At 70.3% G+C, this 42,910-nt stretch carries 39 protein-coding genes, 1 tRNA gene and 1 pseudogene; 17 read left to right on the top strand and 24 right to left on the bottom strand.

The window, feature by feature from the left end; all coding sequences use genetic code 11:
- Positions 1-91: 91 nt before the first annotated feature.
- The gene (locus ACWFR1_RS33095; protein ID WP_453557796.1) at positions 92-313 is read right to left on the bottom strand and encodes a hypothetical protein; all 222 of its coding nucleotides are present in this window, start codon (positions 311-313) and stop codon (positions 92-94) included.
- Between the two features lie 81 nt (positions 314-394).
- Positions 395-676 carry a hypothetical protein gene (locus tag ACWFR1_RS33090; protein ID WP_453557794.1) on the bottom strand — a complete coding sequence of 94 codons (282 nt, stop codon included), beginning with the start codon at positions 674-676 and terminating at the stop codon, positions 395-397.
- A 68-nt stretch (positions 677-744) separates the two neighbouring features.
- On the opposite strand from ACWFR1_RS33090, the gene ACWFR1_RS33085 reads away from it, so the two are divergent.
- Positions 745-1,926 carry a pyridoxal phosphate-dependent aminotransferase gene (locus tag ACWFR1_RS33085; protein ID WP_453557792.1) on the top strand — a complete coding sequence of 394 codons (1,182 nt, stop codon included), beginning with the start codon at positions 745-747 and terminating at the stop codon, positions 1,924-1,926.
- A 73-nt stretch (positions 1,927-1,999) separates the two neighbouring features.
- Here ACWFR1_RS33085 and ACWFR1_RS33080 read toward each other — a convergent pair whose 3' ends face one another.
- The 3 genes from ACWFR1_RS33080 to ACWFR1_RS33070 all read right to left on the bottom strand — a co-directional run bounded on the left by ACWFR1_RS33080 (position 2,000) and on the right by ACWFR1_RS33070 (position 3,722).
- The gene (locus ACWFR1_RS33080) at positions 2,000-2,350 is read right to left on the bottom strand and encodes a hypothetical protein (RefSeq protein ID WP_453557790.1); all 351 of its coding nucleotides are present in this window, start codon (positions 2,348-2,350) and stop codon (positions 2,000-2,002) included.
- Entirely contained in the window at positions 2,347-2,832 is a 486-nt protein-coding gene (locus tag ACWFR1_RS33075; RefSeq protein ID WP_266935814.1) for a prevent-host-death family protein, read from the bottom strand. Before ACWFR1_RS33075 ends, ACWFR1_RS33080 begins: the two co-directional genes overlap by 4 nt.
- Positions 2,833-3,188: 356 nt before the next feature.
- Positions 3,189-3,722 carry a YbjN domain-containing protein gene (locus ACWFR1_RS33070; protein WP_453557788.1) on the bottom strand — a complete coding sequence of 178 codons (534 nt, stop codon included), beginning with the start codon at positions 3,720-3,722 and terminating at the stop codon, positions 3,189-3,191.
- Between the two features lie 152 nt (positions 3,723-3,874).
- On the opposite strand from ACWFR1_RS33070, the gene ACWFR1_RS33065 reads away from it, so the two are divergent.
- Positions 3,875-4,294: a hypothetical protein gene (locus ACWFR1_RS33065; protein WP_453557786.1), complete on the top strand. Its 420-nt coding sequence runs from the start codon at positions 3,875-3,877 to the stop codon at positions 4,292-4,294.
- 9 nt (positions 4,295-4,303) lie between these two features.
- Here ACWFR1_RS33065 and clpB read toward each other — a convergent pair whose 3' ends face one another.
- Positions 4,304-6,895 (bottom strand): ATP-dependent chaperone ClpB, encoded by a 2,592-nt coding sequence (gene clpB / locus ACWFR1_RS33060; RefSeq protein WP_453557784.1) that lies wholly within the window; start codon positions 6,893-6,895, stop codon positions 4,304-4,306.
- A gap of 143 nt (positions 6,896-7,038) precedes the next feature.
- Between clpB and ACWFR1_RS33055 the strand changes: the two genes are divergently transcribed.
- The gene (locus ACWFR1_RS33055; RefSeq protein WP_125747102.1) at positions 7,039-7,443 is read left to right on the top strand and encodes a pyridoxamine 5'-phosphate oxidase family protein; all 405 of its coding nucleotides are present in this window, start codon (positions 7,039-7,041) and stop codon (positions 7,441-7,443) included.
- A gap of 134 nt (positions 7,444-7,577) precedes the next feature.
- On the opposite strand, the gene ACWFR1_RS33050 is transcribed toward ACWFR1_RS33055, so the two are convergent.
- On the bottom strand, positions 7,578-7,898 hold the full coding sequence (locus ACWFR1_RS33050; RefSeq protein WP_024755935.1) for a Rieske (2Fe-2S) protein: 321 nt from the start codon (positions 7,896-7,898) through the stop codon (positions 7,578-7,580).
- A gap of 321 nt (positions 7,899-8,219) precedes the next feature.
- Between ACWFR1_RS33050 and ACWFR1_RS33045 the strand changes: the two genes are divergently transcribed.
- Positions 8,220-9,224, top strand: coding sequence for a helix-turn-helix transcriptional regulator (locus ACWFR1_RS33045; RefSeq protein ID WP_453557781.1), 1,005 nt, complete (start codon positions 8,220-8,222; stop codon positions 9,222-9,224).
- Positions 9,225-9,229: 5 nt separating this feature from the next.
- Positions 9,230-9,703, top strand: coding sequence for a hypothetical protein (locus tag ACWFR1_RS33040; RefSeq protein ID WP_453557779.1), 474 nt, complete (start codon positions 9,230-9,232; stop codon positions 9,701-9,703).
- A 104-nt stretch (positions 9,704-9,807) separates the two neighbouring features.
- On the opposite strand, the gene ACWFR1_RS33035 is transcribed toward ACWFR1_RS33040, so the two are convergent.
- From ACWFR1_RS33035 to dnaK, 4 genes are read right to left on the bottom strand one after another with little or no spacing between them, the layout of a single operon-like run.
- Entirely contained in the window at positions 9,808-10,251 is a 444-nt protein-coding gene (locus ACWFR1_RS33035; protein ID WP_015034631.1) for a heat shock protein transcriptional repressor HspR, read from the bottom strand.
- Positions 10,252-10,255: 4 nt separating this feature from the next.
- Positions 10,256-11,440 carry a molecular chaperone DnaJ gene (dnaJ, locus tag ACWFR1_RS33030; protein WP_453557776.1) on the bottom strand — a complete coding sequence of 395 codons (1,185 nt, stop codon included), beginning with the start codon at positions 11,438-11,440 and terminating at the stop codon, positions 10,256-10,258.
- 30 nt (positions 11,441-11,470) lie between these two features.
- Positions 11,471-12,124 carry a nucleotide exchange factor GrpE gene (gene grpE / locus ACWFR1_RS33025; protein WP_453557774.1) on the bottom strand — a complete coding sequence of 218 codons (654 nt, stop codon included), beginning with the start codon at positions 12,122-12,124 and terminating at the stop codon, positions 11,471-11,473.
- Complete coding sequence (dnaK, locus tag ACWFR1_RS33020; RefSeq protein ID WP_453557772.1) at positions 12,121-13,962, bottom strand: molecular chaperone DnaK; 1,842 nt, start codon at positions 13,960-13,962, stop codon at positions 12,121-12,123. The genes grpE and dnaK overlap by 4 nt, the downstream gene beginning before the upstream one ends.
- A 268-nt stretch (positions 13,963-14,230) precedes the next feature.
- Here dnaK and ACWFR1_RS33015 point away from each other — a divergent pair, with 268 nt between their 5' ends.
- The 3 genes from ACWFR1_RS33015 (at position 14,231) to ACWFR1_RS33005 (ending at position 18,231) form a co-directional block, all read left to right on the top strand.
- Positions 14,231-14,719, top strand: a complete 489-nt coding sequence (locus ACWFR1_RS33015) for a sugar transferase (RefSeq protein ID WP_453557770.1) — start codon at positions 14,231-14,233, stop codon at positions 14,717-14,719.
- Between the two features lie 132 nt (positions 14,720-14,851).
- Entirely contained in the window at positions 14,852-17,113 is a 2,262-nt protein-coding gene (locus ACWFR1_RS33010) for a heterodisulfide reductase-related iron-sulfur binding cluster (protein WP_453557768.1), read from the top strand.
- Positions 17,114-17,301: 188 nt separating this feature from the next.
- Positions 17,302-18,231 carry a Yip1 family protein gene (locus tag ACWFR1_RS33005; RefSeq protein WP_453557766.1) on the top strand — a complete coding sequence of 310 codons (930 nt, stop codon included), beginning with the start codon at positions 17,302-17,304 and terminating at the stop codon, positions 18,229-18,231.
- 132 nt (positions 18,232-18,363) lie between these two features.
- Here the strand turns inward: ACWFR1_RS33005 and ACWFR1_RS33000 are convergent, their stop codons facing one another.
- The 3 genes from ACWFR1_RS33000 to ACWFR1_RS32990 all read right to left on the bottom strand — a co-directional run bounded on the left by ACWFR1_RS33000 (position 18,364) and on the right by ACWFR1_RS32990 (position 21,609).
- Positions 18,364-19,095 carry a response regulator gene (locus ACWFR1_RS33000; RefSeq protein WP_453557764.1) on the bottom strand — a complete coding sequence of 244 codons (732 nt, stop codon included), beginning with the start codon at positions 19,093-19,095 and terminating at the stop codon, positions 18,364-18,366.
- Positions 19,092-20,327: a sensor histidine kinase gene (locus tag ACWFR1_RS32995; protein ID WP_453557762.1), complete on the bottom strand. Its 1,236-nt coding sequence runs from the start codon at positions 20,325-20,327 to the stop codon at positions 19,092-19,094. The genes ACWFR1_RS33000 and ACWFR1_RS32995 overlap by 4 nt, the downstream gene beginning before the upstream one ends.
- A 160-nt stretch (positions 20,328-20,487) precedes the next feature.
- Positions 20,488-21,609 (bottom strand): M23 family metallopeptidase, encoded by a 1,122-nt coding sequence (locus ACWFR1_RS32990; protein ID WP_453557760.1) that lies wholly within the window; start codon positions 21,607-21,609, stop codon positions 20,488-20,490.
- A 302-nt stretch (positions 21,610-21,911) separates the two neighbouring features.
- On the opposite strand from ACWFR1_RS32990, the gene ACWFR1_RS32985 reads away from it, so the two are divergent.
- Both ACWFR1_RS32985 and ACWFR1_RS32980 read left to right on the top strand, forming a co-directional pair.
- Positions 21,912-22,520 carry a hypothetical protein gene (locus ACWFR1_RS32985; protein ID WP_453557758.1) on the top strand — a complete coding sequence of 203 codons (609 nt, stop codon included), beginning with the start codon at positions 21,912-21,914 and terminating at the stop codon, positions 22,518-22,520.
- Positions 22,517-25,126 carry a GH25 family lysozyme gene (locus ACWFR1_RS32980; protein ID WP_453557756.1) on the top strand — a complete coding sequence of 870 codons (2,610 nt, stop codon included), beginning with the start codon at positions 22,517-22,519 and terminating at the stop codon, positions 25,124-25,126. The genes ACWFR1_RS32985 and ACWFR1_RS32980 overlap by 4 nt, the downstream gene beginning before the upstream one ends.
- A 40-nt stretch (positions 25,127-25,166) precedes the next feature.
- Here ACWFR1_RS32980 and ACWFR1_RS32975 read toward each other — a convergent pair whose 3' ends face one another.
- Both ACWFR1_RS32975 and dcd read right to left on the bottom strand, forming a co-directional pair.
- Positions 25,167-25,664 carry a phosphoribosyltransferase gene (locus ACWFR1_RS32975; protein ID WP_317596877.1) on the bottom strand — a complete coding sequence of 166 codons (498 nt, stop codon included), beginning with the start codon at positions 25,662-25,664 and terminating at the stop codon, positions 25,167-25,169.
- A 13-nt stretch (positions 25,665-25,677) separates the two neighbouring features.
- Complete coding sequence (gene dcd / locus ACWFR1_RS32970; protein ID WP_384503099.1) at positions 25,678-26,253, bottom strand: dCTP deaminase; 576 nt, start codon at positions 26,251-26,253, stop codon at positions 25,678-25,680.
- 415 nt (positions 26,254-26,668) lie between these two features.
- Here dcd and ACWFR1_RS32965 point away from each other — a divergent pair.
- Positions 26,669-26,742: transfer RNA gene (locus ACWFR1_RS32965), tRNA-Gly, on the top strand.
- Between the two features lie 136 nt (positions 26,743-26,878).
- Positions 26,879-26,995 (top strand): annotated as a pseudogene (locus ACWFR1_RS32960) (serine hydrolase domain-containing protein); the annotation flags it as partial.
- A 38-nt stretch (positions 26,996-27,033) separates the two neighbouring features.
- On the opposite strand, the gene ACWFR1_RS32955 reads toward ACWFR1_RS32960, so the two are convergent.
- Positions 27,034-28,368, bottom strand: a complete 1,335-nt coding sequence (locus ACWFR1_RS32955) for a hypothetical protein (RefSeq protein ID WP_453557754.1) — start codon at positions 28,366-28,368, stop codon at positions 27,034-27,036.
- Between the two features lie 235 nt (positions 28,369-28,603).
- Here ACWFR1_RS32955 and ACWFR1_RS32950 point away from each other — a divergent pair, with 235 nt between their 5' ends.
- Complete coding sequence (locus tag ACWFR1_RS32950) at positions 28,604-29,572, top strand: formylglycine-generating enzyme family protein (protein ID WP_453557752.1); 969 nt, start codon at positions 28,604-28,606, stop codon at positions 29,570-29,572.
- Positions 29,573-29,598: 26 nt separating this feature from the next.
- A complete protein-coding gene (locus tag ACWFR1_RS32945) occupies positions 29,599-30,864 on the top strand; it encodes a cation:proton antiporter (protein WP_453557750.1) in 1,266 nt (421 codons plus the stop codon).
- A gap of 51 nt (positions 30,865-30,915) precedes the next feature.
- Here ACWFR1_RS32945 and ACWFR1_RS32940 read toward each other — a convergent pair whose 3' ends face one another.
- From ACWFR1_RS32940 to ACWFR1_RS32910, 7 genes are all read right to left on the bottom strand, one after another.
- Positions 30,916-32,196 carry a PP2C family protein-serine/threonine phosphatase gene (locus tag ACWFR1_RS32940; RefSeq protein WP_453557798.1) on the bottom strand — a complete coding sequence of 427 codons (1,281 nt, stop codon included), beginning with the start codon at positions 32,194-32,196 and terminating at the stop codon, positions 30,916-30,918.
- Positions 32,197-32,401: 205 nt separating this feature from the next.
- The gene (locus ACWFR1_RS32935) at positions 32,402-34,756 is read right to left on the bottom strand and encodes an arylsulfatase (RefSeq protein WP_453557748.1); all 2,355 of its coding nucleotides are present in this window, start codon (positions 34,754-34,756) and stop codon (positions 32,402-32,404) included.
- Between the two features lie 248 nt (positions 34,757-35,004).
- Positions 35,005-35,430 carry a DUF7144 family membrane protein gene (locus ACWFR1_RS32930; protein ID WP_453557746.1) on the bottom strand — a complete coding sequence of 142 codons (426 nt, stop codon included), beginning with the start codon at positions 35,428-35,430 and terminating at the stop codon, positions 35,005-35,007.
- 538 nt (positions 35,431-35,968) lie between these two features.
- Entirely contained in the window at positions 35,969-36,211 is a 243-nt protein-coding gene (locus ACWFR1_RS32925) for an SHOCT domain-containing protein (RefSeq protein ID WP_453557744.1), read from the bottom strand.
- 105 nt (positions 36,212-36,316) lie between these two features.
- Positions 36,317-36,736: a DUF6325 family protein gene (locus ACWFR1_RS32920; protein WP_453557742.1), complete on the bottom strand. Its 420-nt coding sequence runs from the start codon at positions 36,734-36,736 to the stop codon at positions 36,317-36,319.
- A 25-nt stretch (positions 36,737-36,761) separates the two neighbouring features.
- The gene (locus ACWFR1_RS32915) at positions 36,762-37,166 is read right to left on the bottom strand and encodes an SHOCT domain-containing protein (RefSeq protein ID WP_453557740.1); all 405 of its coding nucleotides are present in this window, start codon (positions 37,164-37,166) and stop codon (positions 36,762-36,764) included.
- Positions 37,167-37,999: 833 nt separating this feature from the next.
- A complete protein-coding gene (locus tag ACWFR1_RS32910; protein ID WP_453557738.1) occupies positions 38,000-39,367 on the bottom strand; it encodes an MFS transporter in 1,368 nt (455 codons plus the stop codon).
- A 56-nt stretch (positions 39,368-39,423) separates the two neighbouring features.
- On the opposite strand from ACWFR1_RS32910, the gene ACWFR1_RS32905 reads away from it, so the two are divergent.
- The 3 genes from ACWFR1_RS32905 to ACWFR1_RS32895 all read left to right on the top strand — a co-directional run bounded on the left by ACWFR1_RS32905 (position 39,424) and on the right by ACWFR1_RS32895 (position 42,597).
- Positions 39,424-40,440 carry an ArsR/SmtB family transcription factor gene (locus tag ACWFR1_RS32905; RefSeq protein ID WP_453557736.1) on the top strand — a complete coding sequence of 339 codons (1,017 nt, stop codon included), beginning with the start codon at positions 39,424-39,426 and terminating at the stop codon, positions 40,438-40,440.
- Positions 40,441-40,933: 493 nt separating this feature from the next.
- Positions 40,934-42,361, top strand: coding sequence for a hypothetical protein (locus tag ACWFR1_RS32900; protein WP_453557734.1), 1,428 nt, complete (start codon positions 40,934-40,936; stop codon positions 42,359-42,361).
- Positions 42,358-42,597 carry a hypothetical protein gene (locus tag ACWFR1_RS32895; RefSeq protein ID WP_453557732.1) on the top strand — a complete coding sequence of 80 codons (240 nt, stop codon included), beginning with the start codon at positions 42,358-42,360 and terminating at the stop codon, positions 42,595-42,597. The genes ACWFR1_RS32900 and ACWFR1_RS32895 overlap by 4 nt, the downstream gene beginning before the upstream one ends.
- The last annotated feature ends 313 nt before the right edge of the window (positions 42,598-42,910 follow it).

The raw sequence follows: 42,910 nt of genomic DNA, 5'->3' as shown, positions 1-42,910 counted from the left end.
ACGTCCACACACCCCGCAAGACGGGCACTGCCACGTCCCGGAACAAGAAGTCGACCACTCCTCGCCCACGCCGCACAGGTTAAAGATCAAGCTAGCTGCCGCCGCAGCCGCCACCCCCGCAGCTGGAGCCGGAGCTGCAGGAGCTTCCGCTTCCTCCGCAGCCCCCGCCCCCGCTGCCGCTTCCCCCGCCGTCGGCCCAGCTGCGGCCGGTCCGCCGCCCCCGGCGCCGCCCGGCCGTACCGGTGGCGCGGCGGACCGTGGAGATCAGGCCGATGAGGACGACGGCCCCGACGAAGACGATGAAGAGTTCCATGTGTACTACCCCCGTTCTTCTGTGCGAGGGAGATGCCCCCTGCGGCCCTCCCCCAAAGGCGACTTGAGCGATTCCAGAGCTTCAGCTGCAGGAGGACGAGGAGCTGGAGCAGGAGGAGGACGACGAGCAGGACGAGCTCGAACAGGACGAGCTGGTGGTGGAGCAGGACGAGTCCGACGACGACGTCGAACACGAGGACGAGGACGAGGAGGACGACGAATCGGCCCACCAGCTGCCGGCGGCGGCGGTCGTGCCGCCCGCCCCGCCGCCGGAACGCACCGTGCCGCGCATCGACAGCGCGACGACCCACACCACGATCGCGATCACGAGCGCGATCCCGAGGATGAAGAATGCGATGTTCATGCCAGGGCGATCCCCGCGGGGCGTCCCCGTCAAAGCGCACTTGAGCAAGTCCAGAGCTTCCCCCCAGGATGGCGGTCATGACACGACCGCTGCTCAACCGAAGGCTCGCCGAGTTCGGGACGACGATCTTCGCCGAGATGTCCGCGCTCGCCGCCCGAACGGGGTCGATCAACCTCGGCCAGGGTTTCCCCGACACCGACGGCCCCGAGGAGATCCGCGAGGCCGCGGTCCGCGCGCTGCGGGACGGCCGCGGCAACCAGTACCCGCCCGGCCCCGGCGTCCCCGAGCTGCGGCAGGCCGTCGCCGACCACCAGCGGCAGTGGTACGGCCTGGAGTACGACCCCGACACGGAGGTGCTGGTCACCGCCGGCGCCACCGAGGCCATCGCGGCGGCCCTGCTCGCCCTCGTGGAACCGGGCGACGAGGTGATCGCCCTGGAGCCGTACTACGACTCGTACGCGGCCTGCGTCGCCATGGCCGGCGGCACCCGCGTCCCCGTCACGCTCCGCCCGCACGACGGCGCCTACGTCCTCGACCTGGACGAACTGCGGGCCGCCGTCACCGACCGCACGCGACTCATCCTCCTCAACACCCCGCACAACCCCACCGGCACCGTCCTCACCCGGGCCGAGCTGACCGCGATCGCCGAGCTGGCGATCGAGCGGGACCTGCTCGTCGTCACCGACGAGGTGTACGAGCACCTGGTCTTCGACGGGGCCGGACACATCCCGCTCGCGAGCCTCCCCGGCATGCGGGACCGCACGGTCACCATCGGCTCGTCCGGCAAGACGTTCTCGTTCACCGGCTGGAAGGTCGGCTGGATCACCGCGAGCCCCGAGCTGACCTCCGCCGTCCGCTCGGCCAAGCAGTTCCTCACGTACGTCTCCTCCGGCCCCTTCCAGTACGCGATCGCCGAGGCGCTCCGCCTCCCGGCCGCGTACTTCGACGGGCTCCGCGCCGACCTGCGGGCCAAGCGGGACCTGCTGAGCGAGGGCCTGGCACAGGCGGGCTTCGAGGTCTACCGCCCGGCCGGCACCTACTTCGTCACCACGGACATCCGGCCGCTCGGCACGGACGACGGCTTCGCCTTCTGCCGCGCCCTGCCCGAGCGCGCGGGCGTCGTCGCCATCCCGAACGCCGTCTTCTACGACCACCGCGAGGCGGGCGCACCCTTCGTCCGCTTCGCGTTCTGCAAGCGGACGGTTGTATTGCAGGAGGCGGTTGAGCGCCTCGGTCGACTGGCCCGCTGAGAGCGGGCCGGATGGACGTGCGGGCGTGGGGCAGGCCTTTCCAGCCGGCCCCGTGCCGCACGGGAGAGACGAGCTATTCAGTGTCCTTCGGGTGCCGAGTAGATGCGTAGACCAGAACGACGGTCGATGTCTCAGGGCTGACCAGGTAGCGCACGCGGCCGCCGCTTGTGACCTCGAACTCGCACTGGTCCAGAAGCGATCCCTTCCACTCCTTCGTGGCGAGTCTTCCACGGAGCTGATGCTGCCGGTTCCAGCTGTCACGCGACAACGGATCAGTGCGCAGCGCCTCAAGGCAGCGGTGGGCACTGGGCAGCGCCACGCGGCACAACTCCTCCCACCCCGTCACCGCATCGGTTGTCCCGAAGACGACGTTCCATCCGCTCAGCGGCGGAACGCTGACACGATCGCCCTTCTTCGGGCTCACCCGCCCACCTCGACCGGACCCAGGTCCTCCCCGTCGAGCGGGCGCAGCGCTTCCTTGAGCTGCTCCGGATCGGCGTTGATCCGAGCCGTCGCCCTCCAGGAGACGAGCGCCCGGTGCACAGCCTCCCTGGCACCCAGTTCTGCCGCATCGGAAAGTGCTTCCAGGAGTTCCACCGTGAAAGCGCGCATCTCCTCGCCGTCCAGGTGCCGCACCCACGGAAAGACTTCCGGCAATGCCAGCAGGAGTGAGCGGGCTCCGTCGTCGTGCTTCATGAGCGCGAGGAAGAGGCGGGATGCCGTCGTGAGGTTCTCCTCGGTGCGCTCCGCGTGCACGGCAGTCGTCAGCACCATGTCGGGCGCGTCCCGATGGGTGACGCGCAGAGCACCAAGGGCTGCAGCCCGGGCGGCCACAGCCTTCGGGTTTCTCGACAGGTCAGTGAACGACACCGACTCGGGCTCGGCTCCCAGGTAAGCAAGGCTCATACTCAGACTGTACTCAGATTGTGTTCTGAGTGCCAGAGTCTTCCTTGATGCCCCGTGCTCACGCCTTGCCCTTCTGCAAGAAGACCGAGGTCCTGGAGGAGGCCGTCTCCCGCCTCAAGCGCCTCGCCTGAGCCGAGCCCGGCGGCTTCCCACGGCCGTCACGGCAGTCGAGCAGGTGGGTGAGGAGCTTCGTCCACGAGACGAGCTGCGGGGTTCGACCGGAGCCCGGGTCGGCTCGGTCTCGGCCGGCGTGCCCCGGAAGTTCTCCGGCACACGAGAGCCCGGCCCCCTCGGAAGGGGAGGCCGGGCTCTCGTGAGAGTGCGCGTGGGCGCGAGGTGGGGCGGGGAGGGAGGGCTCAGGCCTCCTCTTCGCCCGTCTTCTCCTCGGGGGTCGCCAGACCGAACTGCTCCACGACCCACTTGTCGAACTCGATGGAGGCGCGGACCCAGCTGACCGTGGAGGACACGAAGTGCTCCAGGGCGACGCCGGTGCCGATCAGCATCTGGGCCTCACCGATGAGACGGAGGGTGGCGGAGCCGTCCTCCTCCTCGTGGAGGTGGGTGTAGACCTTCGGCCACAGGGTGCGGCGGTTCCAGTCGTCGATCGCGTCGAGGACCCTGGCGCGGTCGTCGGCGGAGTGCGGGCGGTCGTAGAACGTCCGCACCGAGAAGACCTGCTGCTCGTCCTCGCCGCGGAACATGAAGTACGTGCGGAACTCCTCCCACGGCGCCGCGAGGTCACCCTCGTCGTCGACGACGTACTTCAGCTCCATCTGCTCGAGGAGCTGCTTGACGAGGTCCTGGTCGGGGACGACGGGGCCCGCCGGTCCTGCGGCCTGAGGCTGGGGCTGGCCCCCGAAATTCGGAATCGAGGACGGGTCGATGCTCACCGTGTATTTCCCTTCGTACGGATGCTCGCCATCCTCCCCCATGCCGGGCGGTACGTGGCAAGTCCCACCTCCCGCGATCCGCTGCGGGCTGACAAGATCTGGTGCTCATGGGGGAGGAAACAGGGACGAAGACGGGGAGGAAAGCGCAACCGGTGCGGCCGCGACCGTGGACCTGGGTCTGGGTGTCCGCGGTGGTGACGCTGTTCTGCGGCGGGCCGCTGGCCCTGCTGGTCTGGGGCGCGATGGCCTGGGACGACATCGGAAGACCCGAGCCGGTCGACTGCGCCGAAGCGATGACCTTCGCCCGGGGGGCACTGCCGGCCGACGCCACGGAGGCCCGGTGCACCGCGGCCCACTGGCAGGACACGACGGTGGAGGCGGAGTTCCGGATGCCGCGCGACCGGGTGAAGGCCTGGGTGGCCGGAACCTATCCGACCGGCGAGCCCTCGTACGCCTGCGAGCAGGACCTGTGCGTGGACGTGTCGTACGGCGACGCGCTGTACGTGCACCTGCGGGTCGCGTACGAGGACGGGGTCACCGCCCTCGTACGCGTGGAGGCCTTCGACATCTGACGTGGGCGGCTACCGCGCCGCGCCCACGATCAGGCCGTCCTCGACACGGTCCACCCTCACCGTGTCGCCGTCCACGACCTCGCCCGCGAGGATCTCCTTCGCGAGCCGGTCGCCGATCGCCGTCTGGATCAGGCGGCGCAGCGGCCTCGCTCCGTACGCGGGGTCGTTGCCCTCCTCGGCGAGCCAGTCCAGGGCCTCCGGGGTGACCTCCAGGGTGAGCCGCCGGTCGGCGAGCCGCTTGGCGAGGCGGTCGATCTGGAGCCGGGCGATCCGGCCCAGCTCGGCCCGGTCGAGCGCCGAGAAGACCACCAGGTCGTCGAGGCGGTTGAGGAACTCCGGCTTGAAGCTCGCCCTGACGACGTCCAGGACCTGCTGCTTCTTCACGTCCTCCGAGGTCAGCGGGTCGACCAGGTACTGACTGCCGAGGTTCGACGTCAGGACCAGGATGGTGTTGCGGAAGTCCACCGTCCGGCCCTGTCCGTCGGTGAGGCGCCCGTCGTCGAGGACCTGGAGCAGGACGTCGAAGACCTCCGGGTGCGCCTTCTCCACCTCGTCGAGCAGGACCACGCTGTACGGGCGGCGGCGGACCGCCTCCGTGAGCTGGCCGCCCTCCTCGTAACCGACGTAGCCGGGAGGCGCGCCGACCAGACGGGCGACGGAGTGCTTCTCGCCGTACTCCGACATGTCGATGCGGATCATGGCCCGCTCGTCGTCGAAGAGGAAGTCGGCGAGGGCCTTCGCCAGCTCGGTCTTGCCGACGCCGGTCGGGCCGAGGAAGAGGAAGGAGCCGGTGGGGCGGTCGGGGTCGGCGATCCCGGCGCGCGTGCGGCGCACGGCGTCGGAGACGGCCTGCACGGCCTCGGACTGGCCGATCAGCCGCCGGCCGAGCTCGTCCTCCATGCGGAGCAGCTTCTGCGTCTCGCCCTCCAGGAGGCGGCCGGCGGGGATGCCGGTCCAGGCGCCGACGACGTCCGCGATGTCGTCGGGGCCGACCTCCTCCTTGACCATGGTGTCCTTGCTGGACTCCTGCTGGGCCTCGGCCTCGCTCGCCTCCGCCAGCTCCCGCTCCAGGGCCGGGATCTCCCCGTACAGCAGCTTGGAGGCGGTGTCGAAGTCGCCGTCGCGCTGCGCGCGCTCGGCCCGGCCGCGGGTCTCGTCGAGGCGTTCCTTCAGCTCGCCGACGCGGTTGAGGGACTGCTTCTCCTTCTCCCAGCGGGCGGTGAGGCCGCGCAGCTCCTCCTCGCGGTCGGCGAGGTCGCGCCGCAGCTTCTCCAGGCGCTGCCTGCTCGCCGGGTCCGTCTCGTTCTTCAGCGCCAGCTCCTCCATGCGGAGCCGGTCCACGGACCGCTGGAGCTCGTCGATCTCGACGGGCGAGGAGTCGATCTCCATCCGGAGCCGGGAAGCGGCCTCGTCGACGAGGTCGATCGCCTTGTCGGGGAGGAAGCGCGAGGTGATGTACCGGTCGGAGAGGGTCGCGGCGGCGACCAGGGCGGAGTCGTTGATCTGCACCTTGTGGTGCGCCTCGTACCGGCCCTTGAGGCCGCGGAGGATCGCGATGGTGTCCTCGACCGTCGGCTCGGCGACCAGGACCTGCTGGAAGCGGCGCTCCAGGGCGGGGTCCTTCTCGATCCGCTCGCGGTACTCGTCGAGGGTGGTCGCGCCGACCATGCGGAGCTCGCCGCGGGCCAGCATGGGCTTGAGCATGTTGCCCGCGTCCATGGCGGAGTCGCCGCCGGCGCCCGCGCCGACGACCGTGTGCAGCTCGTCGATGAAGGTGATGATCTGGCCGTCGCTCGCCTTGATCTCGGAGAGGACGGTCTTCAGCCGCTCCTCGAACTCGCCGCGGTACTTGGCTCCCGCCACCATCGCGCCGAGGTCGAGCGAGACGAGCTGCTTGTTCTTCAGCGACTCGGGTACGTCGCCCTTCACGATCCGCTGGGCGAGGCCCTCGACGACGGCGGTCTTGCCGACGCCGGGCTCACCGATGAGGACGGGATTGTTCTTCGTGCGGCGGGACAGCACCTGCACCACGCGCCGGATCTCGTGGTCCCGGCCGATGACCGGGTCCAGCTTGCCCTCGCGCGCGGCGGCCGTGAAGTCCGTACCGAACTTCTCCAGCGCCTTGTACTGCCCTTCCGGGTCGGGTGTGGTCACCCGGCGTCCTCCCCTGCTCTTCTCGAAGGCGTCGAGCAGCTTCGATGCGCTCGCGCCCTGCCGGTCGAGGATCTCACCGGCCTGGCCGCCCTTGGCGGCGATCCCGATGAGCAGGTGCTCGGTGGAGAGGAAGTCGTCGCCGAGCTCCTTGGCCCGCCGGTCGGCGTCGGCGATGACCGCGAGGAACTCGCGGTTGGGCTGCGGGGGCGCGACCGTGGATCCCGTGGTGCTCGGCTGGGCGGCGATCAGCCGCTCCGCGCCGGCGCGCACGACCGCCTGGTCGGCCTCGACGGCGGCGAGCAGATCGGTGATGTTCTCGTTGTCCTGACCCGCCAAGAGGGCCAGGAGCAGATGTGCGGGGATGAGATCCGGGTTCCCCTCGGACACGGCGCGGCTCGTGGCCGCGTTGATCGCGTCCCGGCTCCGGTTGGTCAGTTCGACGTCCACGTGCGGTGTTCCTCCTCTTGTGCGGGGTCGTACGGGCCTGGTGTACGACTACACGACTTCTCTGACCCTTCCAACGTACACAAAGTTGAGTCCATTCCGCTCAAGGTTTCGGTGGGAGTTCTCCCCCGGGTAGTTTCCGGGGCATGGCCACAGACCCGAGGAACCCTTCCGACTCGTACCTCAGCTTCTGGCGCGAGTACCACATGTGCACCCTGACGACCCCGCGCGCGGACGGCACCCCGCACGTGGTGGCGGTCGGCGTCACGTACGACCCCGAGGGCGGGTACGCGCGGGTGATCACCAACAAGAACAGCCGGAAGGTCGCGAACGTCCTGGCGGCGGGCGCGGACGGCGCGCGGGTGGCGGTCTGCCAGGTCGACAAGGGGCGCTGGGCCACCCTGGAGGGCGTCGGGCGCGTCCGCACGGAGGCAGAGGTCGTCGCGGACGCCGTCGCCCGCTACGCCGAGCGGTACGGCCGCACGCCGGCCCCGAACCCGGACCGGGTCGTCATCGAGATCGCCCTCACCCGGGCGATGGGCCGCGCCTGATCCCGGCGCCGCTCGTCCCGGCGCGCCTGGCCCCCGATACGGAAAAGCACAGCGGCGCCATCGCGATTCAGGTTCGCGATGGCGCCGCTGTGTGGGGGAAGTACCTGAGCGATCTACAACGACGGGGGAATCGCTCAGGCACTGCGGGGGGTGGCGGTGATGGTCTCGGGCTCGATCAGCTGGTGGTCACGCTGGTCGAGATTGACGAAGATCATGCCGTACCGGATGGCACAGCGGATCGGCTGCGGCGCGCCGCGAGGACGGCGGAGACAGCGGTAAGCACGGACGTCCTCGTCCTGCTCTCGTGCCACGACGATCGGTTCTCCGAAGAGGGTGACCTTCAGCGCGTCGCCACGGTGGGGGATTGCCGTGGCGAGGTCGACGAAGTGCCAGCCGGATCGATAGGCCGAGGCCATCTCCCGACGGAACCGGCGATCGTCAGGCGGAACGCTCACTCGCCCGCACCCTTGGGTGCGACTTCCCAAGAGGGCTCCTCGGGACTGGCGAGAAGGACGTGCGCCGGGGAGCTCTCCCATGAGGGCTCGCTCGGCCCTGCCTCCACGGAGTGCGCCGGGTTACTCTCCCACGAGGGCTCGCCGTTCTCTGCGAGCACACCGAGAGCAGCCGCAACAACGGCTATGGCGCTAAGTGCACGAACCATCCTGGTCATGGCCGATCTCCACCTCTTTTGATCACTACCTCCCCCCCGCGCTAAGACGATGGCTCACGGGCACCCCTTTCCACCAGCCAACCCGGGCATCATGTTCCTGTAATTCATGACCCTGAGGGGGGTGCAAATGATGCTCGAAGGTGATGAATCGCCCCATAAGCACAGTCACGGTGAACTATGCGACGTGGGTAAAGAGCTGTACGCGAACGCCCTCCGCCTGGGTCGAATCGCCCGTTCCGAGGCCGAGGCCGCCCCGTGCCTGACGGAACTGTCCCTTCTTCACCCGGACCCGGACGACAGCCAGTGGCTGCGCGCGGTGCCGCCCTCCATAGCCCTCAACCAGCTCATCCACCCGATAGAGCAGGAGATACAGTCGCGCCGCCAGCACGCCATCGCGCTGGCCGACGCGTTCGAGCCGTTCCTCGCCATCCACGCGCAGGACCCGTCGGCGACCCAGGCCATCACGGTCCTCGAAGGCCTCAGCGTCATCAACGCGACACTCGACCGCGTCATCAACGAGTGCACGGTCGAGCTCCTCACCATCCAGCCCGGCAGCGGCCGGCGCCCCGAGACGCTGGAAGCGGCCCTGCGCCGCATGGCACCGCTCCTCGACCGCGGTGTCCGGATGCGCACGCTCTACCAGCACACCGCCCGGCACCATCCCGCCACCCTGGCGTACGTGGAGCGGGTCGCCCCCTACGGGCTCGAACTCCGCACCCTCGAAGAGATCATCGACCGGCTGATCATCGTCGACCGCAAGGTCGCCTTCGTCCCGGCCCGCAGCGACCGCCAGGTCGCCCTCGAACTCCGCCACGAGGGCCTCGTCCAGTACCTCGTCGGCGTCTTCGACCAGTTCTGGCTGCACGGCGTGCCGTGGGAGGAGGAGATCCCCTACAGCCCGTCCGTGGACGGCATCGGCGGTGTCCAGCGGTCCATCGCCAAGCTCCTCGTCGAAGGGCACGTCGACGAGGCCATCGCCCGGCGCCTCGGCATGAACGTCCGCACCTGCCGCGCCCACATCGCCAAGCTCGCCGCCGCCCTCGGCAGCGGCAGCCGGGCGCAGCTCGGCTATCTCATCGCCCAGTCCGGCATTCTCGAACGGGACAACTGACCAGCGTGTACGTACAGATCGGCCTCGACGGACCCGCGGGGACGCTCCGGGTCTCCGGCCACGGGCTGCCGACCGTGGAGCTCGTACGGGCCCCGGGGACCCGCCCCGACACCCACACCCCCATCGGGACCCGCAAGCCCGCCCTGCTCGCGCTGACCGTGGACGGGGAGCCCGCCCGCATCAAGCCCGCGCGGGGGCGGCTGCTGCGCTCCTCGTACCGCGTCGACGCCCGGGTCGACGGCGTCCGCTACCGGCTCGTGCCCTGCTCGTACGTGGAGAGCCGGCTCACCCGGAACGGGCGGCGGCTCGGCACCCTGGAGTCCCTCGGGGACGGCCGGGTGGACGCCGACTGGGACCCGGCGGCCGAGCCCACCCCCCGCGACCACGCCCTCGGCACCGCCCTCGCCGCCGCCTTCGGCACCGGGGCGGCCCCGTGGTGGGAGACCGTCGGCGACATCGTGGGCGAGCTGATCCCCTGACGCCATGACGCTCTGACGTCCTGACGCCCTGGCGCGCGTACGGATGAGGCCCCCTCCACCGTCGTGGAATGGTCCTCATCCGTATACGTACGTGCCGTGCGGAGCTATTCGCCGCGCTTCGGACGCCAGACCACCAGCGCGCTCGCCTGCTGCACGTCCTGGTACGGCACCAGGTCGCGGCGGTACGAGGCGTGCACCTGGGCCTCGCGCTGCCGCATAGCCGCCGCCGCGCCGTCGACCGCGGCCGACAGCTCGGCGATCCGGCTCTGCAGCGCCGCGACCTGGTTCTCCAGCTCGATGATGCGCTTGATGCCGGCGAGGTTGATGCCCTCGTCCTGCGACAGCTGCTGCACCTGACGGAGCAGCTCGATGTCACGGGCCGAGTAGCGCCGCCCGCGGCCCGCCGTACGGTCCGGGGAGACCAGACCGAGACGGTCGTACTGCCGCAGGGTCTGCGGGTGCAGACCGGACAGCTGGGCCGCCACCGAGATGACGTACACCGGCGACTCGTCGGTCAGTTCGTACGGATTGCGTCGGCGCCCGTCCACGGGGTCACGCTCCCTTCGCGGCCTGGAACAGCTCCGCCCGGGGGTCCTCGGAGGCGGTCGCCTCGCGGAAGGTCTCCAGGGCCTCACGTGCCTTGTCGTCCAGCTCCTTCGGCACCGCGACCTCCACCGTGACGAGCAGGTCGCCGCGGGTGCCGTCCTTGCGGACCGCGCCCTTGCCGCGGGCGCGCATGGTCCGGCCGTTCGGCGTGCCCGCGGGCAGCTTGAGCGTCACCGCGGGGCCGCCGAGCGTCGGGACCTTGATCTCGCCGCCGAGCGCCGCCTCCGTGAAGGAGACCGGCACCGTGACGGTGAGGTTGTCGTCCTTGCGGCCGAAGACCGCGTGCTCGTCGACGTGCACGACGACGTACAGGTCGCCGTGCTGGCCGCCGCGCTCGCCCGGGGCGCCCTTGCCGCGCAGCCGGATCCGCTGCCCGTCGGTGACGCCCGCCGGGATGCGGACCTGCATGGTGCGGGAGGACTTGGCCCGCCCGCTGCCCTTGCAGACCTCGCAGGGGTTCTCGGCGATGAGGCCGCGGCCCTTGCAGTCGACGCACGGGTCGGTGAGCGAGAAGCCGCCGCCGCTGCCGCGCGAGACCTGTCCGGTGCCGACACAGGTCGGGCACACCCGGGGCGTGCCGTTCTTGTCGCCGGTGCCCGAACAGGCCGTGCACGGCTGCTGGCTGGACATCCGCAGCGGTACGGTCGCGCCCTCGACGGCCTCGATGAAGCTGAGCGTCACCTCGGACTCGATGTCCTGGCCGCGGCGCGGCTGGGTGCGCGCACCCGGGCCGGCCCCGCGGTTGAACAGGCCGCCGAAGACGTCCCCGATGCCGCCGCCGCCACCGAAGCCACCGGCTCCGCCGGGGCCGCCCTGGGCGCCTCCGAAGAGGTCGCCCAGGTCGAAGTTGAACGAGCCGCCGCCGGGGCCGCCGGGAGACCGGAAGCCGCCGTTGCCGAAGAGGGCGCGGGCCTCGTCGTACTCCTTGCGCTTCTTGGGGTCACCGAGGATGTCGTTGGCCTCGGAGATCTCCTTGAAGCGCGACTCGGCGCTCGCGTCACCCTTGTTGGCGTCCGGATGGTTCTCGCGGGCGAGCTTCCGGTACGCCTTCTTGATCTCGGCCTCGGTGGCGTCCTTGGGGACGCCGAGAACCTTGTAGTAGTCCTTCTCGACGAAGTCCTTCGTGCTCATCGACGTCCCTCCTTCCGGACGATCGTTGCGTCACCCCTCTTCGGGGGCACCGCTCTCCTCGTCGGCCTTCTCTTCCTTGGTGCCGGGCGTGGCGCCCGGCTGGGGCTCGGCCACCGCGACCCTGGCGGGCCTGATGGTCCGCTCGCCGATCCGGTACCCGGGCTGCAGGATCGCCACGCAGGTCGTCTCGGTGACGTCCGGCGCGTACGAGTGCATCAGGGCCTCGTGGATCGTCGGGTCGAAGGGCTCGCCCTCCTTGCCGAACTGCTGCAGACCCATCTTGGCGACGACGGTCTCCAGCGATTCGGCCACCGACTTGAACCCGCCCGTGAGCTCGCCGTGGTCCCGGGCCCTGCCGACGTCGTCGAGGACGGGCAGGAGCTCGGACAGGAGCGTCGCGACGGCGATCTCCTTGACCGTGACCCGGTCCCGCTCCACGCGGCGGCGGTAGTTCTGGTATTCGGCCTGGAGCCGCTGGAGGTCCGCGGTGCGCTCGTCGAGCGCGGAACGGACCTGGTCCAGCTGGGCGGTGAGGCCCGCGGTACCGGCCGACTTCTGGCTGCTTGCGTCCCCGGCCGGGGCCGCCTTCTCCTCCGTGGAGGAGTCGGCGGCCTCGGCGGCGTCGTCAGGGGTGGCGCCGGAGGGGACGTCGGACTCCTCGAAGCCCGGGGTCTCCTCGGTCACGCCTGACCACCCTTCTTGGGCTCGTCGTCGATGATCTCGGCGTCGACGACGTCGTCGTCCTGCGCCTGGGCCTGACCGGCGTCGCCGCCGGCGGCCTGGGCGCCCTGGGCGTCGGCGTACAGCGCCTGGCCGAGCTTCTGCGAGACGGCCGCGACCTTCTCGGTGGCGGTGCGGATCTCGGCGGTGTCCTCGCCCTTGAGCTTCTCCTTCAGCTCGACGAGTGCGGCCTCGACCTCGGCCTTGACGTCACCGGGGACCTTGTCCTCGTTGTCCTTGAGGAACTTCTCCGTCTGGTAGACGAGCTGCTCGCCCTGGTTGCGGGACTCGGCGGCCTCGCGGCGACGGTGGTCCTCGTCCGCGTACTGCTCGGCCTCCTGACGCATCCGGTCGACCTCGTCCTTCGGCAGCGAGGAGCCGCCGGTGACGGTCATCTTCTGCTCCTTGCCCGTGCCGAGGTCCTTCGCGGTCACGTGCATGATGCCGTTGGCGTCGATGTCGAAGGCGACCTCGATCTGCGGGACACCACGCGGGGCCGGCGGCAGACCCGTCAGCTCGAACATGCCGAGCTTCTTGTTGTACGCCGCGATCTCGCGCTCGCCCTGGTAGACCTGGATCTGCACGGACGGCTGGTTGTCCTCGGCCGTCGTGAAGATCTCGGACCGCTTGGTCGGGATCGTGGTGTTGCGCTCGATGAGCTTGGTCATGATCCCTCCCTTGGTCTCGATGCCGAGGGACAGCGGGGTCACGTCGAGGAGCAGGACGTCCTTGACCTCACCCTTGAGGACACCGGCCTGGAGCGCGGCGCCGATGGCGACGACCTCGTCCGGGTTGACGCCCTTGTTGGCGTCCTGACCACCGGTGAGCTCCTTGACGAGCTCGGCGACGGCCGGCATGCGGGTGGAGCCACCGACGAGAACGACGTGGTCGATCTCGCGGAGCTCGATGCCCGCGTCCTTGATGACGTTGTGGAACGGCACCTTGCAGCGGTCGAGCAGGTCGGAGGTGAGCTGCTGGAACTGGGCGCGCGTGAGCTTCTCGTCCAGGTGCAGCGGGCCCTCGGCGGAGGCCGTGATGTAGGGCAGGTTGATCGAGGTCTCCGTGGAGGAGGACAGCTCGATCTTCGCCTTCTCGGCGGCCTCGCGCAGACGCTGGAGCGCCATCTTGTCCTTGGCCAGGTCCACGCCGTGGCCGTTCTGGAACTGCGTCACGAGGTAGTCGACGACGCGCTGGTCCCAGTCGTCACCACCGAGGTGGTTGTCACCGTTGGTGGCCTTCACCTCGACGACGCCGTCGCCGATCTCCAGGAGGGACACGTCGAAGGTGCCGCCACCGAGGTCGAAGACGAGGATCGTCTGGTCGTCCTTGTCGAGGCCGTACGCGAGGGCCGCGGCGGTCGGCTCGTTGACGATGCGCAGGACGTTGAGGCCCGCGATCTCACCGGCCTCCTTGGTGGCCTGGCGCTCGGAGTCGTTGAAGTACGCCGGGACGGTGATGACCGCGTCGACGACCTTCTCGCCCAGGTACGCCTCGGCGTCACGCTTGAGCTTCTGCAGGATGAAGGCGCTCATCTGCTGCGGGTTGAAGTTCTTGCCGTCGATCTCGATCTTCCAGTCGGTGCCCATGTGGCGCTTGACCGACCGGATGGTCCTGTCGACGTTGGTGACGGCCTGACGCTTGGCCACCTCGCCGACGAGCACCTCGCCGTTCTTCGCGAAGGCGACGACGGACGGCGTGGTCCGGGCACCCTCGGCGTTGGTGATGACGGTGGGCTCGCCGCCTTCCAGAACGCTGACGACCGAGTTAGTCGTGCCCAGGTCGATGCCGACCGCACGTGCCATGTCAATTCCTCCAGCAGACGTACTTGAGTGGATCTGACTCAAGGATGCACGAGACTCCGCGGCGCGTCAACAGACCTGAGTCCTGTCGACTCAACTCTTCGCCCGCCCGGCCACTCAAATAGCGCCCGGAAGGGGGCTCCGAGCGCGTCGATACCGCTCCGGAGAGGGGCGCGCATGAGAGAGTCCGGATGCTCCTTGCCGGGCAAAAGCAGGCATATCCCACGAATATCCCATGATTCTCATCGGCTCACTCGGAAGGGTGTGGGGAATGGCGGCCAAGCGCGCCTTCGACGTCCTGGGCGGGCTCGCCCTCCTGGCCGTGCTCTCCCCGGTCCTCGCCGCCGTCGCCCTCTCGGTCGCGCTCGGCGGTACGACGCCCGGCCGCGGCGTGCTGCGGCGCCGGACGGTGGCGGGTCTGGGCGGCCGGACCTTCACGATGCTGACCTTCAGGACGAGGAGCCCGCTGGCCGCGCTCCCCCTGCTCGTCCACGTCGTCGCGGGTCAGATGTCGCTGGTCGGACCGTGCCCGCTGACCCCCTCCCACCGCGAGTGCGCGGGCGAGGGCCGCCGCCGGCTCTCCGTACGCCCCGGACTCACCGGGCCGTGGCAGATCAGCGGACGCTCCGAGCTGCCGTGGGAGGAGCGCGAGCTGCTCGACCTCCACTATGTGGACCACCACTGGCTGGGAATGGACCTGAACATCCTGGCGCGTACGCTTCCAGCAGTGCGCAGACGTCGCGCGGCAAGGTTTGCCTGAGCGATACAGATCACCGTGAGTGCCGCTACAGCGCGGGGCCGTGACCCGGTAATCTCAGCACGGACTCAATAAGTTACCGCTTAGTAGGCTCGCGAGTCAGCAGGCACGCGAGGCCCGCCCGAGGAGCCCCTCATGCAACTCGCCGCGATCGTCGTGTCGATCGTCATCACGGTGGTGGCCGTCGCGCTGTTCGGCCGTGCCACCGTGCAGATCTACCGCTTCGTGCGGCTCGGTCAGCCGGTCCCCGCGGGCACGCGCACCGGCGACCCCACGCAGCGCACCATCACGCTGGCCAAGGAATTCCTCGGCCACACCCGGATGAACCGCTGGGGCATCGTCGGCGTCGCGCACTGGTTCGTCGCCATCGGCTTCTTCGCACTGCTCCTGACGATCGTCAACGCCTTCGGCCAGCTGTTCCAGGCCGACTGGCTGATCCCGATCATCGGCGACTGGCTGCCATACGAGATCTTCACCGAGTTCCTCGGCCTGATGACGGTCCTCGGCATCGTGACCCTCATCGTGATCCGGCAGCTGAGCAAGCCGACCAGGGCGGGCCGCAAGTCCCGCTTCGCGGGCTCCAAGACGGGCCAGGCCTACTTCGTCGAGGCCGTCATCCTGATCGTCGGCGCCTGCATCATGACGCTGCGCGCCCTCGAAGGCGTCCAGCACCACGTGACCAGCTGGGAGCCGGGCTTCTTCGCCTCGTACCCGCTGATCGCGCTGCTCGACGGCCTGAGCCTGAGCACGATCCAGTACCTCACCTACGCCGTCGCCGCGCTCAAGATCGTCACGTCCTTCACCTGGATGATCACGGTCTCGCTCAACACCAACATGGGTGTCGCCTGGCACCGCTTCCTCGGCTTCCCGAACATCTGGTTCAAGCGGAACTCCGACGGGTCCACCGCCCTCGGCGCGCTCCAGCCGATGACGACCGCCGGCAAGGAGATCGACTGGGAGGACCCGGCCGAGGACGCCGTCTTCGGTGTCTCCCAGGTCGAGCAGTTCTCCTGGAAGGGCATCCTCGACTTCTCCACCTGCACCGAGTGCGGCCGCTGCCAGTCGCAGTGCCCCGCCTGGAACACCGGCAAGCCGCTCTCCCCCAAGCTCCTCATCATGTCGCTGCGCGACCACGCGCACGCCAAGGCCCCCTACCTCCTCGCCGGCGGCGGCAAGGACATGGAGGGCAACGAGAAGGCGACCCCGGAGCAGCTCAAGGACGTCCCCGCCTCCGCGATCGCCGAGGCCGAGCGCCCCCTCATCGGCACCGCCGAGGAGAACGGCGTCATCGACCCCGACGTCCTGTGGTCCTGCACCACCTGCGGCGCCTGCGTCGAGCAGTGCCCGGTCGACATCGAGCACATCGACCACATCGTCGACATGCGCCGCTACCAGGTGATGATCGAGTCCGCGTTCCCGTCCGAGGCGGGCACGATGCTCAAGAACCTGGAGAAGAAGGGCAACCCCTGGGGCCTCGCCAAGAAGGCCCGCGTCGAGTGGACCAAGGAGGTCGACTTCGAGGTCCCGATCGTGGGCAAGGACGTCGAGGACCTCTCGGAGTACGACTACCTCTACTGGGTCGGCTGCGCCGGCGCCCTGGAGGACCGGGCCAAGAAGACCACCAAGGCCTTCGCCGAGCTCCTCAACATCGCGGGCGTCAAGTTCGCGATCATGGGCGGCGACGAGAAGTGCACCGGTGACTCCCCCCGCCGCCTCGGCAACGAGCCGCTGTTCCAGCAGCTCGCCCAGGAGAACGTCGCGATGCTGAACATGGCGTTCGGCGAGGACGACGAGGACCCGGAGACGAAGAAGCCTAAGTCGGCGAAGCGGATCGTCTCCACCTGCCCGCACTGCTTCAACACCATCGCCAACGAGTACCCGCAGCTCGGTGGCGACTACGAGGTCATCCACCACACCCAGCTGCTCCAGCACCTCATCGACGAGGGCAAGCTGGTCCCGGTGACCCCGGTCGACGGCCTCATCACCTACCACGACCCCTGCTACCTGGGCCGTCACAACAAGGTCTACACGCCGCCGCGCGAGATCATGTCCGCCGTCCCCGGCCTGCGCCAGCAGGAGATGCACCGCCACAAGGAGCGCGGCTTCTGCTGCGGCGCCGGCGGTGCCCGGATGTGGATGGAGGAGCGCATCGGCAAGCGCATCAACACCGAGCGCGTCGACGAGGCCCTGTCCCTCAACCCGGACATCGTCTCCACCGCCTGCCCCTTCTGCCTCGTCATGCTGACGGACTCCGTCAACGGCAAGAAGAACGAGGGCAAGGCCAAGGAGAACCTCCAGGTCGTGGACGTGGCCCAGCTGCTCCTCGACTCGGTGAAGGCCCCGGCGGAACCGGAGCCGGAGCCCGCGCCGGAGCCCGAGCCGGAGCCGGCTCAGTAGCCACGCACGTACGAGAAGGACGGCCGTCCCGCGAAAGCGCGGGGCGGCCGTTCCCGTTCCGCGAACCCCAGGGGATCCCTCAGAGGGTTCCGCGAACCCCCAGGGGATCCCTTAGGGGATGTCACAGCTCAGCGGCAAGGACCGGCCGGGCGCGCGCCTCCACAGCCCGAGCGGGTACGTTCAAGGGCGTGGCTGGATTCAGGAACGGACGCGGCCGGGACAACCGCCCCCCGCAGCATCAGCAGCAGCAACCGCAGCAGGCGCCCTACGGGTACAACGCGGCCCCGCCGCCGTACCCGCAGCAGCAGTGGCCCCCGCAGAGCGGACAGTACGGCGGTCAGCAGGGCAGCGGTCAGTACGGCGGCCGGCAGTACGGTCAGCAGGGCGCCCCCCAGGGGCAGCCGCAGCAGCCCTACGGGGAGCCGGAGTACTTCGGCGAGCCGTACGGGCAGCAGCCGCAGTCGCAGCAGCCGCACCCCGGCACGGCGAACAACCCGGGCCACACGCAGATGTTCAGCGTCGACGACCCGTACGGCGACGGCGGCGGCTACCAGGCCGCGCCCCCCGTCCCCACGGGCCCCCGCCTCCCCTGGAAGGCCCTCCTGAGCGGCATCGTGCTGCGCCCGGCGGACACCTTCCTCCGGATGCGCGACCACGCCGTCTGGGGCCCGGCACTGATCGTCACCTTCCTCTACGGGCTGCTCGCGATCTTCGGCTTCGACGCGGCGCGCGACGAGGCGATCAACGCCACCCTGTCGACGGCGATCCCGTACGTCCTGATGACCGCCCTCGGCTTCGTCGTCGGCGGACTGATCCTCGGCGCGGTCACGCACACGCTCGCCCGCCAGCTCGGCGGCGACGGCACCTGGCAGCCGACCGTGGGCCTGTCCATGCTGATCATGTCGATCACGGACACGCCACGGCTCGTCTTCGCGCTCTTCCTCGGCGGCGAGAACGGCTTCGTCCAGGTCGTCGGCTGGCTGACCTGGCTCGCCCTCGGCGCCCTGCTCACCATGATGGTGAGCCGCTCGCACGACCTGCCCTGGCCGAAGGCCCTGGGCGCTTCGGCGATCCAGCTCGTCGCGCTCCTGAGCCTGACCAAGCTGGGCATGCTGTAGCGGCGGCGTCCGTACGCGAAGGGACGAGGCCCCTCACCGCACGGCGGTGGGGGGCTTCTCCGTACGTCCGCACGGCGGTGGGGGGCTTCTCCGTACGTCCGCACGCGGTGGGGGGCTTCTCCGTACGTCCGCTCAGCGGCTGCGGCCGCTGATCCGCCACCAGTCCCTGCGGTCCGACGGCTCCCGTGGGTCCCGTGGATCCGGCGTCCCGTCTGACCAGAACTCCAGCAGGTCGCCCGGCGCGAGCCCGAGGGCTCGCTCGATCTCGCCGGGGGTGAGGCCGCGCAGCGAGTCCGACAGCGACCTGGTCAGGTCGAACCAGTAGCCGCGCAGCGTCGACTCGCTCACGAACAGCTCGCGAGCGACCTGGGCGTAGCTGAGGCCACGGGCGCGACCGTGGAGGATCTGGCGCTGGCGCTCGCTCAGCAGGGTGATGCAGTCGCGCCGGACGAGCACTTCGAGGATGCCGACGACCTGTTGCGGTACGACGGTGCCGCCGGCGGCGACGTCGAGGAAGAGGCCCTCGGCCCGTTCTCGCGGCAGGGCCTTCGAGACGACGCCGCTCGCGCCGGCCGCGACACAGGCCGCGAGGACGAACCGGCGTTCCTCCTGGCTGTAGACGCAGACGCGGTAGCCGCGGCGGGTCAGCGTACGGACGGCGGCGATGCCCTGACGGACGTCGGGCTGCTGTTCCAGATTGGCCAGGTGCAGATCGAGCAGGACGACGTCCACCACCGGACCGCGGCTCACCAGCTCCTCCACGGTCGCGACCGCGGCGACGACGTCGAGACCGGGCATGAGCAGGCCGATCGACTCGCGGATCAGCGGGGCGTCGTCGACGACCGCCACCGCGGGTCTGCTCACGGCGCGTCCGCGAAGGCGGCCCGTACGGTCGGATGCCCCGGCCCGGCCGCCGGACCCGGGCGCGAGCGGATCGTGACGGTCGTCCCCTCGCCCACGGCGGACACGATCCCGACGTCGACACCCCGTCTGCGCAGCTCACCGACGACCACCTCGCGCAGCCCGACCCCGGCGGTCACCGACGCCGGATCGAAGCCGACGCCGTCGTCGTGCACGGTCAGCGTCCAGCTCCCGTCCCCCGCCCCGTCGAGGTGGACGACGACCTCGTGCGCGCGGGCGTGCACGCGGACGTTGAGGAGCAGGCTCCCGAGCGCGCGCTCCAGAGCCTCGGCCTGCGCGGCGGGGATCCGCAGGCCGGTGCCGAGATCGAGCGAGGCGACGACGTTCAGGTCGGCGAACCGGTCGCACACCCGCTTGACCACCGGGACGAGCCCGGCCGAGGGCCCTTCGCCGTCGGAGGCCTGCGCGTCCCTGCCCCGCAGATAGGAGCGCATCCGGCGCAGCTCCACCTCGGCCTGGCCGACGAGCCGGGCCCGCGAGACGCCGTCGCCCTGCTCGGTCAGCAGGCGCATGACGGCGACGCCGTTGTGCATCATCACCCGCGCCCGCCGCTCCTCCTCGCGCCGCGCCAGCTCGGCGGCACGCGCGCGTGAGGCGTCGGCGTCGCGCGCGATGCGGCGGGTGTATCCGAAGAACATCCGGGCGACCAACGCGTACACGACATACGTGAGGACGTTGCCGACGGCCGTCGAGGTCATCTCGCTGCCGACGTCGCCGCCGAGGTAGACCACGTAACAGACGGAGACGGCGAGCAGACTGCCCGCCCAGACGCCGACGACGCGCACACCGCCGGCGGTGATGATGACAGACAGCGCGTATCCCGGCTGGAACGCCGTCCAGGTGCCGAAGCGGTCCCAGGGCGCGAGCACCACGGGGCCCAGGACGAGCAGGGCGCAGGCCAGCCCGAAGTCGAGCACGGACACGACCGTGCCCGGCGGCCGGCGGCGTACGAGCGTCACGGCGCTCACCGCGAGGGCCGCGAGGGCGGCGGCGCCCCAGCAGGCGAGGTAGCCGGCCTCGTGCGGCGACCTCGCCGCCCCGAGCTGCACCGCGGGAACCATCTGCGCGACGGTCCCGAGCCGGACCCCCGCGGTGAAGTACGAGAAGGCCCGCTCGACGCCGGCCCTCGTCGTGGGCAGCTCCGCGACCCGCCACAGCCCACTACGGCTCCTCATCGTCCTCCTCGGCTCCGGGACAGCCTTCTGGCACGCAACGATGAAGATAGTTGAGCGGCATGCCCAAGGGCAGGGCCTCGTAAAGAGACCCTGCCCCAACGGAGTTCGACGAGCGGTTGGACGAGCAGTTGGACGAGCGGTTGGACGAGGAGACGCGTCGTCAGACGAGCTTGGCGAGCGCCGCCCAGGTGTAGTCCCCGGGGGCGCCGTCGATCGGGCCGCCGTAGCCGCCGAGCACCGCCATGCGCTGGAGACCCTTGTACGTGTTCGTCCCAGGGGCGCCGTCGATCGGGCCGGTGTACTGGAAGCCGGTGAACAGAGTCTGCAGGCCCTTCCACGAGTTGACGCCGAGGGCGCCGTCGGCCGGGCCGGTGTACCCGCCGAGCTTGGCGATCCGCTGCATCGCCGCGTACGTGTTCGTCCCCGGGACGCCGTCGACCACACCGCCGTAGCCGAAGCGCTTGCAGATGGTCTGCACGCCCATCCAGGAGTAGGTGCCCATCGCACCGTCGATCGGGCCGCCGTAGCCGCCCTTCGCGGCCATCCGCTGGAGACCCTTGTACGTGTTCGTGCCGGGCAGACCGTCGACCGGGCCGGTGTAGAGATAGCCCGTGACGACCTGCTGCACGCCCTTCCAGGTGTTGGTCCCCGGCACGCCGTCCAGGGCCCCGGTGTAGCCGCCGGCGCCGGCGATCTTCTGCAGCGTCAGCCCCTCTCCCCCGGAGGAGGGCGGAGGCGTGCCGCCTCCGACGACGGAGAGCGGGTTGACCCGGACGCCGCTCGCGTTGATGACGTGCCAGTGCAGGTGCGGCCCGGTCGAGTTGCCGGAGCCGTCGGCCCCCGCCGCCCCTCCGGAGCGCCCGACGACCGTCCCGGCGGCGACGGAGGCGCCGTTGGCGAGCAGGAACTGCGACAGGTGCATGTACTGGCTGCGGTAGCCCTCGGCGTGGTGGATGGTGACGGTGTGGCCGCCGGTGCCGTTGTAGGGGATGTTCTCGATCGTTCCGGCGCCGCAGGCCGGGAGCGAGGTCCCCACGGCCATGCCGAAGTCGACGCCGTTGTGGTACGGCGGGTCCCACGGCCCTGTGATGGCGTACGCGCCGAACGGGTTGTAGAGCGCGGGGACGGCGTACGCACTGGTGGGCAGCACGAGCCCGCCGGCGGCCAGCGCGCCGCCGCCCACCACCGCGCCACGCAGCAGCGTGCGGCGGCTGACGCCCGCCGGGACGTGAGGGTCGTCGTGGCCGTCGCCACAACGGTGCCGTGCCTCGTTCTCGGTCAACGCTTCTCCCTGGGCTGTCTCGACGTACGGGGATTTCGAGCGGGGATGCCAAGCGGGTCTTCGAGCAGGGTCTTCGAGCAGGGTCTTCGAGCAGGGTCTTCGAGCGGGGTCTTCGAGCGGGATGTTCCGGAAGATCACGAGCTCGCTCATCCCATCGGCCAGGACCGCCGCCGACAACCCAACGAATCCGCGGAACCGGAGCCTCAACTCCGCGCATTCGTTGGGTTGTCGGCGTACGAGCCGTGCGGTGGTCTTGACCGGTCCGTGGTTCGTCCGGCGGTGCAGGCATTCCAGGAGGTCAGGTGCCCGAGTGGGTTGATGGCGAAGGACGGGGACCGTCCCGGCGGTCCGTCCTGCGGACGGCCGGCGCGCTGCTGCCGGCACTGGTCCTGGGGGTGGGCGCGGGCGGCACGGCCTCGGCGAGCGCGCCCCGGGCCTCCGGAACGGACGCCCCGGCCTCGGGAGCAGACGCCCGGGCCTCCGCGGCGGACGTCCTGGGAAGGTTCTCGTCACCCGGATACGCGTGGCGGGCCACGGAAGCACCGGCCCCCTCCGGCGCCCCGGCCGGCGGCGTGGTGTTCACCCTCACCGCACCGGACGGCGGGCCGCTGCCCGGCCGGCGCGTCCGGTTCTCCCTGAGCTCCTTCCACGCCGCCCGTCCCGGCTTCTGGTTCGAGGTGTCCGAGGGCCGCAAGTCCCCCGGCAGACACGGCTATCTGGACCTCGACACGGACGCGGACGGAACGGTCGACCTGACCTCCTGGCTCCGGCACGGCGCCGTACCGAACGCCGCGACAGCGGCACGCCCCGTGGTCCGGGCCCAACTGGTGGGCTCCGAGACGATCCTCGCCGCATCCCACCTCTCCGTCCTCCCCCTCCTCCCCACCACCCTTCAGAGAGGTGCACGTTGACGAGAACGGTCGCCGGGGCCGAGCAATGGGCTCGCCTGCACGTCACCGACGGTGGTGCCGCCGGCTTCGACAACGGCTCCAACTGGTCCGACATGTGCCAGTCCCTGATGTTCCGGGCGTGCGACCTGAGCAGCTCGCGGGGCACGGCGTACGACGCCTGGGAGGCATCGGGCGAGGGGCACCCGGACTACTCGGCCGCGCCCCGCGGGGCCTTCCACTGGTGGGCCAACGCGGTACGGCTCACCCCCGGCCACGTCGCCCTGGACCTCGACGGCGGCGGCACCCGCTGCCTGATGGCGACGGGCCATCTGTCGGGCGGGGAGGACTTCACCCCCGGCGGCTACCGCATCGGGACCCAGTCCGTGGCCCGGTACAACTCCCTCTCCGGCCTCGTCTACCTGGGCTGGACCCTGGACAACGTCGGTTCGCGGATGGCCGATCTGGGCACGCCGGGCCCCGGGGGCACCACGTACACCCTGACGACCGAGGACCAGAAGGTCCTGCAGACACTCGCGCAGCGCGGCGGCTACACCGGCCCCGTCGACGGCGCGATCGGCGTCAACGGCTGGAAGGGCGTGCAGACGGCGGTCCGCGGCTACGGCTACGCGGGCCCGGTCGACGGCCTGCCCGGCACCGAGACGTACAAGGCCGTCCAGGCCCTGGCCAGGGACGGCGGCTACACCGGCCCGGTCGACGGCGTCCTCGGCCCGAACACCATCCTCGGTGTGAAGGGCTGGCTGGCCTCGCACCCGCCGACGACGACACCGGCGCCGGGCCCGGCGCCGACCCCCTCACCGACGGACGCGGTGTACGGGATCGACGTCGGCACCAGCCAGGCGAACCTGGACTTCCTGGCCGCGCGCAGCGCCGGCTTCCGGTTCTGCGTCGTGAAGGCGGGCGGCTCCAACGACGGCACCCACCTGCCCTACACCTCGCCGCACTACGTCCGGCAGGTCGACGAGGCCCGGGCGGCCGGCTTCCTCGTCGGCCACTACTGGATGACCGGCTGGGGAGCGGCGGCCACCGACGCCGAGTACTTCCTCGCCCATCTGCGCGCCTACCGCCCCGGCGAGCCGCTGATGGTCGACGTCGAGGGCGTCGACCAGAGCCCGGTGTGGACGGACGCCCAGACGGCGCAGTTCATCGGCATCGTGAAGGCCCGCCTGGGCACGACGCCGTTCCTCTACACGTACTCGTCCCTGCTCCAGTCCCGCTCCTGGCCGCAGACGCAGGCGACGGGCGCGAAGCTCTGGATCGCGGACTACGGGGCCGCGGCGGGCAGCCCGCGGATCGGCACCGCGTATCCGGACTGGGCGATCCACCAGTTCAGCGACACGGGCTCGGTCAAGGGCGTCGCCGTGGACCTGAACCAGGCGAAGCCGGACGCGTTCGGGTCGGCGGTCCTGCCGCCCCCGGGAGCGAACCCGGTCCCCGACCCGGCGCCGGACATCCCGCTCGCCGACGGCGTGACCCTCCAGCGGATCGCGCAGCTCGGCGGCTACACCGGCCCGCTGGACGGCGTCCTCGGCCCCCTGTCGTGGAAGGGCGTCCAGACCCTCCTCACCCAGCTGGCGCTGTACAGCGGCCCGGTCGACGGCGTCCCCGGCACGAACACGTACAAGGGCCTCCAGCTGCTGGCGCAGCGCGGCGGCTACACGGGCCCGGTCGACGGGATCATGGGCCCGAACACGTACGCCGGGCTGCGCGGCTACCTGGACCAGGCCGGCGGTACGGGGACGGTGGCGCTCTCGACGGCGGACGCGAAGACGCTCCAGCAGGTCGCCCAGCGCGGCGGCTACGCGGGCCCGGTCGACGGGATCATGGGCCCGAACGGCTGGAAGGGCGTCCAGACCGTCCTCGCGCAGGGCTGGTTCACCGGCCCGATCGACGGGACGCCCGACCCGGACACGTACAAGGGGCTCCAGCGGCTGGCCGCCGACTACGGCTACACCGGTCCGATCGACGGCGTCCCCGGCACGAACACCTTCGCGGCGATCCGCACGTACCTGAGCGTGACGGGCGCGGGCCCCGGCCCGATCTCGACGGCCGACGGAACGATCCTCCAGAAGATCGCCAAGGGCGGCGGCTACACGGGCCCACTGGACGGCGTCCTCGGCCCCCTGTCGTGGAAGGGCGTCCAGACGGTCCTCCGAGGCTACGGCTACACCGGCCCACTGGACGGGACGCCCGCCACGAACACGTACAAGGGACTGCAGACCCTGGCGACGGCGGGCGGCTACTCGGGCCCGATAGACGGCGTCATGGGCACGAACTCGTGGAAGGGCGTCCAGACGGTGATGGGGCGCTTCGGCTACACGGGTCCGATCGACGGCGCGCCGGGGACGAACACGTACGCGGCGATGCAGCGGATGGCCGTGCTCGGCGGCTACACGGGCCCCGCCGACGGGGTGCTCGGCTCGTACAGCTGGGCCGGGATCCAGGCGTGCCTGCGCGGCTCGGGCTACTCGGGCCTGATCGACGGCGTCCCCGGCACGGCGACGTACGTGGCGGTCCAGCGACTGGCCCAGAACGGCGGCTACACGGGCCCGCTGGACGGGGTCCCGGGCACGTACACGTACCAGGCACTGAGCAACCTGGTCACCTGAGCCGGCTCAGGTGACCAGGTGACCGGATGAGGCAAGAGGGTCAGGCGTCGAGAACCTGGCCCTCACGCCGCACGACGGGCGGCTCGACCGACCACGGGAAGTTGATCCACTCGTCGGTCTTCTTCCACACGTACTCGCACTTCACGAGCGAGTGCGACTTCTCGTAGATGACGGCCGAGCGGACCTCGGCGACGTGGTCGACGCAGAAGTCGTGGACGAGCTTGAGCGTCTTGCCGGTGTCGGCGACGTCGTCGGTGATGAGCACCTTCTTGTCGCTGAAGTCGATCGCGTCGGGCACGGGCGCCAGCATGACCGGCATCTCCAGGGTGGTCCCCACGCCGGTGTAGAACTCCACGTTCACGAGGTGGATGTTCTTGCAGTCGAGCGCGTAGGCCAGACCGCCGGCGACGAAGACGCCGCCGCGGGCGATGGAGAGCACGATGTCGGGCTCGTAACCGTCGTCGGCGATGGTCTGCGCCAGCTCGCGGACGGCGGTCCCGAAGCCCTCGTACGTCAGGTTCTCGCGTACTTCACTCATGCCGGCTACCGCCTCACACCTGGGTCCGATGGAAGTTCATGAACGAGCGGGAGGCCGTCGGGCCCCGCTGTCCCTGGTACCGGGAGCCGTACCGCTCGCTCCCGTACGGGAACTCGGCGGGCGAGCTCAGCCGGAACAGGCAGAGCTGGCCGATCTTCATGCCCGGCCACAGCTTGATCGGCAGGGTGGCGAGGTTCGACAGCTCCAGGGTCACGTGCCCGGAGAAGCCGGGGTCGATGAACCCGGCGGTCGAGTGAGTGACCAGCCCGAGCCGCCCGAGGGAGCTCTTCCCCTCCAGCCGGGACGCGATGTCGTCCGGCAGGGAGATGACCTCGTAGGTCGAGGCGAGCACGAACTCGCCCGGGTGGAGGATGAACGCCTCGTCGCCCTCCGGCTCGACCTCCCGCGTCAGGTCGAGCTGCTCGACGGCGGGGTCGATGTGGGGGTAGCGGTGGTTCTCGAACACCCGGAAGAAGCGGTCAAGCCTCACGTCGATGCTCGAGGGCTGCACCATGGATTCGTCGTACGGGTCGATGCGCACCCGTCCGGCATCGATCTCGGCCCGGATGTCCTTGTCTGAGAGAAGCACGCCCCCACGATACGCAGAGGGCGCGGACCTGCCCCAATCGGCAGGGCTCCGCGCCCCGGCCCCCAGGCCGTGTCCCGCTCAGCGCTGCCCGAGCGCCACGGGCACCGCGTGCCGCAACCGCGCGCAGCGCGGACACCGGATGAGCCGCCCGGGCCCGATCCGCCCGGCCCCGAGCTGCTGAAGCGGGAACGACGCGGTACTGAACACATGCCCTTCGGCACAGCGGACGACGGTGCGCTCCATGGAACCCATCAAGTCCCTTCCCCTACACATGCGGTGGACGAGACAGCCACATTAGGGGATCAACAGGACACCCTCCAGGCGGCACTCCGCACACGCGGAGGCGTGAGCTTCGCCTCAAGTGGCGCGTGGGGTACAGTGTGCAACGATGCGGCACGGTTCATACGGCCGCTGTGCGGATGTAGTTTAATGGTAGAACATGAGCTTCCCAAGCTTATAGCGCGGGTTCGATTCCCGTCATCCGCTCCATAGCAAAGCCCCAGGTCAGAGACCTGGGGCTTCGTCGTTGTCTAGACCTCTCGGGGCTGGCCGTGCCCTCTACGTGCCCCAACTCGGGGATATGCCCTGCGCGGACCGGCACGCGGCGCACCACAGGCGCAGGCGCACCGGCACGTGGATCTCCCCCACCCAGGACCGGTGGGCGGTATTGCTGACCAACAAGCTCTACTACACCCGCGACCGCCAACCGCTGACGGACGTCCGCAACGCGTCTCGCGGTCTCTTGGGATGCCTACCCAGCTGCCGGGGTCCGCAAGCCCCTCACTGCTTGGACTCCGGCCGCGGAGGCACGGGAGAGCCTGCCGTCCCTGTCCTGCGGCCGTCGGCGGACAGCAGAGCGAGCACCGCGAGCACCGCGAGGAGGATCAGGACGAGCAGCAGCACGGTGAGGACCGTGGGGTGGTTCCACAGGGCGAACAGAAGGGCGATGAGCAGCAGGGCGCCGACGGTCAGCCACTTGCGGTGGGCCTCGGTCCAGGTGCCGACGGGCCCGGTGTTGATGCCGTGGCCGCCCCACCACCCGGCCGCCGAGTCGGCGCCGCGCTCGGCGGTGGAGCGGGTGGCGCAGGCCAGTCGGCCAGGGCCGATGAAGTAGGCGCCGAGGGCGATGACGATGCCCAGCACGATCGCGGTGCGCAGGGCGATCCGCAGGAAGTGCAGGAGATGGTCGAAAACGGCTGCCGCGGCCGCCTCGGACTGCACCTGCGGCAGGAGGTGGTCCAAGTAGTAGCGGCGGGCGACGACGAGGCCGATGGCGACGACCAGGCACGCGAAGGCCGCGCCCAGGGCCGTCTTCGCCAAGGCGCGCCGGCGCCGGTGGGCCAGGAACACCCCGCCCGCGGCCAGCACCACCGTCAGCACGGGCAGCCAGTTGCCGAGGACGTCCAGGGCGTGCGCGGCGCCCTGCATCTTCTCCAGCTTGTCGGACTGGAAGAGCACCATCTGCTTGTCGACGTCCGGGATCTTCTCCGCCGGCTCCAGGCCCGCGTCCACCAGCTCCTGCTTGACCTTGTCCACGGCCTCGCCGACGTCGAGGGTGACCGTGCCCTCCGAGACTCCGACCGCTCCGCGGCCCTTGCCGGTCAGGGCGTGCACCACGGCCGTGTGGGCGGCCCGGTTGGCGGTGACCCACACCTTCTCGAACCGGTCGCTCTCGACGAAACGGGTCGCCACCTTGTCCGCGGCCGAGTTCACGGCGTCGTCCAGCTGCGGGGCGAGCCCCCTGACCGCCTTGGCCGCGCGGGACGGCAGGCCCTGTGACTGCAGCCAGGCCGCGATCTCGGCGGTGACCTGCTTGCCGTCGACGCGTACGTCCACGGCATGGACGATCCGGTTGTGCGCGGCGGCCTCGATCGCCGGGTCGGAGGCGAGCGGTTTCATCGTGGCGACGTAGCGGTCCGTGTCGAGGGCGATGTCGTGCACCCACACGGTCAGCACCGACACGGGGACCAGGATGCAGGCGAGGACGATCAGGAACGCCGAGCCCACCTTCCGGGCGATTCTGCCCGGGCCGGCCAGGTGCGACCTGCCGGCCTTGCTGCCCGAGGAGGAATCCCCCTGCGTGGGGTCGTGCGGTGGTTCCTGCGGGCTTGCCATGCGCCCTCCAGACAGAGACGCAGCCTGTCACGGCTGCCGCTGGTATCCATTCCTCCCGATCGCCGTGGAGTCGGCATCCCGGGGTGCGCCATCTGGAGCCAGGCACGCGGTGGCGCGGGCAGGACGCGGGGCGGCACGGGAGCCGTCGTCCACGCCGTGTCGATGCCGAGTGCGGACGGGTCGGGACCCGATCATGAGCGGATCGACCCGTTCGCTCCCGATTGGTGCGCCGCCCATGCCGGAAAGTGGATCACGCAGGAACTGCTGCAGTCCGTCCAGGGGCGAGGCGGGGCGGCGCGCGGATACCCCCCGGGCGGCCGCGTCCGGCGGCCGGCCGGCGGACCGCATGGTCCGCGTTCCCGGCGGTGAGTTCCTGATGGGGGCGGAGGACCACTGGGCCGTGCCCGGCGATGGAGAAGGGCCTGTCCATACGGTGCGGCTCGCGTCCTTCTGGATCGACCGCTGTGCCGTCTCCAACGCGGCATTCCGGGACTTCACCGAGGCGACCGGATTCATCACGGATGCCGAGCGTTACGGCTGGTCGTTCGTGTTCGCCGGGCTTCTGCCGCCCGACTTTCCCGACACCCGGGCGGTCGCCGAGGCTCCTTGGTGGAGGCAGGTGTACGGGGCGTGCTGGCGCCACCCCGAGGGGCCCGCATCCGATGTACGCGACCGCGCCGATCACCCGGTCGTCCACGTCTCGTGGAACGACGCCACGGCCTACGCCGCCTGGGCGGGAAAACGGCTGCCGACCGAGGCGGAGTGGGAGTACGCCGCCCGTGGCGGCCTCGAACAGCGCGTGTTCCCCTGGGGCGACGGGCTGGAGCCCGGCGGTGAGCACCGGATGAACGTGTGGCAGGGCAGCTTCCCCGACCACAACACCGGCGCGGACGGCTGGTACGGCACGGCGCCCGTCACCGCGTACCCCCCGAACGATTACGGCCTGCACAACATGTGCGGCAACGTCTGGGAGTGGTGCGCGGACTGGTACTCGCCCGCCTACTACGAAAGCAGCCCGAAGGACGGTCCCCTCGGCCCTTCGCTCGGCGTGCAGCGCGTGATCCGCGGCGGGTCCTACCTCTGCCACGCCTCCTACTGCCGCCGCTACCGCGTCGCCGCCCGCAGCTCCAGTACCCCCGACAGCAGCACCGGCAACCAGGGGTTCCGCTGCGCCCGCGACGACACGCCGGCGACGGCCCGGTGAGCGGCAGCGCGTGGACAGGGGCGGCCGTGGCCGCCGTCACCGCGGGGTACGCGCTCTTCTCCGGGCGGCTGTCCACGACTGCCGTGTCCGGGCCGATGGTGTTCACCGGCTTCGGGGTGGCCCTCGGTCCGATCGGGCTCGACCTCCTCAGTCTGCAGCACGACGCGGGCCCGGTGCTCACCCTGGTGGAAGCGGCTCTGACCCTGGTCCTGCTGACCGACGCCATGTCCGTACACCGTCGTGATCTGCGCGTCGGCGGATTCCTCCCCGGGCGACTGCTGGGAATCGGGCTGCCCCTGACCATCGGGGCCGGCTGGCTCCTCGCCTGGGCGCTGCTGCCGGGCCTGACCGTATGGGAACTGGCGCTGGTCGGGACGATCCTGGCCCCGACCGACGCGGCGCTGGGCAAGACCGCGGTCTCCAGCCCGCGTGTGCCCCCGCTCGTGCGCAGCGGCCTCAATGTCGAGAGCGGCCTCAACGACGGTATGGCGCTGCCCTTCTTCCTGCTGTTCCTCGCGGCGCTGCCTGGAACCACGGCCTCGGAGGAGGGAGTCGCCGGGGTCTTCTGGCGGGCGCTCGTGCTCAGCACCGCGCTGGGTCTCGCCGTGGGATGGGGCGGCGGATGGCTGCTGCGGCAAGCGCGCGCGAGGAGCTGGGCCGGTGACGACTGGCGGCAGGTGTTCGTCCTTGCCGTGGCGGCAGGCGCCTACACGCTGGCGGTCGTCGTCGACGGAAGCGGGTTCATCGCGGCCTGGGTGGCCGGCTTCGCCTTCGGGATCTCGCTGCGGCAGAGCGCGACAGCGGACACACCGGCCGCCGCCGAGGACACCGCCGACCTCGCCGAGCGTCTCGCCGAGCTGCTCGCGTCCTTGAGCTTCCTGGTCTTCGGCGCCGTCCTGCTCGGTCCGACGCTGGAGCACCTCGACTGGCGGATCATCACCTACGCCGTGCTGAGCCTCACCGTGGTCCGGATGCTGCCCGTCGCCCTCTCCCTGGCCGGAACCCGCCTGGCCCTTCCCACGGTCGGCTACGTCGGGTGGTTCGGGCCGCGCGGACTCGCCTCCGTCGTCTTCGGGCTTCTCGTGGTGGAGGAACACGTCCCGGGCGTGCAGCTCCTCGGCCGGGTCATCGCGGTCACGGTCGCGCTGAGCATCCTGCTGCACGGGATGTCCGCCGTCGTTCTCGCCAACCGGTACGGTGCCTGGCACAAGCATGCCGCCGCCGAGCGGCCACACCTGCGTGAGGGCGTGCCCGAACAGGAGGACGCCGGGTCCCCACCCACCGCGCGGTAGTGCAGGAGGACCCGACGGTGCCCGCACCAGCGTGGCGTCCGGGCCGACAGCTCACCGCTCGACCTGCCATGGAGGCTCTGCGGGAGTCCGCACGGCGAGCAGCGCGAGGTCGTCGGAGCCGGTGCTGGGACGGTTGTCGGCGAGTGCCCGGACGAGGGAGGCGAGCGGCTCGCCGAGGACCGTGGCGGCGGTCGCCGCGACCGCGTGCAGCCCTTCGTCGAGGTGCCGGCCCGGGTGTTCGACCAGGCCGTCGGTGAACAGGACGACGGTGGATCCCCGTGGCAGCGGGCAGGTGTGATCGGTGCGTGGGTGGTCAGGATCCACGCCCAGGGGCAGATCGGGGTCCGTGTCCAGGTATCGGGCACGTCCGTCGGGAGTGAGCAGGAGGGGCGGCAGGTGTCCAGCGCTGCTCCAGTGCAGCTGCCAGGTATGGGCGGAGGGTTCTATGCGGGCCACGCAGACCGTGGTGACAGGGTTCTCGGTGATCGCCTGCAGGGTGTGGTCGACCTGCGCCAGGACGGCACTCGGCGGGGTGCGCCGGTCGTAGAGCACGGCGCGCAGCATGTTGCGGGTCTGTGCCATGGCTGCCGCGGCCTGCAGGTCGTGGCCCACGACATCTCCGATGACCGCCGCGCAGACATTGTCGGGCAGCAGCATGGCGTCGTACCAGTCCCCGCCGAGGTAGGCGGGGGTGGAAGCCGGCTGGTACGCCGCTGCGGCGGTGAACGGGTGCAGGTCGGGAAGGCTCGGCAGGAGGAGGCGCTGGAAGCGTTCGGTGGCGCTGCGCAGTTGTTCGTAGAGGCGGGCGTTCTCGATGGCCACGCCGGCCGCTCCGGCCAGGGCGACGAGAACCGCCTCGTCGTGGGCGTCGAACGGCTGACCGTCGCGCCGGTCGGACAGGTACAGGTTGCCGTAGATCTGGCCGCGCACGCTGATGGCGACCCCGAGAAGACTGTGCATGGGCGGGTGGCCGGGCGGGAAACCGACCGATTTCGGATGGTGCGCGATCTCCTCCACCCGCAGCGGCTCGGGGTGGCGGATGAGGTGCCCCAGCAGCCCGCCCCCGCGCGGGAACTCCACGCCGGACAGATCGGCCCGCTCGTGCTCCGTGAGCCCGACGGGGATGAACTCCGACAGGCTGTCCCCCTGCTCGGCCAGTACGCCCAGTGCGCCGTACCGCGCGTTGACCAGCTCCATGGCGGTGCCCACGATCCGGCGCAGCACAGTAGGAAGGTCGAGGTCCCGGCTGACCGCCAGCACCGCTTCCAGCAGTCGCTGCATCCGCCGTTGCCCGCTGCCCAGCTCCGCGATCTGCTCGTCCATGAGCTCCATGTGGATGTTCTGGACCACTTGTGGTCCGGACAGGCCGTGGGGCTCCCTCCGCGGGCGGTGGTGCTCGTCCTCCGCTGCCACCTCTCCACCCCCTTCCACGTGGGCGTTTGACATCGGCACCTTTGGGGGCCCTTCACGCGGGATGTCGAGTGCTGAGCCTCGTAACGCCCCGGCGCTCAGGGCTCAGCACGTCGGCGCCTCACGGTCAGTCGATCGCGAACCAGCCGCGGACCTGGGCCTCGTGGTCGGTGTAGCGCTCGCCGGAGACGTCGACGACGACCTTGTCGATGGTGCCGCCGGTGAAGCGGAACGGTGCCCGATAGTCGGGGGTGACGGGCGAGGCGCCATCGCGGCCCACACAGATCCCGTCCCCGACGACGCAGAAGTACCCGGGCTGGGTGACGATGTCACCGCTGCCCACCTGCTGGTCGTCGACGTACAGGGTGAGGGTTCCGGCCGCACCCGGCATCGCCGGATCGGCGCTGCGTCCGCTCGCGGTGAACTCTGCGGTGAGCACGTGCCTGCCCGGCTTGATCTCACCGTCGGCTTCCACGAGTTGCAGGTGGGTGCCCACCCAGTTGAACGCGTAGCGCAGACGGCGGTTCTTGACGTAGAGGCTGTGACCGCCGGCGATGCCCCCGTGGGCATACAAGACGCCCTCGGCGTCGGACGACTCAATGTCGACACCCGCGGCGATGGTGTACGACCGGCCGCTGATCACGACGCCGGACTGCTCGGGCACCGAGGCGCAGTCGGGGTAGTAGACGTAGCGTTCGCGCGGTGGGGTGCCGTGCGGGCGCTCGGCGAGCGTCTGTTCCAGGGCGGTGCGGTCGTCAAGCGGCAGCCCGTTGTAGATGCCCGCGTAGTAGTACCAAAGGCTCTTGAGCGTCTCGAGCTGCTCCGGCTCCTGCGCCGCGACGTCCCTGGACTGCGCGCGGTCCTTGGTGAGGTTGTAGAGCTCCCACTGGTCGTGGGCGAAGCCGCCCCAGCCGCTCAGCGGCGGGTGCACGGTGCAGGCCAGCCACCCGTCGTGGTAGATCGAGCGCTGCCCCAGCATCGCGTAGAACTGGGTCTGCTTTCCCGGCACGGTGGGGTCGGTGAGCGAGGCCGCGAAGCTCTCGCCCTCGATCGGGTTCTGCGGGTACCCCTTGACCACGGAGGGCGGCTCGATGTCCAGCAGTTCGTAGAGCGTGGGGACGACATCGACGGCGTGGACGTACTGCTGGCGCACCTCGCCGCGCGCCTTGAGCTTGGCGGGCCAGGCGACCAGGCACATGTCGGCCACGCCACCCTCGTAGCCCGCCCAGCGCTTCCAGTACGGGAACGGGGTGTCGAACGCCCACGCCCATCCGGTGTTGTAGTGGTTGTAGGAGGCTGGGCTGCCGAGCTCGTCGATGTGTTCCAGGGACAACTCGGTCGGAGTGTTCAGGCCGTTGAAGAACCGCCACTCGTTGAACGTGCCGTCGGGCCCGCCCTCGCCGCTTCCGCCGTTGTCGGAGACGGCCACGATGATCGTGTTGTCGAGTTCGCCGGCCTCCTCGAGGAAGTCGATCACCCGGCCGAGCTGGTCGTCGCTGTACGAGACATAGCCGGCGAAGACCTCGGCCATCCGGATGAACAGCCGCTTCTCGTCGTCGCCGAGCGTGTCCCAGGGGCGGACGGTGTCCAGCCTCGGCCACGGCTGCCCGTCCGGGCCGGTCACCTGAGGCTCGCCATGAGGGTTGATCGCGGACAGTTCGGTGCCCTCGGGCAGCAGCCCGAGCTCCTTCTGACGCCGGAGGATCTCCGTCCGGATCGCCTCGTAGCCCTGGTCGAACACGCCCTTGTACGCGTCGGCCCACTCCTTGAAGACCTGATGCGGCGCATGGGCCGCATCCAGCGCCAGGTACATGAAGAACGGCTTGTCGGGCTCGACGACCTTGGCGTCCTTGATGAACGCGATGGCCTTGTCGGAGAGGTCCTTGGCGATGTGGTAGCCCTCGTCGGGAGTGGCCGGCGGTTCGACCGGGTGGTTGTCGTGAACCAGGTCCGGATACCAGCAGCTCGACTCGCCGCCGAGGAAGCCGTAGAACCGCTCGAAGCCGCGCCCCAGCGGCCAGCGCCCCTTGTAGGCCGCCATGCTGGTCTCTTCACCAGGGGTGAGGTGCCACTTGCCGACGCAATACGTGTTGTAGCCGCGCTCGGCCAGGACCTCGGAGATGAAACCGTTCTCGAACGGGATGCGGGTGGAGATCCCCGGGAAGCCGGCACTGAACTCGGCGATCGTGGCCATGCCGTTCGACGTTGCGTTGCGGCCGGTCAGCAGCGAGGCCCTGGTCGGGGAGCAGAGTGCGGTGGTGTGGAAGTTCGAGTACCGCACGCCCATGTCCGCGATCCGCGACATCGTCGGAGTTCTCACCGGGCCACCGAAGCAGTCCATCGTCCCGTAGCCGACGTCGTCCCAGGCGATCACCAGCACGTTCGGGGCGCCCTTGGGTGCCTTCGGCGCCAGGAACGGCTCCCAGTCCGGCTCCGAGTCGTGGATGTCGAGGGCGATCTTCCCCCTGAAGTCCTTCGCCATGCCCTTCTCCTCTGCCGATCGGTTCCGAGCGAACCGTCGTCCGTGTTTCGTGCGCGTCAGTCCTGCCGGATCATCAACTCCCTTACGTCGTGCCGCTGCAGCGGCACGACGAGCGCATCAGCCAGGCCCAGAACTCGGCTCGCGCGAGATCCTCACTTTCCCCTTCACGGGGTCGGGCTCCTCGAAGGAGGCGATCTCTCGGTCAGCGCTGCGCCGCCGGTCTCGCGTAGCGAGCCGGCGGCGGCGAATCAGTCCTGCCCGGCTGTTCTGGTCGTTCCGGCGCAGAGAGCCCAGATCACGAAGACGTCGATGGCGATCAGGACGATGGCCCAGAACGGGTAGTAGGGCAGCCACAGGAAGTTGGCGAGCATACCGAGCCCGGCGAGGGCGATGCCGATGATGCGTGCCCACAAGGCGCCGGTGAAGAGGGCAAGACCCGCCAGGACGATGAGGATGCCCAGGATGAGGTGGATCCAGCCCCAGCCGGTGGTGTTCATCTTGAAGGCGTAGTCGCGGGTGACGACGATCAGGTCGTCCTTGGCGATGGCGGCGATCCCCTCGAAAATCGCCATGGTGCCGCCGAAGATCATCAGCACTGCGGCGAAGACCGTCCAGCCGGTTGCGAACCGCCTTGGGGAAGTCTGACCGCGCGCTCCGCTGACGTTGCTGGCCATATCCGGCTCCTTCGAGAAGACCTCGTCGCCGAATCGGGCGACCTGGTCGGAGACTCCATATCCAGGCTGCCACGAGGAAGGCCAGGCAGCACCTCCGGACTGCCCGATACCGCTCCCTCGGGCCCGCCGGCGGTGTCTGCGTCGGAGGGTTGCGTGCGGGCGCCGCCCGGCCGCAGGCGATGGTGGGTTCCGTCAGGCCGTCAGACCGGCATGCGAAACCACCAGATGGCCAGACTCCGTCGCTGTGCGAGCGGCAAGGCGGAGCTCCGCTCGCGTGATCTCTGCGGCCGGGGTTCAACACCCGCGACGACGCTGCCATTGCATTCTGCCGAGCGGTGACCAGTGCTCAGTGGGCTGTCGGCGTACACCCACGCGTACGCCGACAGCCGCCGACACGGGCACACGTCCCACTACATCCGAGGCGCCGCCCTGGACGCGCGGCCCGAGCTGCCGCGCCAAGCCCCCACGGGGGCGGCCTCGCTGCGAACCTTCTCATCCGGTGCGGATCAGCTTGACTCCTACGCAGGTCAGGGGCTTGTCAGCCTCTGAGGATGCGGTCCTTCTGGACGGCGAACTCTTCGTCCGACAGCACACCCTGCTCGTGGAGCTTCCCCAGTCGTTCGAGGTTGCTGAGCGCTTCGTCCGTCAGCCCTGAAGAGGGCGACGGGCCCGGCGGCACCTCCGCAGCGGCAGCCGCGTCAGGTGCGGTTTCCTGTACAGCCGCTCGCTCGGCCTGGTGCCGGGCGACCCGGCCGGAGACCGCGGTCGCCGTGCCTGCCACCACTGCAGTCCGGGCGGCTACGCCGACAACACCAGGGCGCCCTGCACGCATCGGGCGACGACGCAGCATGGTCCTCACGTTCCCTTTCCGATCCTCTATGCCCCGTCAGGCCGCGTCTTGGTAGGCCCGTTCCACTGCTTCGGCGGGGATGCGCTCGTGTGCGAGCAGTTCTCCTCCGGCGCGACGGATCGCCCCGGTGATCCCGGCGGCCCAGGTGTCCTCCCACAGGAGGATGGCCGCCGAGGAGTCCGGCACGAGTTCCTCGGCGATCAGGTCGAGGTCCTCCTGGCTGAACAGTCCGCCGACCTCGCCCTCGATGTCGTCGAACACCGACGCCTCCGTGGGGTCGAGGGCGTCGAGCTCGACATAGGAGACGGTGCCGTCGGCGTCCTTCTTGATGAAGGTCAGATCGAGGATCCGCACCGTGCCGCTCGCCACGAGTCCCTTGAGCTCCGGTGCGATCTCGCCTCGGAACCGGTTGCCGGGAAAGGCGACGACGACGTACTCGACAGGTCCCACGTCCATGGCTGTGCCCCTTCTTCGCCCACCGTCAGCCGGCGAGCACCTTCTCCTTGGCGCGCTCGTACTCCGCGGCCGTGATGTCGCCGTGGTTCTTGAGGTCGGCGAGCTTCGCCAGCTGGTCTGCGTGTCCGGTGCCGCCCGGTGTCTCGGTCGCGGTGGCGGCGGCCCTTATGTACTCCTGGAACTCCCGCTCGTTCGTGCGTGCCCGTTGCACCTCGCGCTGCCCCATGCCCTTCCCGCGGGCGATGAGGTAGACGAAGCAGCCGAGGAACGGCAGGAGGACGACGAAGGCGGTCCATCCGGCCTTGCCCCAGCCGTTCATGGCGTCGTCGCGGAAGATGTCGCCGATGATGCGGAAGAGCAGCATGAACCACAGGACCCAGAGGAAGACCCACATGATCGTCCAAAAGGTGTTCAGGAGGGGATAGTCCACGGTTCTCTCCTCTCGCGCTGCCACAGGTCACTGACGGCCCATGGCGATGCGGTGCGGTCCTCCGGCCGGATGCAGTGGTCGGCGTCGTGGGAGCCGGTGGCGAGCTCGACCCAGTGGATGTCCCGTCGGCAGGAGGAAGGGTGCGGCAGTACGGACCAGGAGTGTCGCCACGGTCCGGAGACCCCCTCCGACACAGCCGGGCGTCCCCGCCCTTCCGTGCCCGGCACCGGGCCCCCCCCAGGCCGTGTGCCTCAGAGAATGCGGGACCCACCCGGAGACACTTTCCGCCGCCTGCTCGGGCACTCGTGGGACGCATGCGCAACACCGCCAAGGGAACTGGGCCGGCGCTCCTGGCGGATCGTGCCTGGACCGCCTCCCCGGTGACACCGGGCGCGAGTCCACCACCTCCACGATCGCACGCCCGGCTGTCGACCGCATGCTGCCTCGCGGACGCCTGCTCGCCGCCCTCACGGTGCGCGCGACCGCCACGTCGGCCTCCGGGAGCCCGGCCGGGAGCCGGCCTCCCCGGCTCTGGTTTCGGCGGGCGTGGACCTGACCGGCCCCGCATGTCGACTTCCTCGGGGGTCTGATCCGCAGCAGGTCGGCGGCCGTGCCACAACGTGCCAGTAGGGGCGGTAAACAGCGGTCGACAAGGGGGCCGCCGAAGCAAGCAGGACGAGGCCATTAGGGGCGCGTTCTTGCAGGTCAGACGCCATGCACGGGCCCAAGTACCGGGTGATTCCCAAGCTTATAGCGCGGGTTCGATTCCCGTCATCCGCTCTTCTACGAAGCCCCAGGTCAGCGACCTGGGGCTTCGTAGTTGTCCAGACCTCCTAGGGGCTGTCGTGTCCTCCGCGTGCCCCGTCTCGCAGGCACGCCCTGCCGGGAGGGCTCACTTGGACCTCCCGGCAGCCTCGTACCGCCCAGCGAGCGGTGGCGGGCAGGGCGAGTGCCGCAACGGCGAAGAGGGCAGCCAAGGCGCCCCAGCCCGTGGTGCCGTGGGGGAGGACGAACGCGGTCAGCAGGCCGGGACCCAGCGCCTGGCTGACGGAGATCCCGGTCTGGTAGATGCCCTGGTAGGTGCCTTGAGCGTGCTCGGGGGCCAGGTCGTAGGAGAGGGCCCAGCTGCCCGCTTGCGAGGTGACCTCGCCGAGGGTCAGCAGGACGACGGCGGCCACGAGAACCACCGTGGCCGTGAACGGTGACTGGTCGGCGGCGCACGCGATGGCGATACAGGCGGCAGCGACAAGGAGACCGCCACGGCGGAAGGCGCGCGCCGCCTGAGCCGGGCCGGTGACGCCGCGGGCGGCCCGGACCTGAAGAGCGACGACAAGGGCTGTGTTGGCGACGAGGAGCCAGCCGACCATGGTCTGCGGCGCGCTGGTGTAGGTGAGAAGCCACAGCGGCAGCCCCACTTCGAGAACGACGTAGAGGGTGTTCACGACCGCGTTGAGCGCGGTGACGGCGAGATAGGGCACATCGCGAAGCGGGTGGGGCACGTGTCGCCCGGTCCCAGGTACGGGGGTGCCCCGCCGGGACGCTGCCACCCTGACTGTCCGGGGCGTCTGCGCGGGTGCCGGACGGGTCGGCGCGGGAATCGCGCGCAGCGGAATCAGCGCGAGGAGGAACGCGGCGGCACTCAGGCAGATCGCCCCCCGGTATGCCGCATCGGTGTCGAAGGCGAGGACGACCGATCCGAGAGCGGCGCCGGCTCCGATGCCCACGTTGTTGACCGCCCGCAGCAGCGCCAGGGCACGGGTGCGCAGGTCGGGAGGGAGGACGTGCGCGTACAGGGCGCCGCGCGCGGCGGCGTTGGCGCGGCTGCCGGCCGTGGCCAGGCAGGCCAGGGCGAGGAAGAGCGGGAAGGACCCGGCGACGGCGTACAGGGCGATCGCGGCTGCTTGCAGGAGGTGCAGACAGGTCAGGACCCTTTTCGCGTTCCAGCGGTCGCACGCGCGGCCGGCGGGGAGGGCGGCCAGGATCCCGCACAGTCCCGCCACCGTCAGCGCCAGCCCGACCTGCGCGACGGGGTACCCCAGCCCCCGGGTGAACCACAGGGTGCTGACTGTCAGGAAGAGCCCGTTGCCGACGGCGTTGACCGACAGCAACGCGGCGAGCCCTCGCACGGTCGGGTCGCCGCTCAGCCGGGGAGTCGGGGCGGGAGGGGCCGGCATCGGCGCCGGGGTGGTCCTGGTGTTCATGACCGCCAGCACACCTTCGGCCTGGCACATGCGGAATGGATTTACCCTGGTACTTAATGATTCGTTTCCGTCTGGGCCTGTCTGACCTGGCGGCGACCTCGTTCGGCTACTCGCCGTTGCAGGAGACCGTTCTCAGCCTGCGGATGTGGAGTGACCACGCGCGGCGCTTCCCCGCTCTGCGCGAGACCTTCGCCGGCCTTCGCCCGGCCTTCGAACGCCTCGACCACGTCCTGCTGACCTCGCTGGTGGCCCGCCGCCGGTACTGGGTCCCCGATTTCCTCACTCCCCGGCCGCACGCCTCCGCCCCCGACGTCCGCCGTGAGTTCGACGCGCTGCGCGCCACCGACCCGGCCGCGGTGCGGACCGGCCTGGAGCAGACGTTCCTGCCTCTGGGCGAGCCGGTCCCGGCCAGGCTGGCCGACGCCTGGGGGGACCCGGCCCGCCTGCTCACCGACATCGCCGACGCCCTGGAGGAGTACTGGACGGAGTGCCTGCGACCCGTCTGGTGGCCCAGGGCCAAGGCGGTGCTGGAGGCCGACATCGCGTACCGCGCCCGCATCCTGGTCGAAGGCGGCGCGGACGCCCTGTTCACCGGGATCAGCTCACGGCTGTCCTGGGCGGAGGACATGCTCACCGTCGAACGCAACGGCCCGTGGCCCTCTCCACCGACCGAGATCCCGATCGACGGACGCCGCCTGCTGCTGACCCCCAGCTGCTTCGCGGACGGCGTCTCCACCATGCTCAGCTCCCAGGCGCTGCCTCACATCGTCTACGGCGCACGCGGCCTGGGCACCCTTGCCGAACGCCCCGAGCCGCCGGCCTCCCGGGCCCTGGAACGGCTCCTGGGCGCCCCACGCGCGCGCCTGCTGACCCTCCTGGCCGAGCCTGCCTCCACCACGGAGCTCGCCCACCGCCTCGGCGTCACCCCCGCCGCCGTCAGCCAGCACCTGTCCGTCCTCCGAGCAGCTCACCTTCTGGAGCGGACCCGCGACGGGCGCCACGTCCGCTACCGGCACAGCGCGCTCGGCGCGGCCCTGTGCGAACCCCACCCCGGCCACAGCTCCGACGACTGACCACTGGGCCTTGGACCCCGATCCCCTCCTACGGCCATCTCCCTCGCCGCCACACCGCAAGCCGTGCCACAACGTGCCAGTAGCGGCGGTGAACAGCGGTCACCAAAGGGGCCGCAACGTCACTCGGAGCAGGAGCACATCAGCCTGTTTTCGCAGGTCAGCCACCATGCTGACGCCCCAGTACCGGGTGATTCCCAAGCTTATAGCGCGAGTTCGATTCCCGTCATCCGCTCCACAGTAAAGCCCCAGGTCAGCGACCTGGGGCTTCCGTATTGTCCGGCGTTGCCGGAACTGCAGCCTCGGCCACCCCGGCAACGAGCGCGGGTCCATCCTGCCGGTCGACGGCATGGTGTCCCTTCGGGCGCTCCAGGGAGCATGGGGGAGCCGTGCAGGGGACCGATGCGGAGGCGAGACGCCGATGGGCCACGAACGCAGGACAACCCTCTGGATCGTCCCAGGCCGTACTCGCGCCACACCGACCGCGGGAGGGATCGTGCGATACAGCAGGAGGCAGAGGGAAGGGCGGGATCCGGAACTCGCCGCCGAGGTGACGGCCTTCGGTGAACTGCTGACCGTGCACCTCTTCCAGCCGGGGACTCCTGGAACGCCGCCGGAGGCGGTGGCGGACTGGGCGCGTGCCCTTGACGCGTACGAGGCGGCCGGCCGGGCCCTGCGTCACGACTGCCGCGAGGACGTCCTTCGGCACCTGGACGACGGCCGGCACGCCATGGCGTGTCTGGAGTCCCGCCTGACGGGTGGGCCGTTGCCCGTGCGGTTCCCGCTCTGCTTCTTCGACCCTCGGCACGGGCCGTCGACCGCCGAAGTGCCGTGGACGCCCCCGGGCGGTATGCGGCGCCAGGTCCCGGTGTGCGCGGCGGACGAGGTGCGCCTGCGCGAAGGCTCGCTCCCGATTGCCAGCGGCCACCCCGCACGGCGCGCGGCCGCCCCGGTGCCGTCGCTGCGCGACCGAATCGACTGGGACAAGCTGGCTGTGCCGGGAGTGGCCGCCGCGTTCCTCGGGTACGCAGTCGCCCTGTTCGCCGTCGGCGACGCGGCGGGAGGCATGGTCTACCTCGTCGCGGGCTACGTCCCGGCGGGCTTCGCGTTGTTGTCGGGCGTTCCCCTCTTCTCGTCGGCGTCCACGCTGTGGGCGCTGATCCGCCGGGGCCACCTGACCCACGCGGACTTCGACCGCTCGGAGGAGACCTCTTCGGGCCACCTGCACGTCCACGCCGTCACCGACGTCTCCGGGCGGCGGTACGAGCACGTACGGAGGGTGAGCGGTCCCGCCGTGAGGCCCCTGCCGTACCGGCGCGTCTGGTACGTGCGGGGGCGCGAGGGCGAGGGTGAAGTCCTCGACGGCTGGGCCGTCCTGAGGCTGCCCGTCGTCGTTCTGGTCTCGCTGCCGATCTTCGCCGCGAGCGCGGCCGCCACCCTTTACCTGATCCCGGGGCGGCTCACCCTCGATACCCTGCGCAGGAGCCGAGTCAGGCCATGCGCAGTGTGGACGCCTGGGTCCTTGAAGCGGAATCCCCCTCGGGTTACACCGACCACTGGCGGCACCGGTGCCCACAGACGCACCAACAGAGGACACACCATGAAGTGGCAATGGATCGGCCTGATCGCCTTCTCGCTCACTCTGCTGCCCGTCGCGGTAGCGATGATCACCGATCGGGTACCGCGCCGCCTGCGGGGAAAGCTGACACCCGTGCGGCCGCGCGGCTGGGGCTTCCTGCTGATCTACGCCACCGCACCCGTCAACGCCGTACCGCGCCTCGCCGGGGCCTCCCCCGACACCACCCTGGCCTGCACCGCCGCCGGCGGCGGCCTCGGGGTGGTCGGGTGCCTGGTGCTCGGTGTCGCCACGCGCCGACGCCTGCACCGGCCCCCGGCCGCATCCTCGGAAACGGCCTGGCGTTGAAGCCGGCCCCGACCTTCCGGCCGGGCCTGTGGCGCGAGGCCGCATCACTGATCGCGTGGTGGGGAATGATCACCCTCGCCCTGTGGGTCGTGGGCCGGATGCTCGGCACGCAGGCACCGCTCGGGCCGTATGCGGCATCCGCCGCCCTGATGATCGTCGTCGGAGAGTCCGGTGACCGGGTGCGCCGGCGCTGGAAGTCGCGGCGACAGCGCGCCGCACCAAGTCCGCGCCCCTGATGTCTTCGGCACGGCCGTGCCACAACGTGCCAGTAGGGGCGGTAAACAGCGGTCGACAAGGGTTCTGCAGAACCAGCCAGAACGGGGCAGCCGACAGACGTTCTCGCAGGTCAGAGGCTACGCCAAGGTCACGGCGCCGGATGCTTCCCAAGCTTATAGCGCGGGTTCGATTCCCGTCATCCGCTTCATAGCTAAGCCCCAGGTCAGAGACCTGGGGCTTAGCCTCGCGCTTTCATGAAGCGGGCTGTCCGACGGGTGGTCAGGTAAGCAGAAAGTGCCTCTGACCAGCAAGAATGAGGATTGTCGAGGTCCT

The organism is Streptomyces sp. NPDC055103 (assembly GCF_053607625.1).
Note: the sequence above shows the minus strand (reverse complement) of the source record. Positions and strands in the feature narration are given on the sequence as shown.

Excerpts from the sequence above, each read along its gene's own strand:
- ACWFR1_RS33095 (WP_453557796.1), bottom strand. The coding sequence starts at position 313 with ATGGAACTCTTCATCGTCTTCGTCGGGGCCGTCGTCCTCATCGGCCTG.
- ACWFR1_RS33090 (WP_453557794.1), bottom strand. The coding sequence starts at position 676 with ATGAACATCGCATTCTTCATCCTCGGGATCGCGCTCGTGATCGCGATC.
- ACWFR1_RS33085 (WP_453557792.1), top strand. The coding sequence starts at position 745 with ATGGCGGTCATGACACGACCGCTGCTCAACCGAAGGCTCGCCGAGTTC.
- ACWFR1_RS33075 (WP_266935814.1), bottom strand. The coding sequence starts at position 2,832 with ATGAGCCTTGCTTACCTGGGAGCCGAGCCCGAGTCGGTGTCGTTCACT.
- ACWFR1_RS33055 (WP_125747102.1), top strand. The coding sequence starts at position 7,039 with ATGGCCACAGACCCGAGGAACCCTTCCGACTCGTACCTCAGCTTCTGG.
- ACWFR1_RS33045 (WP_453557781.1), top strand. The coding sequence starts at position 8,220 with ATGACCCTGAGGGGGGTGCAAATGATGCTCGAAGGTGATGAATCGCCC.
- dnaJ (WP_453557776.1), bottom strand. The coding sequence starts at position 11,440 with ATGAGCACGAAGGACTTCGTCGAGAAGGACTACTACAAGGTTCTCGGC.
- dnaK (WP_453557772.1), bottom strand. The coding sequence starts at position 13,962 with ATGGCACGTGCGGTCGGCATCGACCTGGGCACGACTAACTCGGTCGTC.
- ACWFR1_RS33015 (WP_453557770.1), top strand. The coding sequence starts at position 14,231 with ATGGCGGCCAAGCGCGCCTTCGACGTCCTGGGCGGGCTCGCCCTCCTG.
- ACWFR1_RS33010 (WP_453557768.1), top strand. The coding sequence starts at position 14,852 with ATGCAACTCGCCGCGATCGTCGTGTCGATCGTCATCACGGTGGTGGCC.
- ACWFR1_RS32995 (WP_453557762.1), bottom strand. The coding sequence starts at position 20,327 with ATGAGGAGCCGTAGTGGGCTGTGGCGGGTCGCGGAGCTGCCCACGACG.
- ACWFR1_RS32975 (WP_317596877.1), bottom strand. The coding sequence starts at position 25,664 with ATGAGTGAAGTACGCGAGAACCTGACGTACGAGGGCTTCGGGACCGCC.
- ACWFR1_RS32955 (WP_453557754.1), bottom strand. The coding sequence starts at position 28,368 with ATGGCAAGCCCGCAGGAACCACCGCACGACCCCACGCAGGGGGATTCC.
- ACWFR1_RS32950 (WP_453557752.1), top strand. The coding sequence starts at position 28,604 with ATGCCGGAAAGTGGATCACGCAGGAACTGCTGCAGTCCGTCCAGGGGC.
- ACWFR1_RS32940 (WP_453557798.1), bottom strand. The coding sequence starts at position 32,196 with ATGGAGCTCATGGACGAGCAGATCGCGGAGCTGGGCAGCGGGCAACGG.
- ACWFR1_RS32935 (WP_453557748.1), bottom strand. The coding sequence starts at position 34,756 with ATGGCGAAGGACTTCAGGGGGAAGATCGCCCTCGACATCCACGACTCG.
- ACWFR1_RS32930 (WP_453557746.1), bottom strand. The coding sequence starts at position 35,430 with ATGGCCAGCAACGTCAGCGGAGCGCGCGGTCAGACTTCCCCAAGGCGG.
- ACWFR1_RS32920 (WP_453557742.1), bottom strand. The coding sequence starts at position 36,736 with ATGGACGTGGGACCTGTCGAGTACGTCGTCGTCGCCTTTCCCGGCAAC.
- ACWFR1_RS32910 (WP_453557738.1), bottom strand. The coding sequence starts at position 39,367 with ATGAACACCAGGACCACCCCGGCGCCGATGCCGGCCCCTCCCGCCCCG.
- ACWFR1_RS32905 (WP_453557736.1), top strand. The coding sequence starts at position 39,424 with ATGATTCGTTTCCGTCTGGGCCTGTCTGACCTGGCGGCGACCTCGTTC.